The sequence below is a fragment of the Nostoc sp. ChiSLP03a genome (assembly GCF_034531215.2).
Lineage (GTDB): Bacteria > Cyanobacteriota > Cyanobacteriia > Cyanobacteriales > Nostocaceae > Nostoc.
Window position 1 is genome coordinate 1 of sequence record NZ_JAVRBQ020000053.1, and the last position, 52,476, is coordinate 52,476.

Annotated in this window: 53 protein-coding genes, 4 tRNA genes and 1 pseudogene; 31 read left to right on the forward strand and 27 right to left on the reverse strand. The window is 42.1% G+C overall.

Going from position 1 to position 52,476, the window contains the following annotated elements:
* Positions 1-281 precede the first annotated feature (281 nt).
* Positions 282-863, forward strand: coding sequence for a tyrosine-type recombinase/integrase (locus RMY32_RS08935; protein ID WP_322710515.1), 582 nt, complete (start codon positions 282-284; stop codon positions 861-863).
* A gap of 150 nt (positions 864-1,013) precedes the next feature.
* Complete coding sequence (locus tag RMY32_RS08940) at positions 1,014-1,214, forward strand: hypothetical protein (RefSeq protein ID WP_322710516.1); 201 nt, start codon at positions 1,014-1,016, stop codon at positions 1,212-1,214.
* A 13-nt stretch (positions 1,215-1,227) separates the two neighbouring features.
* Here RMY32_RS08940 and RMY32_RS08945 read toward each other — a convergent pair whose 3' ends face one another.
* From RMY32_RS08945 to RMY32_RS08960, 4 genes are all read right to left on the reverse strand, one after another.
* Positions 1,228-2,151 (reverse strand): hypothetical protein, encoded by a 924-nt coding sequence (locus RMY32_RS08945; RefSeq protein WP_322710517.1) that lies wholly within the window; start codon positions 2,149-2,151, stop codon positions 1,228-1,230.
* Positions 2,152-2,209: 58 nt separating this feature from the next.
* Positions 2,210-3,166, reverse strand: coding sequence for a hypothetical protein (locus RMY32_RS08950; protein WP_322710518.1), 957 nt, complete (start codon positions 3,164-3,166; stop codon positions 2,210-2,212).
* A 78-nt stretch (positions 3,167-3,244) separates the two neighbouring features.
* Entirely contained in the window at positions 3,245-3,475 is a 231-nt protein-coding gene (locus RMY32_RS08955) for a hypothetical protein (protein ID WP_322710519.1), read from the reverse strand.
* A 250-nt stretch (positions 3,476-3,725) separates the two neighbouring features.
* A complete protein-coding gene (locus RMY32_RS08960) occupies positions 3,726-3,935 on the reverse strand; it encodes a plasmid mobilization protein (RefSeq protein ID WP_409881252.1) in 210 nt (69 codons plus the stop codon).
* A 252-nt stretch (positions 3,936-4,187) separates the two neighbouring features.
* On the opposite strand from RMY32_RS08960, the gene RMY32_RS08965 reads away from it, so the two are divergent.
* From RMY32_RS08965 to RMY32_RS09035, 15 genes are all read left to right on the forward strand, one after another.
* Positions 4,188-4,382, forward strand: coding sequence for a hypothetical protein (locus tag RMY32_RS08965; RefSeq protein ID WP_322710521.1), 195 nt, complete (start codon positions 4,188-4,190; stop codon positions 4,380-4,382).
* An 81-nt stretch (positions 4,383-4,463) separates the two neighbouring features.
* Entirely contained in the window at positions 4,464-4,640 is a 177-nt protein-coding gene (locus RMY32_RS08970; protein ID WP_322710522.1) for a hypothetical protein, read from the forward strand.
* Positions 4,637-4,819 (forward strand): hypothetical protein, encoded by a 183-nt coding sequence (locus RMY32_RS08975; protein ID WP_322710523.1) that lies wholly within the window; start codon positions 4,637-4,639, stop codon positions 4,817-4,819. The genes RMY32_RS08970 and RMY32_RS08975 overlap by 4 nt, the downstream gene beginning before the upstream one ends.
* 129 nt (positions 4,820-4,948) lie before the next feature.
* Positions 4,949-5,164 carry a hypothetical protein gene (locus RMY32_RS08980; RefSeq protein WP_322710524.1) on the forward strand — a complete coding sequence of 72 codons (216 nt, stop codon included), beginning with the start codon at positions 4,949-4,951 and terminating at the stop codon, positions 5,162-5,164.
* A gap of 94 nt (positions 5,165-5,258) precedes the next feature.
* Positions 5,259-5,543, forward strand: coding sequence for a hypothetical protein (locus tag RMY32_RS08985; RefSeq protein WP_322710525.1), 285 nt, complete (start codon positions 5,259-5,261; stop codon positions 5,541-5,543).
* Complete coding sequence (locus RMY32_RS08990) at positions 5,540-5,725, forward strand: hypothetical protein (protein ID WP_322710526.1); 186 nt, start codon at positions 5,540-5,542, stop codon at positions 5,723-5,725. The genes RMY32_RS08985 and RMY32_RS08990 overlap by 4 nt, the downstream gene beginning before the upstream one ends.
* Positions 5,725-6,195, forward strand: a complete 471-nt coding sequence (locus RMY32_RS08995) for a hypothetical protein (RefSeq protein ID WP_322710527.1) — start codon at positions 5,725-5,727, stop codon at positions 6,193-6,195. Before RMY32_RS08990 ends, RMY32_RS08995 begins: the two co-directional genes overlap by 1 nt.
* On the forward strand, positions 6,182-6,436 hold the full coding sequence (locus tag RMY32_RS09000; protein ID WP_322710528.1) for a hypothetical protein: 255 nt from the start codon (positions 6,182-6,184) through the stop codon (positions 6,434-6,436). Before RMY32_RS08995 ends, RMY32_RS09000 begins: the two co-directional genes overlap by 14 nt.
* Positions 6,437-6,544: 108 nt before the next feature.
* A complete protein-coding gene (locus RMY32_RS09005) occupies positions 6,545-6,958 on the forward strand; it encodes a hypothetical protein (protein ID WP_409882573.1) in 414 nt (137 codons plus the stop codon).
* Positions 6,958-7,230, forward strand: a complete 273-nt coding sequence (locus tag RMY32_RS09010) for a hypothetical protein (protein ID WP_322710530.1) — start codon at positions 6,958-6,960, stop codon at positions 7,228-7,230. Before RMY32_RS09005 ends, RMY32_RS09010 begins: the two co-directional genes overlap by 1 nt.
* Positions 7,212-7,751, forward strand: coding sequence for a hypothetical protein (locus tag RMY32_RS09015; protein ID WP_322710531.1), 540 nt, complete (start codon positions 7,212-7,214; stop codon positions 7,749-7,751). Before RMY32_RS09010 ends, RMY32_RS09015 begins: the two co-directional genes overlap by 19 nt.
* On the forward strand, positions 7,741-7,902 hold the full coding sequence (locus RMY32_RS09020; RefSeq protein WP_322710532.1) for a hypothetical protein: 162 nt from the start codon (positions 7,741-7,743) through the stop codon (positions 7,900-7,902). Before RMY32_RS09015 ends, RMY32_RS09020 begins: the two co-directional genes overlap by 11 nt.
* Positions 7,903-7,971: 69 nt before the next feature.
* Complete coding sequence (locus tag RMY32_RS09025) at positions 7,972-8,094, forward strand: hypothetical protein (protein ID WP_322710533.1); 123 nt, start codon at positions 7,972-7,974, stop codon at positions 8,092-8,094.
* Positions 8,095-8,145: 51 nt separating this feature from the next.
* Entirely contained in the window at positions 8,146-8,730 is a 585-nt protein-coding gene (locus RMY32_RS09030; RefSeq protein WP_322710534.1) for a 3'-5' exonuclease, read from the forward strand.
* A gap of 108 nt (positions 8,731-8,838) precedes the next feature.
* Complete coding sequence (locus tag RMY32_RS09035; protein WP_322710535.1) at positions 8,839-9,951, forward strand: site-specific integrase; 1,113 nt, start codon at positions 8,839-8,841, stop codon at positions 9,949-9,951.
* Between the two features lie 470 nt (positions 9,952-10,421).
* On the opposite strand, the gene RMY32_RS09040 is transcribed toward RMY32_RS09035, so the two are convergent.
* Complete coding sequence (locus tag RMY32_RS09040; RefSeq protein ID WP_322710536.1) at positions 10,422-10,745, reverse strand: hypothetical protein; 324 nt, start codon at positions 10,743-10,745, stop codon at positions 10,422-10,424.
* A 349-nt stretch (positions 10,746-11,094) separates the two neighbouring features.
* On the opposite strand from RMY32_RS09040, the gene RMY32_RS09045 reads away from it, so the two are divergent.
* A complete protein-coding gene (locus RMY32_RS09045) occupies positions 11,095-12,594 on the forward strand; it encodes an ATP-dependent nuclease (protein WP_322710537.1) in 1,500 nt (499 codons plus the stop codon).
* Positions 12,595-12,881: 287 nt separating this feature from the next.
* Here the strand turns inward: RMY32_RS09045 and RMY32_RS09050 are convergent, their stop codons facing one another.
* Both RMY32_RS09050 and petH read right to left on the reverse strand, forming a co-directional pair.
* Complete coding sequence (locus tag RMY32_RS09050; RefSeq protein ID WP_322710538.1) at positions 12,882-14,168, reverse strand: homoserine dehydrogenase; 1,287 nt, start codon at positions 14,166-14,168, stop codon at positions 12,882-12,884.
* Between the two features lie 121 nt (positions 14,169-14,289).
* Positions 14,290-15,636, reverse strand: a complete 1,347-nt coding sequence (petH, locus tag RMY32_RS09055) for a ferredoxin--NADP reductase (protein ID WP_322710539.1) — start codon at positions 15,634-15,636, stop codon at positions 14,290-14,292.
* Between the two features lie 1,221 nt (positions 15,637-16,857).
* Here petH and RMY32_RS09060 point away from each other — a divergent pair.
* Entirely contained in the window at positions 16,858-17,862 is a 1,005-nt protein-coding gene (locus tag RMY32_RS09060; RefSeq protein ID WP_322710540.1) for a phosphoribulokinase, read from the forward strand.
* A 260-nt stretch (positions 17,863-18,122) separates the two neighbouring features.
* Entirely contained in the window at positions 18,123-19,397 is a 1,275-nt protein-coding gene (gene metK / locus RMY32_RS09065; RefSeq protein ID WP_322710541.1) for a methionine adenosyltransferase, read from the forward strand.
* 265 nt (positions 19,398-19,662) lie between these two features.
* Here the strand turns inward: metK and RMY32_RS09070 are convergent, their stop codons facing one another.
* Positions 19,663-20,625, reverse strand: a complete 963-nt coding sequence (locus RMY32_RS09070; protein WP_322710542.1) for a hypothetical protein — start codon at positions 20,623-20,625, stop codon at positions 19,663-19,665.
* 168 nt (positions 20,626-20,793) lie between these two features.
* On the opposite strand from RMY32_RS09070, the gene RMY32_RS09075 reads away from it, so the two are divergent.
* The 3 genes from RMY32_RS09075 to RMY32_RS09085 are packed head-to-tail and all read left to right on the forward strand — an operon-like array spanning position 20,794 to position 24,995.
* On the forward strand, positions 20,794-22,230 hold the full coding sequence (locus RMY32_RS09075; protein WP_409882580.1) for a two-component system sensor histidine kinase NtrB: 1,437 nt from the start codon (positions 20,794-20,796) through the stop codon (positions 22,228-22,230).
* Positions 22,223-23,548: a sigma-54 dependent transcriptional regulator gene (locus RMY32_RS09080; RefSeq protein WP_322710544.1), complete on the forward strand. Its 1,326-nt coding sequence runs from the start codon at positions 22,223-22,225 to the stop codon at positions 23,546-23,548. Before RMY32_RS09075 ends, RMY32_RS09080 begins: the two co-directional genes overlap by 8 nt.
* Positions 23,549-23,606: 58 nt before the next feature.
* Positions 23,607-24,995, forward strand: a complete 1,389-nt coding sequence (locus RMY32_RS09085) for an RNA polymerase subunit sigma-54 (protein WP_322710545.1) — start codon at positions 23,607-23,609, stop codon at positions 24,993-24,995.
* A 192-nt stretch (positions 24,996-25,187) separates the two neighbouring features.
* Here the strand turns inward: RMY32_RS09085 and RMY32_RS09090 are convergent, their stop codons facing one another.
* The 5 genes from RMY32_RS09090 to RMY32_RS09110 all read right to left on the reverse strand — a co-directional run bounded on the left by RMY32_RS09090 (position 25,188) and on the right by RMY32_RS09110 (position 32,725).
* Complete coding sequence (locus RMY32_RS09090) at positions 25,188-26,372, reverse strand: anion transporter (protein ID WP_322710546.1); 1,185 nt, start codon at positions 26,370-26,372, stop codon at positions 25,188-25,190.
* A 174-nt stretch (positions 26,373-26,546) separates the two neighbouring features.
* Positions 26,547-27,815, reverse strand: a complete 1,269-nt coding sequence (locus RMY32_RS09095) for an MFS transporter (RefSeq protein ID WP_322710547.1) — start codon at positions 27,813-27,815, stop codon at positions 26,547-26,549.
* Between the two features lie 292 nt (positions 27,816-28,107).
* The gene (locus tag RMY32_RS09100) at positions 28,108-30,810 is read right to left on the reverse strand and encodes a type I secretion system permease/ATPase (RefSeq protein ID WP_322710548.1); all 2,703 of its coding nucleotides are present in this window, start codon (positions 30,808-30,810) and stop codon (positions 28,108-28,110) included.
* Positions 30,759-31,541, reverse strand: coding sequence for a peptidylprolyl isomerase (locus tag RMY32_RS09105; RefSeq protein WP_322710549.1), 783 nt, complete (start codon positions 31,539-31,541; stop codon positions 30,759-30,761). The genes RMY32_RS09100 and RMY32_RS09105 overlap by 52 nt, the downstream gene beginning before the upstream one ends.
* Before the next feature lie 386 nt (positions 31,542-31,927).
* Complete coding sequence (locus RMY32_RS09110; RefSeq protein WP_322710550.1) at positions 31,928-32,725, reverse strand: TIGR00297 family protein; 798 nt, start codon at positions 32,723-32,725, stop codon at positions 31,928-31,930.
* A 403-nt stretch (positions 32,726-33,128) separates the two neighbouring features.
* Between RMY32_RS09110 and RMY32_RS09115 the strand changes: the two genes are divergently transcribed.
* Positions 33,129-33,560, forward strand: coding sequence for a VOC family protein (locus RMY32_RS09115; protein WP_322696621.1), 432 nt, complete (start codon positions 33,129-33,131; stop codon positions 33,558-33,560).
* A gap of 55 nt (positions 33,561-33,615) precedes the next feature.
* On the opposite strand, the gene RMY32_RS09120 is transcribed toward RMY32_RS09115, so the two are convergent.
* Complete coding sequence (locus RMY32_RS09120; protein ID WP_322710551.1) at positions 33,616-34,251, reverse strand: triacylglycerol lipase; 636 nt, start codon at positions 34,249-34,251, stop codon at positions 33,616-33,618.
* Positions 34,252-34,933: 682 nt separating this feature from the next.
* Here RMY32_RS09120 and RMY32_RS09125 point away from each other — a divergent pair.
* On the forward strand, positions 34,934-35,497 hold the full coding sequence (locus RMY32_RS09125; protein WP_322696623.1) for a hypothetical protein: 564 nt from the start codon (positions 34,934-34,936) through the stop codon (positions 35,495-35,497).
* Positions 35,498-35,531: 34 nt separating this feature from the next.
* Here the strand turns inward: RMY32_RS09125 and RMY32_RS09130 are convergent, their stop codons facing one another.
* The 5 genes from RMY32_RS09130 to RMY32_RS09150 form a co-directional block, all read right to left on the reverse strand.
* Positions 35,532-37,859 carry a VIT domain-containing protein gene (locus tag RMY32_RS09130; RefSeq protein ID WP_322710552.1) on the reverse strand — a complete coding sequence of 776 codons (2,328 nt, stop codon included), beginning with the start codon at positions 37,857-37,859 and terminating at the stop codon, positions 35,532-35,534.
* Between the two features lie 86 nt (positions 37,860-37,945).
* Positions 37,946-39,010, reverse strand: coding sequence for a tetratricopeptide repeat protein (locus tag RMY32_RS09135; RefSeq protein ID WP_322710553.1), 1,065 nt, complete (start codon positions 39,008-39,010; stop codon positions 37,946-37,948).
* Between the two features lie 68 nt (positions 39,011-39,078).
* The gene (locus RMY32_RS09140) at positions 39,079-39,849 is read right to left on the reverse strand and encodes a 16S rRNA (uracil(1498)-N(3))-methyltransferase (RefSeq protein ID WP_322710554.1); all 771 of its coding nucleotides are present in this window, start codon (positions 39,847-39,849) and stop codon (positions 39,079-39,081) included.
* Positions 39,850-39,936: 87 nt separating this feature from the next.
* Positions 39,937-41,853: a sulfite reductase, ferredoxin dependent gene (gene sir / locus RMY32_RS09145; RefSeq protein ID WP_322710555.1), complete on the reverse strand. Its 1,917-nt coding sequence runs from the start codon at positions 41,851-41,853 to the stop codon at positions 39,937-39,939.
* A 239-nt stretch (positions 41,854-42,092) separates the two neighbouring features.
* Positions 42,093-42,632 (reverse strand): hypothetical protein, encoded by a 540-nt coding sequence (locus tag RMY32_RS09150; RefSeq protein ID WP_322710556.1) that lies wholly within the window; start codon positions 42,630-42,632, stop codon positions 42,093-42,095.
* 394 nt (positions 42,633-43,026) lie between these two features.
* On the opposite strand from RMY32_RS09150, the gene RMY32_RS09155 reads away from it, so the two are divergent.
* Together RMY32_RS09155 and RMY32_RS09160 are read left to right on the forward strand one after the other, a co-directional pair.
* Complete coding sequence (locus RMY32_RS09155) at positions 43,027-43,968, forward strand: ADP-ribosylglycohydrolase family protein (RefSeq protein ID WP_322710557.1); 942 nt, start codon at positions 43,027-43,029, stop codon at positions 43,966-43,968.
* 87 nt (positions 43,969-44,055) lie between these two features.
* A complete protein-coding gene (locus tag RMY32_RS09160) occupies positions 44,056-44,997 on the forward strand; it encodes an ADP-ribosylglycohydrolase family protein (RefSeq protein ID WP_322710558.1) in 942 nt (313 codons plus the stop codon).
* Between the two features lie 62 nt (positions 44,998-45,059).
* Here the strand turns inward: RMY32_RS09160 and RMY32_RS09165 are convergent, their stop codons facing one another.
* From RMY32_RS09165 to RMY32_RS09175, 3 genes are all read right to left on the reverse strand, one after another.
* A complete protein-coding gene (locus RMY32_RS09165; protein WP_322687631.1) occupies positions 45,060-46,067 on the reverse strand; it encodes a transposase in 1,008 nt (335 codons plus the stop codon).
* Between the two features lie 21 nt (positions 46,068-46,088).
* Positions 46,089-46,940 (reverse strand): hypothetical protein, encoded by an 852-nt coding sequence (locus RMY32_RS09170; RefSeq protein WP_322696350.1) that lies wholly within the window; start codon positions 46,938-46,940, stop codon positions 46,089-46,091.
* A 140-nt stretch (positions 46,941-47,080) separates the two neighbouring features.
* Positions 47,081-47,740: an Npun_F0813 family protein gene (locus tag RMY32_RS09175; RefSeq protein WP_322710559.1), complete on the reverse strand. Its 660-nt coding sequence runs from the start codon at positions 47,738-47,740 to the stop codon at positions 47,081-47,083.
* A 358-nt stretch (positions 47,741-48,098) separates the two neighbouring features.
* Between RMY32_RS09175 and RMY32_RS09180 the strand changes: the two genes are divergently transcribed.
* Positions 48,099-48,171: transfer RNA gene (locus RMY32_RS09180), tRNA-Arg, on the forward strand.
* Positions 48,172-48,239: 68 nt separating this feature from the next.
* Positions 48,240-48,923, forward strand: a pseudogene (locus tag RMY32_RS09185) (group I intron-associated PD-(D/E)XK endonuclease).
* A gap of 2 nt (positions 48,924-48,925) precedes the next feature.
* Here the strand turns inward: RMY32_RS09185 and RMY32_RS09190 are convergent.
* The 3 genes from RMY32_RS09190 to nadA form a co-directional block, all read right to left on the reverse strand.
* A tRNA-Thr gene (locus RMY32_RS09190) sits at positions 48,926-48,997 on the reverse strand.
* Positions 48,998-49,084: 87 nt separating this feature from the next.
* Positions 49,085-49,170: transfer RNA gene (locus RMY32_RS09195), tRNA-Tyr, on the reverse strand.
* 124 nt (positions 49,171-49,294) lie between these two features.
* Entirely contained in the window at positions 49,295-50,269 is a 975-nt protein-coding gene (gene nadA, locus RMY32_RS09200) for a quinolinate synthase NadA (protein WP_322710560.1), read from the reverse strand.
* Positions 50,270-50,418: 149 nt separating this feature from the next.
* Here nadA and RMY32_RS09205 point away from each other — a divergent pair, with 149 nt between their 5' ends.
* Both RMY32_RS09205 and RMY32_RS09210 read left to right on the forward strand, forming a co-directional pair.
* Positions 50,419-51,339: a TIGR04168 family protein gene (locus RMY32_RS09205; RefSeq protein WP_322710561.1), complete on the forward strand. Its 921-nt coding sequence runs from the start codon at positions 50,419-50,421 to the stop codon at positions 51,337-51,339.
* A 131-nt stretch (positions 51,340-51,470) separates the two neighbouring features.
* Positions 51,471-51,555: transfer RNA gene (locus tag RMY32_RS09210), tRNA-Ser, on the forward strand.
* Positions 51,556-51,606: 51 nt separating this feature from the next.
* Here the strand turns inward: RMY32_RS09210 and RMY32_RS09215 are convergent.
* Positions 51,607-51,966 (reverse strand): four helix bundle protein, encoded by a 360-nt coding sequence (locus RMY32_RS09215; protein ID WP_322710563.1) that lies wholly within the window; start codon positions 51,964-51,966, stop codon positions 51,607-51,609.
* A gap of 78 nt (positions 51,967-52,044) precedes the next feature.
* Positions 52,045-52,407 carry an NACHT C-terminal helical domain 2-containing protein gene (locus RMY32_RS09220; protein WP_409882590.1) on the reverse strand — a complete coding sequence of 121 codons (363 nt, stop codon included), beginning with the start codon at positions 52,405-52,407 and terminating at the stop codon, positions 52,045-52,047.
* Positions 52,408-52,476: the final 69 nt, after the last annotated feature.

Sequence of the window (52,476 nt, forward strand, 5' to 3'; positions counted from 1 at the left end):
CAAGGTCGGTGGAGGTTTGAGAAGCATTCGCACCGAATACTGAAGTCAAGCTTGGTTCTGCCATAAAACAGATTTTTTTGTGAGTGAATAAATCTGTTTTATGCTTTTATCAAAAAACAGTAAATGTTCCACTTTTATGTAAAACAAGCACATTCACCGAGGACGTGTAACGCTTACTGTTAATAGGATTGAGTCGAATATTTCTAAACTATAAAGTTAGGAATGTTCCGGTTTAACCACCCTGAATGGTTAAACCGGAATCAGCAGAAGTAGAAAATAAAATGAAAAATAATCGAAATGGACAAGCCGCAGTTTTGACCGACGCGGATTATTCCAAAATTCGCAAGCAGATCCGCTCTCAAAAATATAAACTACTTTTGGATCTGGCTTGGTACACCGGGGAGAGGTGGGGTGCGCTGGTGAAGTTGCAACTTCTCGACGTGTATAATCTTGACGGCTCGCCTTGTGAGTATATCAACTTTCGCGCCAGGACTCGCAAGGCAACACCCAACGGGAAGCGACAGACACGCCAGGTGCCGGTTCACGATACTTTGGCTGAATTGTTGGCAGCATATAAGCCACTCCCCGGTTCAATTTGGTTATTCCCATCTAGAGAAGCGGATAAACCTATGGGGCTAAGGGCGGCTGACCAAATTTTACGTACAGCTGTTGAAAGAGCCGGACTTTCAGCCAAGGGGATATCAACTCACTCCACCCGCCGGAGTTTTATAACGAAATTAGCAAAGCGGGGTGTAAGCTTGGCAACGATTAAAAAAGCCACTGGTCACACTGACTTGAAGGTACTTTCTCGGTACATCGAGGTGAGTGACGATGACGTGAAAAGCGCGATCGCAACCCTATAAACCCCAACCTGTGACAAATAAGGCTTGGGGCGGATAAGGTAGTGAAGCTCAAGGCAGCAAAGCCTAAAGCCAATAGATGTTAGATTTCAGTACAAGTTGCGATCGCACTTCACCTCTGACCAGTGTGATCGCATTTCTAAAGGAGAAAATATGACTACAACCGAAGAACTGACTGTAGAAGAACTGACTGTAGAAAAGCTGATTCAAGAATTACAAGACTTTCCGGGGGATGCAGTAATTTGCTTGACAGATGCCTATGGTGAAACGTTTACCATCATCGGTTTTGAGGCTGGGTCTGACTGTGTGAATGTTGTCATCTCTGCTTCGGACGATGATGATGACGAGGGGTAAGCTTAGTCATTCGTCATTCGTCATTCGTAATTGGGCATTGGGCATTGGGCGCTGGGGACTGGGGACGCCAGGAGTGAATCAACTTTTCGATCTCACTTGGCGGCTGCCCCGAAGTGATCGCAATTTCCACATCTGCCTTTTTGCGCTTGGATATAACACTGTCCACACTGCCGATATGGCGGCGATTCTTTTTCCTGCCGGACATCCAGCAGTAACGGTAATACCAATATTTATTACCTAACCTTTGTACCCAGTACTTCTCTACCCAGTGGGTATTTTGTTCGGGCGCAATTTTTTGGGTAGTCTTTGATACTTGCGCCCGAACAACTTCTACGGTGTAGCATCCATCGGGAACAAATAAAGCTTCATTATTACCGCGTGCAACATAAATATGTCCCTTGTCAGGATCTAGCCAAATCACTTCAGAAATTAATTCGTCGTCAGATTTGTATTGGTAATCCTTTTTAAACTTGCCAGTTGTGGCGGCGGCGCATTTGTCCATCCAATCTGGGGAGAGCTTTACCAAATCACCCACTTTTAATGGTTGAGGGTGTTCGGGCGCAATTTTTTCAGTGTCTAATGTCACTTGCGCCCGAACAGGTGATTTTACTGTCTCTACAACGGTGCTTGCGGTAACTTGCGCCCGAACACGTATTTCCCAATCTGCCCAGGCTTGATGATAATCATCCAGATTTTGATAATCGTCTGGATCTGGTGGCTCGTCGCTGTCATCAAAGAAAATTGTCAGTTGTCCGTTGTCACTTACCTTATGAGGGACTTCCCCAAAGTGGGCAGGATTCCATCTGGTTTCTGGTTCGGGATGTTCGGGCGCAAGTATTTCATCCCAGTAAGGATCGTGAATGGTAGTCCTTGTTTCAACTGTGGGGGCAACAGTGAATAATGCTAATTGCCCTGGCAGATCGGAATTATGTTTCATAATGTTTGTGGATTTTAAAATTCATGGCCGTTGGCGCGGCCTTTTTTTGTATCAACAATCAAGTAGGTTGATAATTGAAAGCTGATAATTGTAATTTCACTGCTTCATTGATACTTGAAGCATTTTTTATTACAAGGTCTATTGCTTTGTCAAATGTTCTAGGAGCGCTCATACCGTCCTGATGGTATACGTATTTGAATTTCTGAAAGAATGAAAGCGTACATTCTTTGGTGAGTTGGATAAGTTGTCGAAATCTCTCATCGTCAATTTTCCATTTGTATCTGCTAATAAATAATTCCCTAAAACACTGTTCGGGTTGTTCGCCTGCGGCTTTTTTCATACAGCGCTCCATAGCGATAGCTAATTTCTCTGCGGTTTTTGTACCGCGAGAACGAACTTTCTCAAGAAGTTCGTTCATCGGGGTTACGTCAACAGGAACTTCTTTGAGAAGTTCCTGAGACGTTTCTGAAGTGTTACTGAGAGGTTCTGGAAGGCTTGATTTTTCAGGGGTTTCAGGTGAGATATCCGGCATTTTTTGACCGATATCCGGTATTTTCTGATTGATGTCCGGTTCATTTATGCCGGATATAGGGTCAGAATTGACCGCCGATTCTTGCTCGTCATCTTTCATCCAAAACTCTTGAATTCGTCTTGCACCGTGCAGATTTTTAACTAACCAGCAGGCTGTTTTACGCGTATCATCCGTGCAGGTTTCTCGCTTGAATTCAAATAATCCTGTTGTGTATAAAAGTTGTCTTGCTAGTCTAAAAGCTTTGTCACCTAATGATGTTGTTAGCTTCATCCATCTACTACCATACTGGTCAGAAGCCCAACATTCATTCCACAGTGTTTGAACTGTTTTTACTTGATTAACTACCCACTGGATATCATGAACTGGGATGATACAGTGAGGTTTGTTGAATTTAGTTGATGTTCTCTTCTCTTTGTTGCGGTTAATAGGAATTACCCTATTTTGAGAAGAAGAATTAATGACTTCTAAGCTGTTTTCTGGCATAATATTATTACTGTTTCTTTCAAGGAGCCACCACGATCGCTAAATCTTCCGGTGGCTTTTTGGTTTTTTTACATTCGCCTAAAGACTGTCTAAGATTGCGTCGATCCGGTTTTGAAAATCGGTAATTGCATCGTCTACTGTAGGCAGTGGGCTATCAACGCAAAAACTGACTCTGCCTCTGTAACGGGCAGTGTATCTGTATCCCACGACTTGAAAACGCCAATCCCCACGAGCTAATCTTGATTCTGTGGATTCCATTTCTGGTAGAATCAGCGCTCGAAATCCTTTGTAAACATGGTGCATAGTCATTTGTCATTTGTCATTTGTCATTCGTGGCGATCGCACTCCGATTTCAAGTGAGCCAATACGCCACGAATAAAGCCGTCTACCCAAGCAGGTAAACGGCTTTATTCTTTATGTGGTACATCTTGCAGAACTTCTGCTAATAGTACGTGTAAGTTTTCTATTTCTTCTGTTAGTTGCTTGCTGTTATGTAGGCTGTTTTCAAGCTGCTTTTGCTGGGATTCAATTACAGTTAGGCAGACTTCATGTAATTCCTTCAGCCTACGATAGATTCCCCCAGGAGTTGTTTCTCCTGTATGAGCAATCCATGATCTAGCTTGATTTCTCCCCTCGCTATCTGAATAAAAAATTGTGTCCGATTCATGCCTAGCTGAGATGCTTTCTCTCTCAGGGACTCCCAGTCTTCCGGTGATATTCTCACAGTTGCGTTGATCGTCTTTTTGTCTGTCGTGGTTTCTTCTGTCATTTTTGATAGCCATAGCAACCCCTAAATTATTGCACGTGCTAAACGGATGATTCTGCACGTGCGTTACAAAAAATATGCTTGACTTCTATTATTGCACGTGCAATAACTATTAAAAGATAGTAGCACGTGCAAGTTGATTTTTGTACTACAACATTGCTCCCCAACGCCTAACCCTTTGCGTTGCACAGACGGAGCAAGCACCCGCGCCACCTTGCGCGGAAACACCCTCAAGTCAACAGTCGAGTAAACATAATGGGCAGAATCAAAATTCGTATAACAGGAGGCCCCAGAGACGTAGAAGCCTTTAGCAAATTCCTGCACAAAGTTGAGCAAAGCATTACTGCACTGTCACTGGTAAGTGAAAGTGCAAATTATGCCAATCGCAACAGCACAGATGTCAGCCGTTACATAGAGGTTGAGTTCGACTCAGAGGTAATGGAGGACTAATCCCAATCACATAACAGTTACATAACGCTGAGTAAACAGCGGTGATATTTTGATGTCTGCAAACTTAACTCTTGAAACCAGATGACAATCACTCTTGACGAATTAATTAGAAAGCTACAATGCCTGCCTGATGACGCAAAGCTAGGCACAGAAGCAGGTCAAATCACTGCCGTAGTGGTTGGAGACACTCTAATAAAGTTCACACTTGTGAGCCTCGATCGCACAGACGAAGAAATACTAGGCGCAGGAACAACATGAAAACCACAGTCCAAGAATTGATTGATGTCCTGGAAGACTACCCCGGTGCAACGGTGGTAACTATAAAAACTGTTGCCGACGATCAAGAATTTGAGATCGTTGATTTCAAGTCTGAAGCCAAAGGCTTGAATATCCTCGTCGGCAGTAAGGCAGAGGAGGACGACGAGGAGGAAAACTAATTGAAAAGGCGATCGCCTACCATCCCTGATTTTGGATAGCGATCGCGGGGTTAACAGTGCAAGTAAAAAGGCGACCACTACACGAGTGCGATCGCCGAAAATCAATCCTTACTTAAAAGAGGAGATTAAATGATCAACAGCTTAACAGGCTTGACACCATCTGACTTTATCCCAGATTTTGCAGACGACGCAGACAGCATCTGTGTCCCGGAGGATTGGCTCTTTCCAGAAGATGAAGGCAAATACTCTAATTGCTGTCACTGCCAAGGACGGGGTTTCTTGTACGGCGATTTAGGTTGGATTTGCCCTGAATGTGATGGGACCGGGATTGGTGGGGTTTATTAAGCCAAGACAACAGCAAGTAAAAAGGCGACCACTGCGCGCAAGCGATCGCCGACACAACAAATTAAAAGGTTTTGATCTTAAGGAGATTTTACCAATGTCTAAGCCATTAGGCTACTACACGGCTTATACCCCAGGCGATAATTCACTCCTGGAAACAGTTCAAGAGGAGTACGGCAGCACCTTCGAGAAAATGTCCAAGCGAGAAAAGCTGGTTATTCTCACCGTTTTGGCATCACATATTGGTTGCCAGCTAGACGGAGATGTTCGGGGTGAAATTTTTGCGATCGCAAAAGATATGAGAGATAAGCTCTCACTCTCCGACCAGGCAGGAGTAATGGAAGCGATTATTTCTCAAGTTCGCTGGGGGCAGTCCTTATGACAATATCTTTTTCAGGTGACGATCCAGAGTGGAATGAGTGGTGGGTAGATCCGATAGAAGAGGGAAGTCCACAAGCCGATCCAACTGATTTACGGGAAACCCAGCAATATATCCAAAGGACGTACACCGAAGAGACTCAGGAAAAAATCATTATAAAAGTTCGACCCCAAAAGGAAGACTGATGAGCAACCTGTACACCACACCTGATGCAGCCAGAGTAACGGGCATACCAGAAAGTACTATTCGCTCATGGATGCGCCGATATCCTGAAGTATTCCAGTTTGAAGTTCACGTAGTCAGCGACGATCACGGCGTTAAGCTTTGGACTGAAGCGGGAATTGAACTGTTGCACAGCCGACGTGCAACGAAAAATGCAACAGATGACGATGCAGAAATTGATGCAGAATCCGACGCACCCGATTTACTTGAGTCATTGTTAGAGGAAGATTCACAGCGCCTAGCCAACGAATACTGGCGACTGTTGCCCGGTCGTACCTTGCAACGCATCAAGCAGATGCGCGATAATCCCACACCTGAGCAGCGCCAAACAGTGCAAACATCAGTCCGCGCCGCAATCAACGCCGGAACCGAGCATCTACTCTTACCCACTTACAAGCCAATGTTGCTAGAGGGAGGAGATGAAACAGACTAAACAACAGCGCACCAGTAAAGTTGTCCCGTTCACTGGGGAATTCTACCCAATTCCAGATCCAGAACCGACGGCAGCCGGGAATAACATCGCAGGTTATCTAGTAATCGTTACAGCTGCACTAATTGCTGGATTAAGCATCGGTGCAATCTCCACTTACCAAAGCGCAGATCAAGTGCAACTGCGCGAAATGAAAGCTCAAAGCCAACAGCTTGAGAAAGTCAAAAGCCAAGTTTGTAGATAGGAGTAAACAATGGGAATCCTTGCACGAATTACCAGCGCTGCAAAGTCCAGCAACAAAAGTAATGAATCCTCGCTCTCCACCGGGGGCCACAGCATAGATAAAAACCGGGTGCTGGCTCCAACAGATCCAACCGTCATTAACCCGGTGAATCCGGGGAGTTGGGAGACTGTCAGGACAGCACCCGTCAATGATACACCACGTTACTTTAATAAGGCTGAGGCTGACGCACTCAAGCGAGTTGCAACTCAAAAGAAAGAGGAAGCGCGTCAGGCAAAACGGGCTTACAAATCGCTCAAAAAACTTGAAGAATCAGACGCACAGGTACACACTGCCCATCGTAGGTACATCAAAGGCGTTGCTGACAGCGAACTTACCAAGAAACGCTCTGACGCAACAACCGCAAGGCACTTGCACGCGCTGCGCCCTGAATATGCACGGCTTGGCTTTGGTCTAGACCGCGCTGAAAACAAGGCACAGCAGCGCATTGACGAACTCAAAGCCAAAGTCAAGGAAAAATACTAATGGCAAAGGTGGTACACCTGGGGGCTTGGTTCCTTCTGGGATGTATCGCCTCTAGCTTTGTGGCTTGGCTAGGGGCGCTGCATCCTGCTTTATTTCGTGTGATGTGGGTTATCTATATTATGTCTTTCGTCGGGTTAGCCGTTGCACTGCTCACAGATGATGCGATTCGTCCGTTTCTCAAACTAGCCGAACCAGATTATTATGCCTTGCTGATTGCGATCGCAGTTTCGATTGTTCTGGGAGGGATGCTGTCATGGCTTCTCGGTGGGTGAAAACTAACTGTTTGCTAGCAAGTACGACAGCTTTTTGGCTAACTGCGCTTTCTCCAGTTCCCGCGATCGCCAAGGGAGTTAGCTATAGTCTGGCGCTTGTTGCATCAGTGCAACTCGTGCAGGAGTCGCGGCGGTTGATTGTCCAGGATGCACGCCGTGCAGCACTGGCAGCAATGAACCAAGAGTTAGAACAAACTGAATTCGCACTGCACACCCAACAGCAAGAGCAAGCGCTTTACGAAGCCTATGGTGATGCACCGACTTACCCGCCGGAAGTTAAGCAAGAGCTAACCAGCAGCCTGGAACACTTATATAAAGAGCCGAGCGCAGATCGGGCTGTTGAAACTTCCACTTCCACAAATAGCGAGAAAGTCTTTTATTTGGCGATTAAGTCGCTTCTGGAAGTTAAAGGTAAAACCTATGTTATTGAGCAGATTCTCAAAATGGGTGGTCGTCAGTGGGACGAAGCAGAGCATCTGTTGCAACAAATTTTAGAGGAGGGACAGAGGAATGGATGGTAACGAAGTGCTAAGTTTGGTGCTTGTCAAAATGGCATCGTCTCCAGTCAAGGCGGATCGAGATGCGATCGCGCGAATTGAGCGCGAATGCCAAGCGGATATTCTCAAAATTACTACCTCGTTAGAGAACTCGCGGATCATTGCCGAAGCCTGAACAGCCATGAGCAGGGTAAAGGATTGAAGATATTAGCAACAGGTCTGTTTTGGTCTGGAGTTATTGGTATTGCCACTATGTTTATTAGACCTTCTTATGTCTGGTGTGGCGTGTCACTGGGCTTTATCTCTGGCGTTGCTGGCAGAGTTATGGAGCCTTTCAAAAGTTGAAAGCGATCGCGCTTTTGGTTGAAAAGTGCGATCGCTGTTTATCTACTACCAAATCAAAATATATCAGGGATTTATGACTAGCGAAATGAGCGACACAGAAAAGTCTACAGAGTGGAGTAAAACAATACTCAAAAACGATAAATGGTGTATTTTGGACACCGAAACCACAGGGTTGAGTAACAATGCAGAAATAGTTCAAATAGGCATTCTTAGTAGTTCCGGGGAAGAATACCAAACCCTTGTAAAACCAACTATTGAAATTAGTGAAGCCGCAACTGTAATACACGGTATCCACAATGATGATGTAGTGCAAGCACTTCCGTTTGAGCAAATATTTTTGGATGTGTGGAAGTTGCTCGGTGATAGAGATGTAATCATTTATAATGCTGAATTCGATTTAAAAGTAATCAGGAATTCTCTGAAAGCTAGAGGCATTCAAATTGCCTTCCCAACTAGCGACCGTAGGAACTGTAGAATTTTCACCAATGGCGGATCGATTCATTGTGCAATGCAGTATTACTCTCAATACGTTGGTGAGTGGAACGAGTATTACGGAAATTATAAATGGCAGAAATTGCCTGGAGGCGATCATTCTGCATTAGGAGATTGTAAGGCAACGCTAGAAGTAATCAAGTCAATGTCTGATCCAATCTTCTAACGCCTTTACTGTCGGACGAAACTACTAACTGAAAGCTTGTGATTTTATCCCAATGAGAAGTAGATAAAAACCTACTTCATTTTGGGATGGATTTTTAATGGGAATTTCATGAAAAATATTGAACGCGCTCTTAAGGAGGCTAACGGAAGACTCCGTAATTACGGCATCAAAATTGAACAAATTGGTGTCAGGCTTTATTTGCGTGCAACGCTTCCCCCAAAACCTTTAGCATTAAAAAACGGCTGGCATCAACAAAAAATAAATATTACTGTCGCCAACCTCGACGGTGTAAAGCTTGCTGAAAGAGAAGCAAAGCTTATCAGGCTGAAACTTGATACTAAAACCTTTGATTGGAACGATTATTTAAAATCAGAACCACAGGATAACAAAGTGAAAACCATCAGTGAATTAATTCAAGAATTTGAAAAAGATTATTTTGAAAGAAGGCAACGTAACTTTAAAACAGAAAGTACGTGGAGGATTGAATATCAGACAGTTTTTAAAACACTTCCTCAACACGAAGTACTCAATACTGAGGTGCTAAAGCAAGCCATTTTAACAACCACGCCAGATACTAGAACTCGCAAACGATTTTGCTTGACATTGCGATTATTGGCTAGATTTGCTGACCTTGACTTTAACCCTAATTCTTATTCAGGAAGCTATAGCTATAGAAATAGGCAGATTCGTAGTCTGCCAACAGATAAATTAATTCTTGAATGCCATTCAAATTTAGCCGATGCAAAATGGCAGTGGATATTTGGAATGCTTGCCACTTACGGATTGAGAAATCATGAAGTATTTTTCTTGGATTTAGAGCAGCTACGAGCAGGCAATAAAATTATTACCGTCCTCGCCGGCAAGACTGGCTACAGAAAAATCTGGCCCTTCCATCCAGAGTGGTTCGATTCATTTGGCTTGCCTAATGTCAAAATCCCAGAGATCAACTTAAACCGAAATAATTCTGCAATTGGCAGAACCGTTACTCAAAGATTTAGGCGAAATGATGGTTTACCATTTAGGGTTTACGATCTTCGCCATGCTTGGGCTATTCGCACTCTAGAGTATGGAATTGATATAACCCTTGCAGCGCAGCAGATGGGGCACAGTCTGTCAGTTCACAGTAACCTCTATCACGCCTGGATCAACGCCGAGCATCACCAAAGAGCTTTCGACTTAGCGATGAATAAACGCGATCGCCCCCTGCCGCCAGAATTATGAATTTCTAATTTCTAATTTTGAATTAACTAGCAGCTAGTTTGCTGGATTTTTGCATTGCAATTTCAATGAGACGGTGACTCTTAATCTATTGGTTGCGGGTTCAAATCCCTCGTCACCCACTACTTCCAGCCCTTCAGATTTTAGCCTTGCCTAAATCTTGCCTAAACCGAGCAAGTCTTAAACTCTGGAAGCCGTTATTTTTCAGGATAAACGGCGATAAACCTTTGACTAATTTAACCAAAAACCCTCTCCTGCTTTTTAGCAGTCTAGTGGAATGTCTTGCTTGTCCACTGAACGGTTAAAATGTGACGAAAAGGGAATTTTGTTAAACTTTGGAAAATTGATTTTTTACACCGTTCCCAAAATTAGGGACTTGCAAAAAATCAATTATCCCAAATTATTTGTGGATTTATAGGGGCATAAGGTCTTGCGCCCCTACGATGGAATATTTTTTAACTGGAAGTTCCTTGCTATAGTGAAACTTTAGTCGCTCTGCTTAATAATGAGTTAAGTCCTTCCCACTCAGTACGTAAGTCAGCAAGCAAAGCTTCTATTGGCTTGCCTTCGCTCGAATACCTTCCAATTAAATCAATTGTATGTTCTTTCATATCATTTTTTTCCACATCAATTTTTAGCTTGACACTAGAATGTCCCTCTACGCTAGTTACATAAACACTAAATACAGTATTCTCTATGATTCCTATGCAATATTTATTGTCTTTGTCTTCTGTCCATTTTATATACGGAAAGTTTTCTTGACATTTTTTTAATAAGCTCACTGTGCTTGTTTCCATTTTGTTTCCATAAAGCAGTGTTCTTTTCTTATGCTGCCCAAACTAAAGCTAAAAGTTTCAACGCTGTTGTATAGGTTGTGGGCTGGACGTGAAAAAATGGAGATTTTGCCCCTTGTCTCCTAAATTACTAGAGTGAATCCCCACTGAACTATGAAGGATGAATACTAGTGACTGAGGTAATATGAAACTCTTAGAATGGCTGTTATTATTCCATCCGCTAATGTCATCACTAATAAGGTACTACGACAATTGACATGATTGTTTTAGCCCAAAGGTTTCGGTGATACATTTTAATATAATCAGCGATTGCATTTAGATTTTTTAGTGAAATATATAGATCAGAAAAAAAATGAAGATACATAAAGTAAAACTAAGTAATTTAAGAGGTTATGAAAATGCAGAAATCGAGCTTTCTCCAAGCATAAATTTAATAGTAGGAGAGAATAATAGTGGAAAAACAACAATATTAAGAACATTACTTTTATTACAAGATAGAGGGTCAATTAGTATACATGATACAAGGACAAAGGAGGATATTGGAGGTGTAATGCTTACTTTCAAAGGTGATGTATATAAATATTTTGATCCAGTAATTGCTAATTCAATTGATAACAATACTTATCTTGAAATCACTATTAGCAATGAGGGGTTAAGTTTTAATGGAAACAATTTTCAGCAAAATTGCATTTTAAATGTTGAGCCTAGAAACTTCATATATCCATTTCTTTCCAAGAGAAAAGTTACGGAATTCAATGAAAGTATAAACCTTCATTATTCAAATTCAGTTATAGGAAACTTTTCTAATTTGTATGCCAAAGTAGATCGAATTACTACAGATGGTTTGCCAGCAAAAAATGAGTATGTAAAAGCTTGTAGGGATATTTTCGGCTTTCAAATAAGTTCTCTTCCATCCAATGTCGGTAAGAAATCTGTATATATTGTGGATAACTTCCGTCATATTCCATTAGAGCGAATGGGAGAGGGGATAGTAAATATTTTAGGATTAATTCTGGATCTGTGTATGGCTGAAGACCAGCTATTTTTGATAGAGGAGCCAGAGAATGACATTCATCCTAATGCATTAAAAAAGCTCTTAAGTTTTATTCTTGAAAAGTCAAAAACCAACCAGTTTGTCATCACTACTCATTCAAATATTGTTTTAAAGTATCTTGGTTCTGAAGAATTGAGCAAGATTTTTAAAGTAAATATGGAGTTTGTGGATAAAATTCCAACTTCTTCGATTACTGAAGTTGATAATTCACCTGAAGCAAGAAGAGAAATTCTCGAAGATTTAGGTTATGAGCTTTTCGATTTTGATGTTTGGGATACATGGTTGATTCTCGAAGAATCATCTGCCGAAGTTATAATTAGAGAATTTATAATTCCTAATTTTGTACCTGGGCTTAAAGAAAGACTAAAAATTTGCTCCTCAGATGGTGTCGAAAGAGTACCAGAAAGGTTTTATGCTTTGCACAGCCTGTGTCTTTTCTTTCATTTACAAAAAACCTTTGACCAGAAAATTTGGGTCTTAGTTGATGGCGGTGAAAATGAAACGAGAATCATCAACGATTTAAAAAATAAATATAAATCATGGAATAAAGATAGTTTTTGCCAGTTAAAACAACATGATTTTGAGAAGTATTATCCTGAAGAGTTTCAGGCAGAAGTAGATAAAGTGCTACAAATACCAGACAAAAAGGAGAAAAGAAATAAAAAAAGAATCTTACTTAACAATGTAAAGAAGTGGTATACAGAAAATCCAGGTATTGCTAAGGAAGCTTTTAGTAAATCTGCTTGTGAGGTAATTGACATTCTCAAGAACATCGAGAAAGTTGTTGCAAAATATTAAAATCCAATATTTTTCAGTTTAGCTTGTATAGTTAATCAAGTTTTACTCGCAGCTTGGTCTGCATATGATGGAGATTGTAATCCTTCGCAGTAATTAGAAATTGGAGCAAAGCGACTTGACGAGCCTTAGTTCCGACTCAATACGGTTCGGTTAAGATTTTTTGATGACACGCCCTTGATCGCAAAGATGCGATAAATCGCCGTCTCTACAAAATAATCAGTCTTTTGTAGAGACGGCGATTCATCGCGTCTCTTACCTTAACTGAATAATATTGACTCCCAACAATCTCAAAGTACGCGCAGTAAGCTGGGAATGCTTTCAATCGCTGACAGCTCCCGAATTTCTGCCAAAGCTTGCCTAAAATTTCCTTCTAGCACATCATGGGTGACAACCACAATCTCTGCTAGTTCCCCTTGAAAGCCTGTTTGGACAACTGACTCTAAGCTAACGCCATAGTCGCCAAAGCAAGTACCCAATTTACCGATAACTCCGGGTTGGTCATTGGTGAGGAAACGGGCGTAAAATCGAGTTATCAATTCTGCCATCGGCGCAATTTGGCAGTATTCTTGATGCCCACAAGTTAATAATGGATTTGTAACTGCTGTATTAGTTTTGAGGACAGCAACTAAATTCAAAATATCCGAAGTGACAGCACTAGCAGTTGCACCAGCACCAGCACCGGGGCCAAAAAACATTACCTGTCCGATGGGTTCTCCTTCAACAAGAATGGCATTGTAAACGCCGTTGATGCTAGCCAAAGGGTGGGTTCGAGGCACTAAGGTAGGATGAACTCTGACAGAAAGAGAAGATGAGGGAGTATCACGTTTAGCGATCGCTAACAATTTAATCACAAATCCCAATTTTTCGGCGTAGGCAATATCTGTTTTGCTCACTTGCCGAATGCCCTCAGTATAAACATCTTGTAAGTTGATGCGTCCACTAAAGCCTAATGATGCCAGGATGGCAATTTTATCAGCTGCGTCTAAGCCATCCACATCAGCAGTGGGATCAGCCTCAGCATAACCCAAGCGCTGGGCATCAGCTAAGACATCATTAAAGTTGCTGCCTTCTGTTTGCATCCGCGTCAGGATGTAGTTAGTTGTACCGTTAACGATGCCTGTTACAGTATGAATTCGGTTAACACTTAAAGATTGCTTTAAGGGTTGAATCACTGGAATACCACCACCCACGGCGGCTTCTAACATGACGTATACGCCTGCTTGATTGGCAGTTGTGAAAATTTCTGCTCCGAAGCGGGCGATTGCTGCTTTATTGGCTGTGACTACATGCTTACCATTACTTAAAGCTTTGAGAATGAGCGATCGCGCCGGCTCCAATCCACCCATTACCTCGACAACTATATCTACCGCCGGGTCGTTGACAATTGATTCTAAGTCTGTTATTACTACTTCCGTAGACAATTCTACTGCACGAGGTTTATCTAGCGATCGGACTCCCACCCGATAAATTTCTATCTCTTGCAACAATGGGTGACGCCCAGCACTATCTTGCAACAACTGCACTGTTCCCGTTCCCACGGTGCCTAATCCCAGTATTCCTAGTTTCACACCCATTTTGCACCCAATTTAACCAATAACAATTGTAGGTAGAGCGTTTGCCCTACCTACTGATTATCCTGCTTCCTTTGTCATTTGTCCTTTGTCCTTTACTAATGACAAATGACTAATGACTAATTTAGTATGTTTCTACGTGCCAGCGATGAGCTTTCTTAAGTTGCTTCTGGTAATCACTCCAGGTTACGCCTTCCTTGGCAGCAGCAGTAGTTAAGGCTGCATCAATACCTTCTTCCATACCTCGCAAACCGCAGATGTATGTGTGGGTTTTTTCGTTTTTAATCAACTGCCACAATTCATCAGCATGTTCTGCTACGCGGTCTTGGATGTACATTCTACCGCCTTGAGGATTTTTTTGTTCGCGGCTGATGGCAGGAGTGAGGCGGAAGTTATCAGGATATTTTTGTTCGATTTCTTCCAGTTCTTCCTTATATAAAAGGTTTGGAGTTGTCGGCACACCAAATATTAGCCAAGAGAATCCTTTAAATTCGTATTCTGGGTTAGCTGCTTTTTCTGCATCTTTAAACTGACGCCACAGATAAGCTCGCATGGGGGCAATACCTGTTCCGGTTGCCATCATGATCACATTAGCATCAGGATCGTTGGGTAACAACATTTCCTTACCCACGGGCCCTGTAATTTTTACATCTGCTCCTGGTTCTAAGAAACACAGGTGTGTAGAGCAAACACCGTAGACTGTTTCGCCAGTTTCTGGGTGCTTATATTCTAATTGGCGGACGCACAGTGATACTGTCTTATCATCCACATCATCGCCATGACGAGTTGAGGCGATGGAATAGAGTCTAAGTTTTTCTGGCTTGCCGTTCTTGTCTAATCCTGGTGGAATAATCCCAATACTTTGACCTTCTATATACTTCAAATCCCCGGCGGAAATGTCAAATTTCAGGTGTTGAACAATACCAATCCCACCTTCTTTGACTAGTGGTTCATTAGATACTACCTTGCCAATGAACGGAGCATTGGGACGGTAAGTGTTAACAGGAACGTCACCGTGGTCTTTTTTGGCTTTCGCTTGAGTCATGGTGTTGCCTTTCTTGTCCTTGTTCTTGAGCTGTTCTTCAGCTGGTGGTTTAGCGAAGCCTTTGGTTTCACTATCAGCTTTTACAGGTGTGGCTTTACCATTCCCTTCACTGTTAGCAGTTTCCCCAGATGTAGCTAACTCGCTGACAAAGCTATTAGCATTCCCAAGTGAGGCTTTACCATTAACTGGCTCTAGAGCAGTTACAGGCTGGATGCTAACAATTGTGCCGCCTAGACGAGTGATACGTCGCATTTCTTGATTCATGCGGTTGTAAGGCACTCTGATGAACACACTGCCACTTTTCCGAATTGGGTAGTTAGTTTGGTCGGTTTCTTCACTCTGACGCAAACCCACTACTTCATAAAGGAAGACGCGGCTACCTAATTCTGTGTTGGCAGCACCCTCAACAGCACCTTGATTGTACATTCGTTATACCACTCCGATAATTTACTTAACCGTTTTTCAAAAAAAACTATTCCCCTACCTTGCCAGCTTTAGTTTACCGGATTTTCGTTTCACAAAACTGGAGAAAGAAGGAAAAACGGCATCATTAAATTAATGCCTTGCTAAGTACACTCACCAAAGACATGCAGGCATAGCAAAAAACACACCTGTTCACCTTCTAAGGTAAAGGATAAGTCTTGTGGAGAATGTTAATAATGAATCAATTTAATCTTTTTTTCGTTAACTACCACCCCTATTAGGGAGATAGCTTTTTACCTTAGTACCCTACGATCAACTCATAATAGTATATATTCTCGGAGGGTTAGTTCGATCGCTGGAAGCTACCGCTTGAAGTAACCCTCTACAAGCTTCCCTTGTGCTTGCTTACTCCAGGGGTTTAAATCGGAGAATGTCAAGCTAGGAAGGTTTTCTTCCAATTGGTTTTACTACTCCAAATCTACTACTCTTCTGGAATGTTGTTAGCTATCTTCATTACCTATCTATGGACAATTACATAACTAGGACAATTCCAGCCACAAATATCACGAGATAGACAATCATAATTTCAGCAACTGTAATTAGTTTCACTTGATGTGAAAAATCTGTCAACCTTGCATCAGTACTTTGCCATAACGTCAACGCTTCTATACGAGCATATTCATCAATTTACAGCCAACAATTTGGGTAATGCAAGTTATTTCCTCATTCGTTGGATAGATTTTTGCTTTGAATATATTAAGTGTTGTCGAGCAGCAATTACAATTTAGGAACATTAGAAAATTTGCGGCAATTTTACTGCAATAATAAATTATACCTTATACGCTTGATTCTATAGAGTCACAAGTAGCAGACAGATAAAGGTGCAACACTGATGGGCAGTAACGATCCCCATTTTTAAATTAACAACTAAATTAACCAAAAAATGATTGAGGAACCACGTTAATTCTTCTTGACAGCAATCTTGTATGGGATACCCCCTTCTGTTAAAATCAAATATATCACTAGGATTAAATACTTACCGGCACCAACATTCAGGCTAGTCCGACGAGTAGCAACTTAATTACTTTGTTGTCTACTTGCTTGGTGTCTTATAGATGTGCTAGGTAGCAAGAACGCAGGATAAACCAAAGGGGTAAACTCCTGGCTTCAGAATCTGCTGTGTGAAAAATTATTGACACAACTTTAGTATTTTAGAGGAGATTTATGACAAGAAAGCCGGAACGCGTGGTACTGATTGGAGTAGCCGGAGACTCTGGATGCGGTAAATCTACGTTTTTGCGTCGTTTGATCGATTTGTTTGGTGAAGAGTTAATGACAGTCATCTGCTTGGATGACTATCATTCCCTAGATCGCAAACAGCGTAAAGAAACGGGGATAACAGCACTAGACCCTAGAGCAAACAATTTTGATCTGATGTATGAGCAAATTAAAGCGCTCAAAAGTGGTGAAGCGATTGATAAGCCGATTTATAACCACGAAACCGGCTTGCTCGATCCGCCAGAGCGGATCGAGTCGAATCACATTATAGTTATTGAAGGGCTGCATCCTTTATATGATGAGCGGGTGCGATCGCTAATCGACTTCAGTGTTTATTTTGACATTAGCGATGAGGTCAAAATTGCCTGGAAAATCCAGCGAGATATGGCTGAACGCGGTCATCGCTACGAAGATGTGTTAGCACAAATTAATTCCCGCAAACCTGACTTTGATAAATTTATCGAACCACAAAGAGAATTTGCTGATGTGGTTCTTCAGGTATTGCCCACAAACTTGATCAAAAACGACACCGAACGTAGAGTCTTACGGGTACGTATGCTCCAGCGGGAAGGTAAGGAAGGCTTCGATCCAACTTACTTATTTGATGAAGGGTCAACAATCAATTGGACTCCCTGTGGACGCAAGCTGACCTGTTCTTATCCTGGTATGCAACTGTACTACGGTTCAGATGTTTACTACGGCCGCTATGTCTCAGTACTAGAGGTGGATGGTCAATTTGACAACTTGGAAGAAGTCATTTATATCGAAACCCATCTCAGCAATACATCCACAAAATATCAGGGTGAATTGACTCACTTGTTACTCCAGCACCGCGAGTATCCAGGTTCCAATAATGGAACTGGTTTCTTCCAAGTGCTTACAGGTTTAAAAATGCGTGCTGCTTATGAGCGGTTGACAGCTACGGAAGCAAAGTTAGCGATTCAGGTTTAAAGCAGCAGTGTTTGTGTCAAAGCTTGTGGGGGCGCTTTCGGGTGCTCCTTTTTTTGTGTTATTAAATACATTTAAAATGAAAAGTAATTAGCATACATTTATCTTACTTACGGATATTTACCTTATAGTTACTGGTTTTTATCAATATCAAGAAGATACTAACGACTGAAGTATAAATATTGTTATGATTTCAGAAATTAGTAGTTGAACTAAATACTCACATTTAGTCAACGAAAAAACTCTTGATGGAGGAATTTCTTTTGTCTCGTCGATATTTATTTACCTCTGAGTCAGTCACCGAAGGTCATCCAGATAAAATCTGCGATCAGATTTCTGATACTATTCTAGATGCCCTATTGACACAAGATCCGAGCAGTCGTGTCGCGGCTGAAGTCGTAGTTAATACTGGTTTGGTGCTAATCACTGGTGAAATAACCACCAAAGCTAATGTAAATTTCGTCAATCTCGCCCGAAAAAAAATTGCTGAAATTGGTTATACCAATGCTGACAATGGTTTTTCTGCTAACAGTACCAGCGTTCTGCTGGCTTTAGACGAACAATCACCCGATATTGCCCAAGGCGTTAACACCGCTCAAGAAACCCGCGAACAAGATAGTGATGAACAATTCGATAAAATTGGTGCGGGCGATCAAGGTATAATGTTCGGTTTTGCCAGCAACGAAACACCAGAACTGATGCCCTTACCCATCAGTCTCGCCCACCGTATTGCTCGCCGATTGGCAGCAGTCCGTAAAACAGGTGAACTGTCATACCTGCGTCCTGACGGTAAAACCCAAGTAACTGTGGTCTACGAAGATGGACGCCCCGTAGGTATTGATACGATTCTAATTTCCACCCAGCATACAGCCAGTATTGGGGAAATTACGGATGAGGCGGCGGTACAAGCCAAAATTAAACAAGACCTCTGGTCAGCAGTGGTTGAACCTGTTTTTGGCGACATTGACGTTAAACCCAATCAGGAAACACGTTTTTTAGTCAACCCCACTGGCAAATTTGTCGTTGGTGGTCCTCAAGGAGACTCTGGTCTGACAGGACGGAAAATAATCGTTGATACCTACGGTGGCTATTCACGACATGGTGGCGGCGCTTTTTCTGGCAAAGACCCCACGAAGGTAGACCGTTCTGCTGCTTATGCGGCTCGTTATGTAGCGAAAAATATTGTCGCTGCCGGGTTGGCAGAAAAAGTTGAAATCCAGCTATCTTATGCTATAGGTGTAGCGCGGCCTACAAGCATTCTAGTGGATACTTTTGGTACTGGCAAAGTGGATGAAGAAACCTTACTGGAATTAATCAACAAGCACTTTGAACTCCGTCCAGCAGGGATTATCCATACCTTCAACTTACGGAACTTACCAAGTGAACGAGGCGGACGTTTTTATCAGGACGTCGCGGCTTACGGTCATTTTGGGCGGGCTGATTTAGACTTGCCTTGGGAACAGACCGATAAAGCCGAATTGTTGAAGCAAGCAGCAAATGAGTCACTTTCGGCAGCAGTTGCTCAGGCAGTAACTTAGACTTATAAGCTACTACAAAAACTTAATTTATCTACGTGAGGGTATTGGCAACTTAACAAGTTAGCAATACCCTCATTTTTTGCTAGCCACCTGAATATCCACTAATACCAATTCGTAATTCGTAATTAAGAAAGTCAGATATAATCTGGCTTTCAGGGTTTGAATGTGTTGCCTCATTTTAGAGAATTGGTATAAAACTACTACTTTGTCAAGCTAAATGCCCTGACAGCAGATTCATCTGTTGCAAAGATTTTTGTTAATGGTATTACGGCTCGATGATGGCTTTTGGTTGCAAAGATACAGATTGCCCATTAACTGACAATGCTGTAGCTTCTAAAATCTGGCCGTAACGATTGCGAGTGCCGAATCCATTGGCTTGAATTGTGTTTTTGATGTTCGCCATACTGGTTAGCTGTTCGCCTACATGGGGCGGGAACTTGACAATAGTGCCATTAGAAATAATAACGCCGTTAATTTCTCCTCGATGTCCCACCAACCAATTCTGAGCAGTTCCCTGTGCAGATAAGGTACTGTAGTTGCTCAAGCTGGGTGGTTGGGGGGCGGTTGTGGGAGGTTGTTCGACTAAAGTCTGTCCAGTTTGAGAATTGGTGATGCTTTTGGCTCTCACTTCCTGTCCAAAGCGAGTGGAAAAGCCAGGATCACCAAAAATGCTCACTTTCGTGTTTGGGGTAATTATCCGCACTAAACTGTCCGCCATCTGGGGAGGAAATTTCACCTGTAGCCCGTTATTGAGTAATAGCCCATCCACCTTACCTTCAGGGTTGAGAAGATACTGTTTTACCTCTCCAGTGAAAGTGGTTCCGGCTGTGGGGGGTAATTCTGGTGGGGGTGCTGGGGGAATATCTAGAGGATTAGCATTAGTTAAATTGGCACTTGGGAGATTAGCTTCTAGCGATCGCCCGCTTGGTGTAGCATTACTAACAACAGTATTGTACGTCCAAAAACCGAAAAGTGCGATTGCGACTCCGATGCCGCCACTAGTTAAAATTAACTTTAACTTGCGTTGGCGATCGCGAGATCGGATTTGCTTGGCTTGAATCTGCTGTATTGCTTGTTGAATCACCTCTGGAGGAATTTGTACTTCTGCTCCAGCCTGCATAATTTCTTCTAAAGAATAATCTTGATTTTCTTGGGCATACAACTGAGCCGCTAGAGCGAAAACATCGGGAGCAATTTCTTTGGGAATGCGAACTTTAGAGTTATTCATCTGCTTTAATTCAATTTAATTGCTAACTAGAACTGTTAGAGTGCAAAACTCGTGCCATAGATACAAGACACTCGTTAGCTAGTAAGGCAGGATGAAAAATGAGCAACTGGAATTTGGCATAGTTTTTGCACTTCTAGAAGTTCTAACCCTTATTCCATGCAACCTATTGTGTTATCTCAACGTTGGACACTCCGGCGACAGCTAACAATCCTCAGCATCCTTTTTTTAGGTTTAAGTGGAGCTGCTTTATGGTTAGTAATACAACTATTTCAAAGTCTAGAAGGTGCTGTTGTTGCCAGAAATCAGAGAGAACTAGCTTTTGCCAACACCAGACTAATTAAGCTGTTTTGGGAATCAAATCTTGGGCAAACACTAAAGCCAAGTAAGCCGTTGGCGGAACTTTCAAACGATGCCCTAACTGCTTTCCCAAGGGTAGAAGGAGGATTTTATCTGCTGCAACAAGACCAGCTTTTAGGCTATGCCTATCCTACCCACGCGGGCCCTGTCCCCAAAAAAGATATTCCTCCTGCTGAACGAGACACAATTTTGCAATTGACTCGGAGAGCGACAAGCCAAGGTTTACCCCAGGAATTAGTACTGCACCCTGGTCTTGATGTCTTGGTACTGCGTGCTGACCCTCTACCTCTGTGGGGAGCAGTGTGGACGATGAAACGTATGCCTCGTTTAGAAGATAGCAATCAAAAAGTTTTAAGTGTTTTCGTAGTTTTAGGAATTTTAGTTGTAGGAGTTTGGACTTTTTATATTGCCTTACAACTACAGTGGGGAGTGCAGCGACTCCAGCAAAGTATTAAAGCGATGGAAGAGGATAAAGCTTCGCTAATTCCGGCGCTACCCGCAGAAATGGGACTGTTGGGAACTGCAATTAATAGTATGCAATACCATCGCCAAGAGTTAGAGCAGCGCTTGCACCGAGTTGAGCGCTTGGCTTCTCTGGGACAACTGGTAGCGGGGGTAGCTCATGAAGTCCGCAATCCCTTAGCTAGTATGCGCCTCAATTTGCAATATACAGAACGGCAATTAAAAAAGCAGGGAATTACGACTTTACCGATCGCTAGTTTACTAGAACAAGTAGACCGTTTAGAGATGTTGGTGCGACGGCTATTGTATTTTGACCAAAATCAGCAAGAAGAAATGGTAACAACTTCCCTAGAAGCGATCGCTGTTGAATCAGTTTGTCTATTACGTCTCAAAGCCGAAGAACAGGGAGTAACACTTTTTTATCGCTCTGCTGCTGAACCTTTACCTCAAGTACCACTACGCCACCGAGAGTTAGGACAGGTGATGATTAACTTAATCTTAAATGCCATCCAAGCAAGTCCACCAGAAAGCGAAGTTGAGGTTGGTGTCAGCCAAGAGCAAGACTACTTAGTGACTTGGGTAAAAGACACTGGCGCAGGTTTAGCACCAGAAGAACGCGATCGCATTTTCGATCCTTTTTATTCCACAAAACCCCAAGGAACAGGTTTAGGTTTAGCCATTAGCCACGAGATTGTCACCCGACACGGAGGGCATATTGATTTGAAATCTCAACCGGGTTGCACCGTTTTTAGCGTTTACTTACCGAAGAATCACAACGATGGCTAAAATTTTGATTATTGATGATGAAAAAGCCTTGCGTCAAGCGATGGCGCAGATTTTAAAAGATGAAGGCCACGACGTAGTAGAGGCGGGAGACGGAGAGCAAGGACTGAAAATAATTCAACAAGGTGCCACATCTCGTCCTGACTTGGTGTTTCTAGATTTGAAAATGCCCAAAACTCAGGGTAATGCTGTTCTGAAAGCTTTAGGTAGCAAAACCTTGTTTGAACTGCCAGTAATTGTGATGACAGCTTACGGAACAAGTCGTACAGCCATTGAAGCTATGCAGTTGGGAGCTTATGATTATTTAACTAAACCCTTCGATTTAGAAGATTTAGTCAACTTGGCGCAAAAAGCTTTAGCTCATTCCCAAGCATCCGCCGAGCAAATTGGTGAAGCAAATATTCAAAATCTCGGACAACCAGAAGAACTGTTGGGGCGATCGCCTAAAATGGCAGAAGTTTTTAAACTTATTGGTAGACTTGCTCAAGGAAACACCACAGTTTTGATTGTCGGCGAATCAGGTACAGGCAAAGAGTTGGTCGCTTCCACACTGCATAATGCTAGCCCTCGCAGTCGCGGCCCTTTAGTAAAAGTTAACTGTGCAGCCCTTCCAGAACATTTGTTAGAAGCAGAATTATTTGGTCACGAAAAAGGAGCCTTCACTGGAGCGAATCACTTGCGAATTGGTCGCTTTGAACAAGCCAATGGCGGTACAATTTTTCTAGATGAAGTCGGAGAATTGAGCCAGATAATTCAAGGGAAATTGTTGCGAGTATTACAAGATAAATCCTTCGAGCGCTTGGGTAGTAACCAAACCAAAACTGTAGATGTCCGCATTTTAGCTGCCACCAATCGGAATTTAGAACAATTGGTACGCCTGAATCAGTTTCGAGAAGACCTTTACTATCGCTTTAATGTAATACGAATTGAACTGCCACCTTTGCGCGATCGCCCCGAAGATTTAGAACAACTTACCCAACATTTTTTAAGTTCTATTGCTCTCAGAAATGGAATTAAAAATTTAGCAATTACCTCAACCGCCCTAGAAAAACTCAGAGATTATGCTTGGCCAGGAAATGTGCGAGAACTGCAAAATACTTTAGAGAGAGCAGCAGTTTTTTCTGGAGGAAGAACCATTCTTTTAGAGCATCTCATTTTTAATCAAAAATATCAGATGAATTTGAACTTAGAACAAGCGATCGCTCAGTTAGAAATAAACTTTATCCGCCATGCTTTAGCACTTTATCCCCAACAACCCCACAAAGCATTAGGAATTTCTGTCGAAAGCTTTGAGCAAAAAAAGAAACAATGGAATTTATAGCACAATACCTTTGGGTTAACCATTTTCCTAACTCTCTGTGTCCTCTGCGGTTCGTATCATGAATTCCTTAAACTCAGCATCTACACTAGAAACACACTTAGAAACTCAAACTGTTATTTACCCAACTCTACAGTATTTAGTTCGCTTCTTGCCGTGGGATGGTAAGCGAGTATTCGACTATCTTCGAGAAGAATCTAAACACAATCCATTTATAGTAGAAAATTCTGATTTCCAGAACAGCGAAGCACTTTTAGATGATATTTTACCTAATTGGTATAGTCCCATCGCCCAGGAATTAAGTTTAAGCGAGCATCTTCTTGGACAAATATCAGCTTTGTCAATACCATACAAACAACGCGAAGCCTTAACCTATCTAACTCAGTGGTTATCAAACTCAGGTTACTTAGAAGAAACTCCAGAAGTTTGGGCAGATGGTAGTATCTGGAGTGCAAAAGAACTAGAGGCTGTTATTCCTCTCCTCCAAAGTTTAGATCCACCCGGAATTGGTACGCGAACCATACAAGAATGTTTGTTAATACAACTCAAAAACCAGCCGGAAAGCCTAGCTTTTCTACTAGTTAAAAATTATTTAGAAGATATAGCAAATTGTATTGGTAATTCTTCCGAGTCAAAGCACAATTGTCAATTACTATTGCAAGAACTGCGCCAAAATCATCAATATTTTAATGTTGACATCGATAAAATCACCGATGCTATTCATAAAATTCAAGAATTAGAACCTCGTCCCGCCAGAAACTTTGGTGGTAGCGATGCTCCCATCGTCACCCCTGATTTAAAAATTGAGTTAATAGCTGGAAGTTGGCAAATTTCTTTAGCCTATGAAGTCAAACAACGTTTTTGTCTAAATTCCGAAGCTATTAAGCTTTTGCAGGAATCACCAAAAGCAAGGCGAGATACCCAACAATTAGAAGCATTATTACAAAAAGCTAGAAATTTACTCACAGCTTTGCAACAATGGCAGGAAAATCTGCTCAAAGTTGGGAAATTTTTAGTTGAGCGCCAGCAAGCTTTTTTGCAAAGTCGGGATAAATTAGACTTAGTATCTACCCCTCAGCAATTAGTAGCTCAATCGGTAGGACTTAGTAACTCTACAGTCAGTCGGATTGTGCGGGGACGGTATATATTAGTTTGTAACCAAAACAGTCAGATAATTCCGTTGCATTCACTATGTGTTCCTATAGGAGTAGGCGGACGTACTCCTCAACAAATCCAACAGATGCTATTACAGTTAATTGCAGAAGAATCACCCGCCAATCCTTATACTGATGAGCAATTAGCCCAGCTTTTGAAAATGCGATTTTGTCTGCCAATCACTCGCAGAACAGTTACAAAATACCGTAAAATTGCTGGGATAAAGTCATCACATCAACGCAAGTTGACTGATATAGCAGGAGGCAGGAGGCAGAGGGCAGGAGGCAGGAGGTAAAACTATTGCTAACTCTCTTCTTTCACTGCATCCTTATGTCTTAAAGAGTGTGACTACAGCTATAAAAAGATGGGAAGCAAGGAAGTCTCTTGAAATATCAAAGTTGAGCCTTTGAGCCTCGAAGTTGCGCCTTTGAACCTGAACATTGCAGCTTTGAACCTGAACGTTGCACCTTTGACAAATGACAAATGACTAAATCCAAAAATAAGCCAGGATGAGAGTCAGCACAGTTAACGGTAGACCAAAACGCAGATGTTCCCAGAATGACAACTGATAACCAAGTTTTGCGACAGCCTCAGCAACAATTAAATTAGCAACTGAACCTAACAAAGTTAGATTACCTGCTAAGGTAGATCCTGCTGCTAATAGTAACCAGGTTTTCGTGTCTGGATGGGGAATTAAATGTTGTAGTAACAAGACTGCCGGAACATTAGAAACTAAATTTGAAAGGAGAGCAGTAATTCCTAATATGTTCAGGGGAGTAGAAACTAAACTGCTAAATAAACTCAATATTCCTAATTTTTCTACTCCAGTGGTAACAATAAATAGTCCAGAAAACATCACCAGTAAATCCCAATCCACTTTGTTTAAAACTCGTTGCGGTTTGATTCGTCTAGTAATGAATAGTAAACTAGCAGCTACAAGTGTTGCTTGGGCTGGGGGTATCCCAATTAAGAATGCAATTAATAATCCTCCGGTAATCAATAGGCTTTTAGTCAGTAACGGTTTAAATATGCGGTAACGTGCGGGGGTTACACTCGGACAAGATTTAGTAGAACGGACATCAGGATAAAGCCACCACAATAACCCAATTTGGATCAACAAACTTACTAATGCGATGGGAGTCAATGCTTTTGCAAAATCGAGATAGCTGATATCAGAGAAGGAACCAATTAAAATATTTTGCGGATTACCACTTAAGGTAGCCACTGAACCCAGATTAGTTGCTCCCGCCAAGGCAAGTAAGTAAGGAATAGGATTGAGGTTCAAAGTTTGGGTTAAACCGAGAACCAAAGGAGTCAAAATTAGAGCGATGGTATCGTTCAGAAAAAAAGCGGAGAGAATTCCACTACCGAAAGTTAAAACAATTAGCAAACCCAAAGGGCTACGGGTGAAGTGTGTAACTGTATCAAGGGTTAGTTGAAAAAAACCAGCGTAAGCTAAGTTTGTGCTGATTACCATCATGCCAAACAGGAAAATCAGCGTTTTATAGTCTATGGCAAGCCATGCTTCTTTGAGGTCTAATACCCCGAATGCCATCAGCAAAGATGCACCAACTAAAGCAATACTGGCTCGGTTCATCCGCAAACCAGGGAGATATCCTAAACCCAAACCGATATAAGTCAGCCCAATGATGATATATCTGAAAACAATCATGATTTTGCTAGATGCTTTTGATTAAGTAGTCATTGGTCATTGGATTTTAGTGCATACCTCGCCCCTTGTAGGTGGAAAAACTTTGTCTTTCATGGGACTAATTCAAGCCATGTTAAAGAGTGGACGTGTTTATTTTGGACTAATGACTAATAACTAATGACTAATGATTAATGATTAATGACTCCCCGAAGCGGTTTGATGTGATGCTTTTCTATTAACTCCTGTTTTTGTTTCAGGTACACACAACCAAAAAACTGCTAAAGCCACAACTGCGATCGCTGCTAAAATCAAAAAACCAACATTGTAACCAGCACTTTTAACCACAAACCCAGCTAACACATTGCTCAAACCCGCACCAACACCAATGGCAGTGTTGAGCATCCCTTGGGTAAGATTAAAGCGTCCCGTGCCTTTAGTCAAATCAGCTACCATCAACACCGAAAGCACACCAAAAATCCCGCCTGCAATACCATCCAGAATTTGTACAGAAACGAGAAAATAGGGATTGTCCGAAAACGTATACAGCACTCCTCGAATCGGTAAGACAGCAAAGCCCAGCAAAAATATGGGTTTTCTGGCTGTATGTGCAAAACGCCCAGCCAAGTTAGACACTGGAATCATCACTAACTGAGCGACAATGATACAAGCAGACATATAAACTGTGTCACTTGTCCCTTTACCCTGTGCCAATTCTTGACCAACTAGCGGTAACATGGCAGCATTGGCAAAGTGAAACAGAACTACTGCAACAGTAAAAAATAAGATTTGGCGATCGCTTAATAATTGCAATATGCCTTCATAGCGCTGCTGATGTTTTTGATTATCTTCCTCCTCTCCTTCTTCACTATCTCCACGCGCTAGTTCGTGGTCAATCTCTCTTTCGCGAATCATCCTCACTGAAATAATACTGCCCACAGCCATAGCTGCAACCAGGAAAAATATTGCCTTGCGTGCAATAAAGTAACCTGCTAAACCAGCGAGAGTAGCAGCTAGCAGATTTCCTGCATGGTTAAATGTTTCATTACGACCTACCCGCCTATCTAATCTCTCATGTCCTACGAGTCCCAGAGTAATAGCAGTAATCGCAGGTGGAAAAATTGCAGCAGCAATCCCAATCATAATCTGAGAACCGAGGACAACAGGCAAACTGGGGAACAAGCCCATAGCAATACAGCCGATAGAAACAAACACAGCCGCCAGTATAATCAACATCCGTTTTTGACGTAGCCTGTCAACCAATGCACCAGCTGGTGTTTGAGCAATAACTGTGGCAATTGACGAAGCTGACATCGCCAATCCAATCTGGGCAGGGTTCCAATTTGCTGAAGCTTTCAGGTAAATACTCAGATATGGCCCAACACCATCGCGCACATCTGCGAGAAACACATTTAAGCAATCAAGCGATCGCAAACTCTTCTTACTCGGTCTTCGCTCTTTTTGCATAAGTCTTTAGTGGTATTTTGTCAGCTATGGAGGGGTCACAATACCCTTATGCAAAAATCGTGCCAAATCAATAGCGTCCGGCTGCATCTAGCGAAAAAACCTTCTTTGTGCCAGATACAACTTACATAAGTAATAGCACTCGTCGAACTCACGTTCAATTAAGGGCAGTATTGAAATCAGCAAAATTAAAATGGCGAACGGAATTATGTTCCATTCGCCAAAAGCTATGCTGAAGCCGCTTTGCAAAGGTTTATTTTTTATGTAGCCACAAGCTTTGAGTTAGTTAAATCTACTAAATGTTTGCTTGCTGCCGTTGATATAGTGACCAATACAAACCCTTTTGTTGCAACAATTGTGAGTGAGTACCACGTTCGGCAATCACGCCTTGCTCCAATACCAAAATCAAGTCGGCACGTTTAAGCGGTGCAAAGCGGTGAGCAATCAGAAATACGGTACGGTTGGCGGAAATTTTTTGCAGGTTTTGCAGCACTTGTTGTTCTGTTTCACTATCCAAGGCGCTAGTAGCTTCATCCAAAACTAAAATCGGCGCTTGGGAAAGAAATAGCCTTGCTAAAGCAATGCGTTGTCTCTGTCCACCAGATAAAGCTGTACCGCGTTCGCCAACATTGGTTTCGTAACCGTATGGTAATTGACTAATAAAGTCATGTGCCACAGCTAATCTTGCTGCCTCTACAACTTGCTCTGCGGTAATGTCAGGACTACCGAGAGTGATATTTTCCAAAATAGAACCGTTAAATAAAAAGTCTTCTTGGAGAACTACACTAATTTGTTGCCGCAGTGAGGCTAAATCAGCACTTTTTATATCAAAACCATCAATCAGGATGCGTCCTGATTCAATTTGATAGAGGCGTTGCAATAGCTTAGACAGGGTACTTTTCCCAGAACCGCTACGTCCGACAATGCCAACAAACTGCCCTGGTTCGGCACTGAAAGAGATTCCCCGCAGAATTGCGTCAAAGTTCGGGCGGTAGCGGAAAAATACTTGCTCGAAGGTGATTTGTCCTTTCAGGGGTGGCAAAACTAAGCCAGTTCCCAGTTCAGCTTCGGGGGAGACGTTGAGAATATCACCAATGCGATCTACAGAAAGTAGCACTTGTTGAAGGTTTTGCCACAACTGTACTAAGCGCAAAAGCGGGCCTGTGACTCTACCAGACAACATTTGAAATGCAACAAGCTGTCCAATTGTGAGCTTTTGTTCGATGACTAACCTGGCTCCAAACCAGAGAATCAGCATGGTGGACAAATTGGTGAGAAAATCACCAATGTTGCTGCTGATATTGGAGGTAGTAGAAGCTTTAAAGCCTGTGCGAATGAAGCGGGCAAATAAGCCTTCCCAGCGATCGCGGGCTACTGGTTCAGCTGCATGGGCTTTAACGGAGTGAATCCCCGTCACTGTCTCCACTAGAAATGATTGACTATCGGCACTCCGGTTAAAAGTTTCGTTGAGCCAGTTACGCAGAATTGGTGTTGCAACTATTGTCAATGTGGCAAACAACGGCAGTACTGCTAAGGCGACAAAGGTAAGTGGGATATTATAGTAAAACATCAATGCCAGGTAGACCACAGCAAAGATGCTATCTAGAATTACAGTTAATGCTGTACCTGTGAGAAACTGACGAATTTGTTCGAGTTCCTGGACTCTTGCTACTGTGTCTCCGACGCGGCGCGACTCAAAATAAGCTAATGGCAGACGCATCAGATGGCGAAATAGCTGTGCTGATAAACTCAAATCCAGACGGCGAGCTGTATGGGTAAAGATAAATAAGCGTAGAATACCCAGTACGGATTCAAATATGGCTACGCATAAAAGTGCCAGCGCCATCACATCGAGAGTTGGCAAACTCCCCTGTACCATCACTTTATCAATGACGACTTGGGTAATTAGCGGTGTTGTTAACCCCAAAAGCTGTAAGGTAAAAGATGCTAACAATACTTCTGTGAGCAATCCCTTATACTTCCAAACTGCTGGGGTAAACCAACTGAGGTTAAATTTTTCTTGCTGAGATATGAGTTCTACTTGCCACAATCGTCCATCCCAAGATGCTTCAACTATGGACTGTGGCAAGCTTTCACAAGTCCGTTCGGGATTTAGAGGATTAGCGATAATTAAGCGATCGCCTTTAACTCCATAAGCCACCACCCAGGATGGACTCTGGGGTGAGTCAGAATTCCATAGCAATAAAGCTGGAAATGACAACTGTCGCAACTCACTCCAACTCACTTGTAAGCGCCGCAACACTAACCCTAACTTTTCTGCTGCTTCCACAACCTGTTTTGGGCCTTGTCCTCTGAGTTGACGCTGCACCCATTCCAGTTGCACAGAATTTTCTAACTGTTGCGCTACCATTGTTAAACACGCAGCACCTGTATTCCAACTGGCAACAAACGGATAAATTGCAGTGATTAAATTAGCGGCTGGGAGTCCTTTTTGGGGTTGGAGGCTGTGGGGGCTGGAAGTCCCGTCTGAGGCTGAAATTACTGAAGGAGTGCTAGAAAAGGAAAATGTTTCCCTTTGTCCCTCCATCTCTACTGGTAACGCTTGCCAAAATTCCTGAATTTGTGGATGAGAAAATTCTGCCCACAGCGCAGTATCCCAATAAACTACTATCACTTCTTTACTAGCAGCTACAGCTTTAAAATCCGCAGACAGCTTTTGGAAGTCGCCAAACCAATCCCCTGCATCTAGGGCGGCTATTGGTTTACCAACGCCCTCTTCTCGCAAGCGGACTTTCCCAGCCACAATTAAGAATTGATAACCGCGAACATCGTTTGACCAGATTTTTTCTCCAAGACGATACTGGCGGGTTTGGCACTCATTTTCCAATCGGGATTGTTGTTCGGGAGTCAGCCAGGATAGCGGTGGCTGATTCCAAGGCAAAGAAGCTAGCACTTTTAATCGTAAAGATTCATTATCCAGAATTTTTAACTCACTTGTAACTTGACTGTCAGTTTTTGAATTTTCTCTGCTAGCCATTTTTCAAACAACTCATTTTGTAGTGCTTGCTGTAGTTGAGTATCTTCTAAAGACGCTGGTAGAAATTGTTCTACTCGAAACAAACCATAAGGCCCTTCTCCTTGGGGAGAGTCTTTGCCAACGATTTCTATGGGTCCGATCAATTGTCCAGGACTGGCCACATCAATAGCTGCCCGTAATATATCCGGCATACTACCTCGGCTGACGATTCCCATCATGCCATTCACAATTCGGTCATCTGAAAGGGAATACTCTTTAGCTAGTTGCTCAAAACTACCTCCTTCTTCAATTTGGGTTTGGAGTTCGTCTGCTAATTCTCGATTATCAACAACAATCCGGGAAAGTACCACCCGATCCAAGAAAATTTTGCGCTCAATAAAATATTCTGGGAGTTTTGTTTGTGTCACTACAGCTTTCAGCTTTTCTAACTTGTAACCAAAAGCAACTGATGTGTGAAAAGTAGCGTAATCTGTATTATTTGTCTTTAACCATTCTTGAAAGTTTTGGGGATCGGTAAGTTGATTTTTCAGCCTAAAGTCAATAATTGCCTGTTCGGTTATTGCGGTACCAATTTCAATATCATCTCGTGTTCGGATTTCTTCCTCAATTACGTACTGCCGGAGAATATCCCCAATGAACTGTCCCAATTTCCCAGAAGCTTGCAGGTACTTTACTGCTTGCTCTATAGAAATTGTTTGGTCATTAATTGTCAAAAATGATAAAGATTCCATGAACTAATTATGTGAAAATTGTTAAACACTTATAGGACTTTTATTTAAATTAAATCATATAGAAATCATCTAGTCATTAATGGATAAAAATGATAAAGATTCCATGAAATAATTACATCTAAATGGTCAAAAAATTATATAACTAGTAAATAAAATAATTTGCCACAATCACTTTTACAGTCTAGTGGGGACAAAATCAGGATTGAAAATATTAGTGGTGGCGCAGTAGTAAGGCAAATTAGTTATTTTCTACCAATGCTCTTCAAGAGTGCTGAGTGGGGAATCTGGAACTGATAACGGGCTAAATGCCCCGCTATCAATTAACGGAATTGTTTTGCTCAATGCCCCACTTAAACGAGTAATGGTAATTGTTTATTCTCCCCAGTCTAGTTAATGAAAGTTATCCATGTCCAAGCAAGTAACACAGATGCGATCGCACCGATTAATGTATTAAAAATATTTACTACTTCATTGGTCAGCCAGGTATACTTAGATTGCAGTGTTGCGCCAATTACACTTTCTAGGTTGGTGGCAATAAATGCTGCCAGCACACACCAAGCGACTCCCAATAAATCGATTAAGCCAACTCCCCAACCCACAAGTGCGATCGCTACAGAAGCCACAATCCCAGCTAAAGTTCCCTCCAAGCTTACCGCTCCTTCTGTGCCGCGAGGTACTGGTTGGAGTGTGGTAATCAAAAAGGTGCTTTTACCATAAGCTTTACCAACTTCACTAGCAGTGGTATCAGCCAGCTTCGTACTGAAACTCGCTACATAGGCTAGTAATAATAGGGACTGGAGATTGGGGATTAGGGATTGGGAACTAGGTATAAGTAATCCCGAATTTATTATTCCTACTCCCAAAGCACACAGCGCCCCAGTCAAAGCCGAACCCCAGACATTTTCTGGGCCTCTTGCCCCAGAACGCTTTTCAGCAATTCCTTCTACTTCCTTCTGCGCCATCCCGATGCGGGTAACGCCAGAACCAACCAAAAAATAGAACATTACTACTGCATATCCTTGCCAGCCTAATGTTACCCAAATTAAGATGGCCAAAAACCAGGCGTGGAATAATCCAGCAGGGGTAAGTAGCTTTTTAGGAGCAATCCAAGCTAAACCCAATAAAATTGTGTTTAATACTACTGCTACTAACCAGGGATTTACAGAATCTATTGAGGATGACATCAGCAATTAATCATGAGTAATTTTGTCTGAATATCAACAGAATAACGAATTTGTGATGCTTAGTACTTTATTTTTGCAGCCTCTCTAGGTAAAGTAATATGTTTGTATTATTAACTAACTTGCGTAGGCATAGCTCTGAAAGCTGAGTGTCAAACCATCAATGATGTCATTAGATATACACTGCAATGATTAAACAAAATGCAAAACTTCTTTTGAGTTAGGTAGACTCTTCTCCGTAGCCGCAGAGTATAGTAGCTGAAGTATTACTCAGTCGCCAATATTAGTAATAAGGATAAAGAATATAAGTTAATATCAATAAAAACTGTGTTCAAATTAACCACAATCAAAACTTAATAGCATAAATTATAGATGGCAGAAATTACTAGTCTTTCTCACATAAGTTATGAGCCAAACTTTATTCCATCTAGCTTTCCCTGTAACTGACATTGCCCAAACAAAAGCATATTATGTAGATGGTTTGGGCTGCATTCCTGGTCGTGAAAACCACCATGCTCTGATACTCAATCTCTACGGTCATCAATTAGTGGCTCATGTCACAAAAGAACCTTTGGCACCGCAACAAACTATCTATCCCAGACATTTTGGGCTAATTTTTACCCAAGAACGTGACTGGCAAGACTTACTACAAAGGGCACAACAACAACAGCTACTTTTTCGTGAAGAAACCAAAAATCGTTTTGTCGGTTCTCCTCTTGAGCATCGCACTTTCTTTTTAGAAGATCCCTTTTATAATCTCATGGAGTTCAAGTATTATCGTCATCCAGAGGCGATTTTTGGGAGTTACGAACATACGCAAATTGGGGATAGGATTTAAGAAATTTGTAATTCTTAATTAAAGATGAATAAATCAAACGTAGCAAGCATTCTAGCTACTGACTAGATTTTTTATTCAGCAAGGGTAACTGAATAGGCTTTGCTAAAGCTGCTGTGACTACTCTTAAACTCCTGGGATCTGTCAGCATCCAAGGGTGTAGAGTAACTGGTACTATTACTTGGCTCCCTACGGGCATTTGTGAACTATTTGCTGGGACAATCATTAAATCATAAGGTGTCCAGATAGACGTAAAATCTAGCTGTCCCAACATTACAGCATCAGAATTTAAATCTTTGAGAAAAATGCTGTCGGGGCGCATTTGTAGGCAACCAGGACGCCTAGAACCATAAGCAACCACAGTTCCATAATGGGGCGAAGAGATGGTAATAAATTGCTGCACGCGGTTAATTCCTCCTAATCGCTGAACATAGTAACGGCTGACAATTCCTCCCATACTGAAGCCTACTAAATCTAAGCGTTGTTCTGGTGCAAAGGTCGCTGTAACATAATCTGCTACTTGTTTTGCCAATTCATCAAGACCCACATCACCATTATTAGGTAAGAGATTCAGGGAATATACAGACCAGCCCTGTAGTCTTAATTGAGCCGCCATTTTATAGAAAACTGCTTCTGTGTCGTCAATGCCGTGTATTAACAAAACGGGATTGCGTTGTTGATTTTCAATGTTCATTTACAAAATCTAACTAAGATTCAGGGGTGTATTTCACTTTTGTAGACACATACTCCTCTACAAACTGAAGCTATTGTTTTTCGGATTCTTTAAAAGCTGGACTTACGCAAAAATAGCCAAAAAGCTTAATATATCAAACTGCCAAGACGCCTTCTCTACGAGAGGCTTCCGCCAACGCGTTCGCTTTAGTGTCTCTGAAAGAGAAGCGTCTCGAAAAGAAGAATGCCAAGAGTTCGTAGGGTTTGCATAAGTCCTAAAAAGTTATTGTTGCAAACAAAACTAAAATGCTTTCAAAGAAAACTTGTATAAAGTTTTACAAATTAATCCATTCGTTTGCCAATAGGCTATGACACTCCTTTGACTGGGTGGAGCAAACTGCTTATTTAACTTCAATTGGGTATTTATCAAACAAAGAAATGTTAATTATTGTAAAGCTTGCTTTCAGAATCTTGCTCTTAGCTACAGTAAAATTTAATAATTAGTTCTCGGTGTGTGCAGGTTGCAAATGCTTGCAATAGAACATTTGCCCTGTGGTTTTACTACAATGTTAATTAAGCACAAATCTATAAGGGTTGTCACCAGAGCGGTGTGACGACAAGTAGATAATGTAACATTTTGTCGTAATTTTTAACAATTACGGTCTAGTTGCAAATATAAAAGGTAAAAGGCAGGAGTAATTGTAATGGATTTTATCAAAAAGTTAATTTCGGGTATTCAGGGTTTCCTTGGGGGTATTCTGGGTTTCTTTACCGGATTATTACCGGGGAAGAAGAAAAGCAACGGCTACTTCTTAGAATTGGATGAAGCCAAAGATGCTGCCAAAGATGCTGCTAAAGAGGTAGCATCGAGCGCAAAGAAAGTAGCAGAGACAGTTACATCGACAGTTGCATCAAATGCGAAGAAAGTAGCAGAGACGATTACATCAGACACACCAACTCCATCCAAGCCAGATTCATTGAACGGAACAAAAACCGCTGCTACTAAGGCTAAGACTAAGGAAAAATCAGCTAAAAATCCCAAACCAGCCGATGTTCAACTAGTCCAGACTGCTGAGGGTCTTAAAGTTGAACCGGGCAACAAGGAAAAAGCCGCAGCAGCCAAAGTACTCAAAGAGCAGCCAACTGAAACAACCTTTGCACCAAAATATCTGGCTCCTTCGGCTACTAGCTCTAATGGTCGTCGTCGTCCAGGAGCGAATATGACTGCTTATCTAGACATGGCACGTCAGATTAAAACACCTAAATAATTCATGGAGACCGTAAATTTACGGTCTCTCTAGATTAAGTGTGAAGATGCAAGGTTAAGATAACTTTGCCAGTTGTAGATGAGGAAACTCTCCAAAGTAAGAGCGATCGCTTAATTGTCTCCACTACAACTGGATCTTTTAGGGTAGAGGTTTCCTCATCCAAAACTACCCGTTCTACCCGACCTTTGTTGACGGTGAACTCAAAGACGATTTCACCACTGAAGCCTGAAGGAAAGTTTAGTTGCTGAAGGTGTCGGGTTAGATTAGCAATTTCTGTATTATCCAAGCCAGTGATGCTGATGACCTCTAACTGATGGTTGATGGCTGCGTCTAAGATTTCATCTTGTTCCATCTCCTCGAAATCAAAGCTCAAAGATATCTCGACTTCTTTGGCTGCTGGAGATTGTGGCGATCGCTTTTGCCGAAGAAAATCTGGATCTGGTGCTGATAAGGTTAAGAATTCCATTTGACCCGCAAAACCACCAGCTGGGGCATTGCCAAACACTCCTTCGTAACTAACTGCTTCCGGCATTTCCACTGGCACTTGCATAGACAAGTATTCGCTTCCTGGTTCAACCCGCACGTCATCGCTGACAGCTACAAAAGCGGTGTATTGAGAAAGCAGTTGATAAGTTAAGGCTGTTTCTGTAACTGCTTCTACACTAGCTTTAGTTTCAAAACTCACCATTTGATTCATCAAATCTTTGATCCGAGCGCGTCCCCACAACTGCGCCACAGCAAGATTTCCTGTTTCCTCAAATATCAGGTTAAACGTTTTTTCGTAGTGCTTACCGCCCGCAGCAATGCCGGAGATTTGCAGATTACCAGTAACTCTATCTTGTTTGCGACCAAATAAAACTAATGGTTGTTCGCAAAATAAATCAGGCGCTACCTTTGGGTAAATCACAGGCGATTCTGTGTCACCTTGCCAAAAGATTTGAATATTCGTGAGTACAGGATTGTTAATTTGTTTGTAGAACTTTTCGGCTACTTCTTCTGTGGGTTCATCATGACGAATGATTTGGGATATTCCCCGGCCAATTTCGGCGATGCGATTTAGTAAAAAACGGTTAACTGAACTACCAACACCAAAACTATAAAGGCGATTTGCTGGTTGGAGATGCTGTTGTACTTCTGCTAAAATCTCATTTTCGTTACCGATATAGCCATCTGTTAGAAGTACGACGCTGCGTAATCTTCCGGCTGGTGTGGGGAAATTGATAGCTGTATGAATGCCACTGAGCATTTCTGTGCTGCCATCAGCTTGTAAATTATTAATATAAGCGATCGCTTTGGCACGATTTTCTGGTGTATTCGACAGAGGTGTTGGCGATAACTGTCTAACTCTATTGGAAAAATCGATAATTGTGAAAGTATCGTTGGGATTTAACCCATTGATAAATCGCCGCATCAATTCTTGACACTTTTGCAACGGATCGCCAGATTGGGAACCGGAAGTATCCACCAAAAATACGACATCTTTGGGAACAATCTCATCAGTAGAATATTCTAAAGCTGGAATCAGATATATGGCAAAATGTCCGCCGCGATCGTCGGCTTGGGTTAGTACTGTAGATTGAGTTTCTTGACCAGAAACTTGATAGCGGAGAATTAAATCTTTGTTGGGAATTGTATCTTCTCCGGCTAATTGAATCCGCACAATTTGGCCTGAGTGTTCAATTTTTAATTGATGGGAAGGAGAACGTACTTCAGAAATTGGTAAACCCGCATCAATTTCTACTGTGACATTAATATTGTGACGCGATGTCTGCGACGGGCTACGCCTACGCATTCCTTCTGGGACTACAGGCGGTGTAATGCGGGAAGCATCAGGAACTTGGTCTGTATCACCGCTACCATCTATCGGCGTTCCCGGAATATATCTTGGCCCCACCACCATCGGGAAAACAAATTCGTAGTTTCCCGCCTCAAATTTTAAACTTTCGGTATAACGAATTGTGACATCAATTTGTTCGCCAGGTTTGATGTTAGCTAGAGATTGGGTAAAAATGTTGTCTCGTTCCTGTTCTAAAAGTCCGGCGGTGCGTCCTTCTTGTTTGGCTTTTTCATAAATTTGTTGTGCTTCTTCACGTTTTTTAATATTACCTTTGATGATGCGATCGCCTATTTTGATTTCCATGTCATCCACCGCCGCCTCATCAGGTAACGGAAAGATATAGACTGCTTCTAAAGGCTGCGTAAAGGGATTCTCAAAGCTTTGGATGACATCAACTCGTGACAAGTTACCTGCAATTTTTGCTATAACTTCTGTATGTTTGAATGGAAAAACTAGTTGCTCTCCTTGAGGCGATTGAACATACAAACCCCCTAGATATTGGTTTTTAGCACTTACTATATTCATAGAACACCCCTATTTGATTTGTGAACTTACTTTTTAAAGTAGGCAATAAGTAACTTAATTACGAATTACGAATTACGAATTACGAATTATTTAACAAACACCAGTCCACTATACAAATGAAAAGCTGAATCCCAATTAGTCTGTTCTCGACGAAACAGATCGATGTGAGACTTGATATGACTCAACATTTCTGTTTGATCTAATGTTGTATCTGCAAAAGACGTGAAATCTGACCATATTTTGACTTGAGGTAGTTGCTGGTCAATCCAACTTGATAAATTATTCCAATTAATTCTGATTGTATTTTGGCTAGCTTGAGGAATGATTTCTAAACCTTGCTGAAATTCATAGCCGTTATCATAAAGTCGGAGAATGGAACGCCTACCAGGGATGTGTAAATCACAAAACTGAGCATAGTCTTGTGTTTGGGTTTTCCATTCCAGTTTACGGCGGGCATCAACATCTACAACTTGTTCAAAAATGGGCAAAAGTCCTACTACTCTTGCTGTGACTTCTGACCAGTCAAAGGTGAGAGAACCAAGTTGATTGACTTCGTTTCGGCAAACAACAGTAGCTTGTGGGGTAGATGCTTGGAAATGTTTGACTTGATAAACTTGAATTTGCTGAATTTGCGCTATTGTTGCCCAAAAGCAAGGAATACCAGCCTGCTGTAGCTGTTTGCCATAAAATTTTAGTTCTCCTACTTGGCCAGTGCGGTACAATCTCCAGCCACGACTTGGGAGTATCAGCCGTGCAGTGTAGGGATCTAGCTGCATAATCTGAGCAAATTTTCGAGATGCTTCTGTTTTCATCTCGGTGCTGAGTGGCTCTAAGACTAATACGCCAAGTTCGGTGTTATTTGGTTCAGATTTTGCTTGGGAAATAGCTCTTTGTCTTTCTTCTAGCTCCATTTCTTGTAGCCGTCGCAAACCTTGGCGTGCGAGCGTTACTATTTTGGCGTTCCTTGTATCTCGCAGCAATTGCCGATAAATTTGTTCTGCATCTTGGCGCTTTTGAGACACTTCATGGAGCCGACCGAGATAATATTGTACCCAAGGATTTTCGGGTGATTCTTTTTGCAGCTGTTTGAGTAATTTAGCTGCTGTTTTATAGTCTTTATGCTCAAAGGCGATCGCAACTTGCTCAATCATCACTTACTTTAAATACACGTTGGAGTGATGTCTCGCGCAAAAGTAATTTTGCGTGAGCTATAAATCATTTATACTTCACAAATTGCGGTAATCAAGGATAATGCTACTACTGGGGCTGTAACTGCTCTCAGGATGCGGCGACCAAGGGAAACAGGTTGAAATCCAACTGACTTCGCATTCTCAATTTCTTCTGTTGTCCATCCTCCCTCTGGGCCAGTAGCAATGACAATTGTTTCTTGTCCTGTGTCATTTGTCATTTGTCCTATGTCATTTGTCATTTGTCCTTTGTGGTGTAAGCAATCTTTTAAATGGGGAAACTCACCACGCGCGACACAAATATATTGTTGCCTATTCGCCAATGACAAATGACTAATGACTAATGACAAACCCGTATTAAAAGCAACAGGCTCTAAAATTGTCGGCACGAATGAGCGCTCTGATTGTTCGGCGGCTTCGGCTGCGATGCGCCGCCAACGTTCGAGCTTTTGAGGACTAGGATGAAGTAAAGTGCGATCGCTCAATACTGGTGCAATACAAGTTACTCCCAACTCTGTACAACATCGCACTACTTCATCAAATCCATTGCCTTTGGGCAACGCCACCATCAGCGTAATCGATACAGGTAATTCTGTTTCTACCAAAAGCGCTTCTAAAACCTGTGCTTGTTCCCCTGCTAGCTGCGCTAACCACCATTTTCCCTTACCATCCATTGCAATAAAGCGATCGCCTTCACGCAAGCGCAACACGCGCCCCAAATAATGTTGCTGTTCTTTGGTGAGCAAAATTTGCCCTTGTTGGAGTTGGGAGGGTGCGATCGCAATTCTTTGCAGTTGAGACATGGGATTTTGGAATTTCAAGAATATCAAATCAAAGATGGACACAGATAAATCCATCTGTGTCCATCATGGTTTAATTATTTATTCGGCTTACGAAAGATTCTGGAAGTAAACCTCTAGCGCTTCAGTAACTAATTGAGTCATCGGCTTACCTTGGCTTTCTGCTACTTCTTTCAACTTGCCATAAACCTCTTCTTTCAAATTGACCCGATGGCGCGATTTGTTTGCACCATTAGCTGTTTGCGGTTCGTAGCTAGCAGCAAATTCGCGGATGGCATCAAAACCAACGCGATCGCAAAAATCACCAAACTTTTCTTTCGATTTGCGAGATTTCTTAAAGTAGACAAAAATCGGCTCTAAGAAGGTTTCCAAGTCATTATGGTGCAGCTTTTCTATGTAAGGTTGCGCCAGTCGAGTTTGATTTGCCGAACCCCCTAACCATAATTGGTAAGATTCTGGGGCGCTACCGACAAAGCCCAATTCTGCTAAGTAGGGACGAGCGCAACCATTGGGGCATCCTGTCATTCTTACCACAAAATGTTCTTTTTGTAAACCAACTTTATCCAAAAGGGCGCGAACTCTTTCCAAAATACCCGGTATTGCCCGTTCTGATTCTGTGATTGCCAAGCCGCAAGTGGGCAAAGCCGGACAAGCCATTGCATACCGCACTAAAGGTTCGATTTTACTGGGGTCGTCTACGACACCGTGACGGCTGAGAATGTCTTGAATAGCTTGCTTGCTATCTGGCTCAATATCGTAAAAAATCAGGTTATGGTTGGCACTCAGGCGGATGTGTAAGTTAAACTGTTCAACAATTTCCCGCAAGGCGGTTTTCAGTTGAAACGAACCTTCATCCTTGATTCGACCATTGTCAATGGAAATTCCTAAGAATAGTTTGCCATCACCTTGTTCATTCCAGCCGAGGAAGTCGTAATATTTAAACTCTGGCAGTGGTTTGAAGGCTTCAATTGATTTACCGAAATATTCTTCAACTTTGGCACGGAATTTATCTAGACCCCAATCGTTGATTAAATATTTTAATCTGGCATGACGACGGTCGGTGCGATCGCCATAATCTCTTTGGGTCGCAACAATCGCTTTCACAATGTCGTAAACATCATCTTTCGCCACATAACCGATGGGGTCTGCTAACCTAGCGAAAGTTTCTTCTTTACCGTGGGTTCTACCTAAACCACCACCAGCAAAAATATTAAATCCTTCTAATTGCTTCTTCTTATTGGTAATCACTACCAACGTCAAATCTTGGGAATACAAATCAATCGAATTATCCCCTGGCACCGTCACGCAAATTTTGAACTTGCGGGGCATATAGTACGTGCCATAAATCGGTTCTTCGTTGTCATGGATAATTGTGCCATTCCCATTGCGCTGTCGGGCTGCCTTTACCTCTGGGGCTTCTTCAGCACTAATTGCCTTTTCCCCATCTAACCAAATTTCGTAATAAGCACCTGTTTGCGCTGTCAGCAAGTCAGCAATATTCTGGGCATACTCCCAAGCATACTGATACTCTGGGCGATTCTTAAAGGGGGCTGGTGGTGCCATCACATTTCGGTTAATGTCGCCACAAGCTCCCAAAGTCGAACCCAGGTTCTTGACAATGGTGGCGATCGCTGACTTAAGATTTTTCTTTAAAATTCCGTGCAGTTGGAAACCTTGACGGGTAGTTGCTCGTAACGTGTGGTTGCCATACTCATCAGCTATTTTATCTAAAGCCAGATATAGCTGCGGCGGTACTAAACCACCTGGATTTTTTGTCCGCAGCATAAACTGGTAATCTTTTTCCTGTCCCTTGGTGCGGTTGTCGCGGTTATCCTGCTGGTAAGAACCGTGATACTTCAAAAGCTGCACCGCATTTTCGGTAAAATGGGTAGTGTCTTGAAGGATTTCAGTTGCTACAGGTTCACGCAAAAAATTACTATTTTCCTTGATTCCTTCTACTTTGGAAGGCTTACGGGTTGCGATGGGGGAAGGAGCAGATTTAACCATTAGACTTGTATAGTATTCTCAATAAAGCATTAGTAGACGCCGAATCAGCACCCTTCGGCTATTTGATCCCCGGTAATCCGGCCGGAATAATGAGGAATAATTTAATTTTACCACGGCAAAAGCCGGCTTTGTCAGTGATGTAACACTTAACAAAACCAGCTTTTTGAAGTAGTGAGTTTTGTGTGCTGAGTCCTGAGTACTTAAGTAAAGTATAGAGTGACTGAGGACTCAATAATTTTTTATTTGAACCGATAGCCTAAACCACCATTGATGCTAACAGCAGGAGTATCGCTATTTTGGTAAGCACCAATTCCTACTTTGGCATTAGTGTAGACGAGGAAATTGTTAGCAACTTCCGATTCAACACCAGCACCTACCACTACTGAATCTTTGTTACCTATAGGAGTTGGTGAGCCATCTTTCTCTACAAAAGAATAACCACCAGTTAAATAAGCATTAGTTCTATTAGCGATGGGCACATCCACAGAAAGTTCTGGGATAATGGCACTTGTCTTATCACTCCAGAGAACATTACCGCGTGCAGAAAATGGCGTAGTTCCTAATTTCACGCGACCTGTAACATTACCACCAAATGTGGCATCATCGTTGATACCTTGTCCGCCACTGGTAACGCCAGCTGCAACACCAGCACCAACATAGCTAGCATCAGTACCCTTTTTAGTTTCAGCAGAAGCTTGACCAGCTGATAGAACAAAAGGAGCAACTATTAAGGAAGACAATGCAGAAATTGTCACGAAAGACTTGAGTAAGCGTTTCATAATTTTTACCAAATTTTGTATTTTTTACTTGTATATTCCAGGTCGAAAATAAAGTGATAATGTTCCAAATGATTCTCAACTTTTTAATCAAAGTTGTTGTTGTTAATGTATAACGCTTACAGAATAACTATCCCTTCAATTGATAAATAAGCTGTTATAATTACATCTCAATGTCTTTTCATTCTGGCTGTTTGTTCCCACAACAGACGCTTTTAAAAGTGTCACAATATTTGGAACTAAAATTAAGTCTGGGTATGGTAAATAAAATACCCGATTAATAATTTTTGCCGAGCTTTTCACAGATGATGAAAAAGTAGGCTGTAACATCTGTTGCAACAAGCTATAGAGGGAATCTATAAAGTTAATTTTGAGCAATTTTCGTGGAGATTGAATAATGCTAACCGCTGCAAAAACGTTGTCTGGTTTGATGGGTTTATGTGTCGGTGATGCGTTGGGTGTACCAGTGGAGTTTACTAGCCGTGCTGAACGAGTAAAATCTCCAGTGACAACGATGTTGGGTTATGGCACATGGAATCAACCACCAGGAACTTGGTCAGATGACAGTTCCTTAAGCTTTTGCTTGGCAGAATGCCTTTGTAGGGGGTATTCGTTGGATGCTATAGCTAATTCCTTCTGGCGGTGGTACAAGGAGGCTTACTGGACTCCCCGTGGCGATGTCTTTGATATTGGTCAAACTACTCATACAGCAATTATGCGCCTGAAACAGGGAGTTGTCCCCCATCAAGCGGGCGGTAAGGTTGAAAATAGTAATGGCAATGGTTCTTTAATGAGAATCTTGCCGATGGCTTATTGTCACAGAAGTTTAACTTTAGGCGAATTGCTGGCGCGAGTGCATGATGTTTCGGCGATTACCCATGCTCATGCGCGATCGCAAATGGCCTGTGGCATTTATATTAGTATTGCAGTGGCACTCTTAGAAGGGGCTGACCTGCAAACAGCTTATTTACAAGGACTGCAAGATATCCAAACAATTTATTCTGTCCGAGAATTTTTATTAGAGAAGCCGCATTTTGGCAGAATTTTCAGTGGTGAGATTGCCAAGATACCAGTGGAAGAGATTAATTCTGGTGGCTATGTGATTGATACTTTAGAATCATCCCTGTGGTGTTTGTTAAATAGCTCGTCTTATTCTGAGGCTGTACTGAAAGCTGTCAACTTAGGCGGAGATACCGATACTACCGCCGCTGTCACTGGTGGATTAGCGGGAATTTACTACGGGGTGGAAAATATTCCCAAACAATGGATGAACCAAATTGCTCGTAGACAAGACATTATTTACTTAGCAGAGCGTTTTGCAAGGGCTGTTTACAGCTAGTTTGGAGTTAAAAATTATACCAAGCGTTTGATAATCGGCTTTTCGCAAGTAAAATCAGTTGTAGAAAAGTTTCATGCTGGTTGAACAATGCTAATCTCTGCAAAAACGTTGTCTGGTTTGATGGGTTTATGTGTTGGTGATGCATTGGGTGTGCCAGTAGAATTCACCAGCCGCGCTGAAAGAGTAAAATCTCCAGTCATATCGATGCTGGGTTATGGAACTTGGGATGTTCCTGCTGGTACATGGTCAGATGACAGTTCGCTGACCTTTTGCTTGGCAGAATGTCTTTGTGAGGGATTTTCACTGGATGCGATTGCTAATTCCTTCTGGCGCTGGTATCACGAAAGTTACTGGACTGCTCAAGGTGAAGTATTTGATATCGGTAACACCACGTTTTTAGCAATTGTCAACTGGAAACAAGGAACTCCACCCCTAAAAGCAGGTGGTAGTAGTGAAAATAGTAATGGCAATGGTTCTCTAATGAGAATCTTGCCGATGGCTTATTGTCACAAAAGTCTAACTATGGATGAATTGATTGTACGAGTACATCAAGTTTCTTCCATTACCCATGCTCATCTCCGTTCTCAAATGGCCTGTGGCATTTATATTAGTATTGCAGTGGCGCTCTTAGAAGGGGCTGACCCCCAAACAGCTTATTTACAAGGACTGCAAGATATCCAAACAATTTATTCTGTGCGAGAATTTTTATTAGAGAAGCCGCATTTTGGCAGAGTTTTGAGTGGTGAAATTGCCAAGATACCAGTAGAAGAGATTAATTCTGGTGGCTATGTAATTGACACCTTGGAATCATCCCTGTGGTGTTTATTAAATAGCTCGTCTTATTCTGAGGCAGTACTGAAAGCTGTCAATTTAGGCGGAGATACCGATACTACTGCGGCTGTCACCGGTGGATTAGCGGGAATTTACTACGGGGTGGAAAATATTCCCAAACAATGGATGAACCAAATTGCTCGCAAACAGGACATTATTTATTTAGCAGAGCGTTTTGCAAGGGCTGTTTACGCTTAGAGTTAGGAGTTAAAAGTTAAGAGTTAAGAATTATGAAACTCTTAACTCCTGACTTCTAACTCCTAAACCGTAGACAAAGAATAGACCTGACCATCAATCAGCAGTCGTGTGATGCCCTTAGCTTGCAGATGAGTCCGAGCCTTATGGAGCATTTTACTATCAGGAACTTTAATCACGCGATCGCGTTTAGTAGAAAAACGCTTGGCGACACGATGGTTATCAAACACCGGCAGAGTTCTTTGTTGGGTTTCCAGGCTGGGAATTTGTCCCAAATCACCAAAGTCCTTCAGAGGTCGCGTAATTAATTCTGAGGAACGGTCAATTACCAAATAGCAAGTTTTGGGCAAATTGGCTATCGACAGTGGTAAAACTTCAACTGATGCTTCACCTGGTCTTCTTCTTGTAACTAAAGGTCTTTGCTCATCCAGGTCATCATCATCAAAGTCTTCTTCCTCAAAGTCGTCATCCTCTAAATCATCATCATCTAAATCATCCAAATCTTCGGATTCGTCGAGCAAATCTTCGCCCAGCATGTGCGCGATAACAGCCGCTCCTGGATGTTCATTCTTTAGCGGTGGGATGGGGATGCTGACTATTTCCGGCGGCTTTGGCTCTGGAGTTTCTAATTTATCTGCTGTGACTCGGAGTTTCGGTTTCTCCGCAGCCGAGGGGCGTCGCCGCACTCTTCTACTAGCAGCAATTGACTCCGCCGTTTCCTCTGAATACACTTCCTGCTCTACACGAATTATCTTACGTGGTAGTGGCTCAACCTTTGGCACTTCCAAGGGTTGGCTTTCGCTGGGTGGAACTTCTATCTCCGGCTCTGGTTCTGGTTGACTCAGCAGTGGTAACTGCTCGTAGCTTACCTGTGCCCTTCCTTCAGGAGTTCTCGCAGCCCGCTTTAAGGAGACTAAGTATTCATACTCATCTTCTGGCAAAGTGCTTTTGAGCAGGCGACTAATTGTCGAATTACTCACACCATAGCGGTCTGCCAAAGTTGAGGTTGTTTCAGCAGTCTCTCGATATAACTTCAGAATTTCTTGCTTGTCAGAGTCTGTTAGTTTTCTCACGGTAGATACCAAAAATCCTTACTAAGCTCGTTTACGTCCGCTGGTACGCCGCGTTCGTCTTAGTGATGCGTCATATTCTAAGGCAGCGCCCATACCAAATAACACTCCACTAAACACCCAAAACACTTCTAATATTTCTCCACTTTGATAATTGGGGCCTTGGGCATATTTAAACCACATATCTGCAATGTAGAGCGAAAAGGCCGCCGCTGCAATCATTCGCCAAGACTGGGAAACTCTTCCCCCCCAAAAGGCTAGTAGCAGAGTGGTAGCAATAATTAACAAAACTACATCGCTAACTACGTAAAACCAATTCAAAATAGCGACTAGCAGTTCTGAGGGTGTTTCTTGTTGCATAGAAATCCACCATGCCAACAAACTACCGAACACTGCAATTGCTAATACAATTAACCACTGCCATTTTTCCAGATTGATTCGCCTGGAAGCCACAGCTAAAATCATGCCTGCGCCAAGTAATAGATAAGTCAGTACAAAAAATATATCGCCCACAGACACATCCGGTTCATCTTTTAAAACTATTTCGGTATAGCCGAAAATTATCCCTCCAACGAAATAAGAAAGCATACCTAGCCCAATTAAGAGCCAAACATTCCGGCCACTGACGATTTGCGGACTCAGCCAGTTCTTCAAGCATAAGATACTGGCACCCAAATAAGCTAAAGCTTCAAAAATATTTGTGCCAATCACATACCACTCGGCTCGGCTTTCTATGCCATCGGCTCCAGGAACTTTGGCACTAAATAACAAAAAGTATAGCAGTGCCAGTACGGCCCAGCCAATATTAGCTAAGACAATGTTCTGAGTAGTGAAAATTGATTTAGAAAGGAACGAATTCTCGTAAGAGTTACTCATAGGACTTGACTATGTAGATGCACTCTGGCAGTATTTTGAGTTAAAGGACTGTATATCTAGCAGTGTGTTTATCAGGTAATACACAATCGGACACCAAAAGCAAGTGCCAGTGGCAGGAATTTTGTGAAAAAATTTCCCTGCTACTGCCATAGTTTACCCAGTGGCGATTGATTTAGCCAAGTGATAAACAGCGATCGCTCGACTTCTGGCATATCTTCTAGCTTATAAATTACTTGTTTGGTAAAATTAGCATTGCCAAAATAGGTCTTTCCTAATCGATGCAGTTCTTGTAACAGGATAACTACATGATTTTCTTGCCAATCAGGTATTTTGGCTGTTGGCAAAGGATTAGTAGATACCAGATATTTCACTGCTTCTAGGGATGATGCTTGGGGAAATTGTTTTTGCTTGAACACCTCCGCAATATCTTTTTCAAATAATGCAGCTTGTCTAGCACCTAAAAACTCTTCAATGTCGATAGAAACACCCTGCAACAGCAAAATACCGGCTTGGATTAAAATCGCCGTTTTGCCATGATTACCTGTGTCACTATCTAGTTGCTCTAAACGGATTTTACCCCAAACACTAAAGCGTTCCGGTTCCTCCAGCAAAACACAGGCTTTACCTCGGTTATCCGTTAATTCTCTCCATAAGGCTCTAGCTTCTTCTTCTTGACTAGCTTTGAATACGCTAATCAAGCGAAAAGCCTGCCCTTGATAACTAAGAATCGGCACCTGCTGATCCTTTTTTGGGTGCTGAATGCTTGATATTTCAACATCCTGCCGTTTGAGAATAAACATGGCACTAGCAAATAACTCCTCACAGGGGCACTCTTAATATGGAATATATAATGGCATTTGGCAGCATCGCCAAGGCTGAAATTACCTAGCATACTGTAGGAATGAGCCTCGCGATCGCCAGATTCTTCCCGAAGGTAGCCGCCCAGAGGACGTTAGCGCTAACGGGCAAATAACCCCTTGACAACACAATATATCTAAACCAATACCCCATCTGTTTCGTTTTCAGTGTAGATTGCACTAACTAGCGACTAGCATCTTAGCCTTGCTAGTGGTAAATCTGCAATTTTCGATTGCTTCTTGTTACGTTGAAACGATATAATAGTTGAGATGACTCTTTTGGGAGCCATTATTTTGTTTTGGGCGCGTAGCTCAGTGGATAGAGCAATTGCCTTCTAAGCAATCGGCCGCAGGTTCGAACCCTGCCGCGCTCGTTTTTACTCAATATGAACCTTCAAGCACCGTGAAGTGATATGATGATTTCCGAGTTTGAGGTTCGTTATTGCTGCATCATACCAAGAACAAAGGCGATATTGCTGCTACGAAAGCGATCGCTGATTTAACCCTTAAAGGGTATTAAGTCCTCACACCAGTAGTTTGTGAGCATTTATCTTTTGATTTTGTTGCCTACAAAGACGATAAATTTTACAAAATACAAGCTAAATATGCGGGAGATAATAGAGTAGTCAATAAAACTATTTGGGTAGATAAAAATGGTACTCATCAGAAGAAGTATAAAGTAAATGACTTTGACTTTTATGCTGTTTATCTGCCTGATATAGATAAAGTTGTTTATCCATCAATTAACTTTAATGGTTGCTACATAACTACTCAGATACCTAATTCAGCTACACCGTTTTACTGGTGGGAAGATTTTATAGATTTAACTGAAGCAGCGTCTAAGCGAACCTACAAGGAGTTTGGCGTTGACTTAACACCTAGAAAGGTTAACCCAGACTCTAGGATTCATACTAGAAAAGTAGAAAGGCCATCTAAAGAAGAACTAGAAAAACTAGTTTGGGAAAAGCCAACAGCGCAAATTGGGAAAGATTTTGGCGTATCTGATAAGGCTGTAGAAAAATGGTGTAAGGCTTATGGGATAGAAAAGGCACCTAGAGGGTATTGGGTAAAGAAAGCTTATGGAAAAGTACAAGGACAGTTAACAATCCATGACGTATCAATTTAAAAAGCCCGTGACGAGGATTGAACTCGTGACCTCACCCTTACCAAGGGTGTGCTCTACCACTGAGCCACACGGGCAATGTATAACTTTGATTTTTCAGTTATAAGTTACAATGCTGGGAGCTTTGCTCTTAACCCAGTCATTATAACTTATAACTTCGTAAGTGGTGGGCCGGGCTGGATTTGAACCAGCGTAGGCGCTAGCCAACGGATTTACAGTCCGTCTCCATTAACCACTCGGACACCGACCCGATTTGTCTCACGATTTAAAATCCTAGCACTATGTTTTAGAAATTGCAAGTGATTGGAAAAAATAACTTGCGGGTAGAGATCGCAACAAAACTGCGTCTCTACCATCTAGATAAAAAATACTGGTTACACGCTCATCTCCAGCATTCGTTGCATTGGTCGCAGTGCAGCAAGGCGAATATCCTCTGACATGGTAATTTCGGGAGTGCGATTTTTCATCGCCCAGTAGAGCTTTTCTAAGGTGTTTAACCGCATAAACGGACATTCGTTACAAGCACAGTTATTCATCGGCGGTGCAGGAATAAAATGCTTGTCAGGAGCTAATTTTTGCATTTGGTGAATGATTCCCGGCTCTGTCGCAACGATAAATTCTTTCGTGGGGCTGCTTTGACAATACTTGAGTAAAGCGGCTGTGGAGCCAATAAAGCTGGCGTGGCGCAATACACTACTTTCACATTCTGGATGTGCGATCGCCTCTGCTTCGGGATGGGCAATTTTTAACTGAACAATTTTCTTTTCCGAGAAGGTTTCATGGACAACACAGCTACCTTGCCATAGCACCAAATCTCGTCTGGTCTGTTCCATGACATAGCGCCCCAAATTGCGATCGGGGGCAAAAATAATTGGCTGTTCTTTGGGTATCTGCTGGACAATTTTCACAGCGTTGGAACTAGTACAAATAATATCGCTCATCGCCTTGATATCAGCAGAACAGTTGATGTAAGACACCACCAAATGATTCGGATGCGCTGCTTTAAAAGCTGCAAACTCGTCTGCTGGACAACTGTCTGCTAAAGAACAACCAGCATTCAAATCTGGTAAAAGTACTAATTTATCGGGATTAAGTATCTTTGCTGTTTCTGCCATGAAGTGAACGCCAGCAAAGACAATTACATCCGCATTAGTTTTTTCGGCGGCTCTTGCCAGTTGTAATGAATCCCCAATAAAGTCTGCAATATCCTGAATATCTGGCTCTTGATAATAATGCGCCAGGATAACGGCGTTGAGTTCTTTTTTGAGACTTTGAATCGCGGCAAACAAATCTAGTGGTAGTTCACCCAGTTGGGTGTTTTCTCGTTGAGCTAGTGCAGTGGTAAACACAGTTTAGGGGTGCTTTATGTTGCAAATGTATGTCCTGTGGATTCAATTATAGTAGTTTTTACCAAAAATAGTGGACGGTTGATATTTTGGGGTTGTGTCCAAATCGGGCTGAGTTTCATATCCTGGAGATAGACGGCAAGGAAAGTGGCATGACCAGTCAAAAAACTCAATCGATAAACCTCAAAATTGCTGTAGTTGGAGATATTCACGACCAATGGGAAGTGGAAGATGGCGTTGCACTCAAGCATTTGGGTGTTGACTTAGTGCTGTTTGTTGGGGATTTTGGCAATGAATCGGTGGAAGTGGTCAGAGCGATCGCCTCTGTCGATATTCCCAAAGCAGCCGTAATGGGCAACCACGATGCCTGGTACACCGCCACCGAATGGGGACGCAAAAAGGCTCCTTATGACCGCTCTAAGGAAGACTGGGTACAGGAACAACTCGATTTATTAGGCTCATCCCATGTTGGTTACGGGAAGTTGGATTTTCCCGCTTGGAATTTAACTGTAGTGGGGGGTCGTCCCTTTACCTGGGGTGGCCCAGAGTGGAAATTCGCAGAAATCTGTAAAGAACGTTACGGTGTGACGAGTTTGGAAGAATCCGCCGATCGCATCGTGAAAGCAGTTAAAAGCGCCGCTTACGAGACAATTATATTTTTGGGTCACAACGGGCCTAGTGGGTTAGGCGATCGCCCCGAAGACCCCTGTGGCAAAGACTGGCACCCAATTGGCGGCGATTTTGGCGATCCAGATTTGGGCGAGGCGATTTCTCAAGCTTTGACTGCTGGTAAAACCATTCCTCTGGTGACATTTGGTCATATGCACCGAGATTTACGCCATACCAAGAAGGTGCAACGCAAACCCATCTTTAGAAGTCCAGAGGGGACAATTTACTTAAATGCGGCTAGTGTCCCCAGGATTGTGGAAAATGATGGCGAGAAGTTGCGTAATTTTTCCATTGTCACCCTAGAAGCAGGTGTGGTTTCGCAAGTTTCCCTAGTTTGGGTGGGGAATGACTTTCAGGTGGCTAAGGGGGAAATTTTGTACGAGCGATCGCGTATTGTGTCGTAGACATTCGCATCCAGTAGTGCAATCTGCGTAGAGAATAAGGTATAGTATGATCTGTCAAGTTTAGTGCTAACCAACAAAAGCGCCTGAATAGCGTCTAAAAGTAGGGTATGCATAAGTTTGACAGATTTATTGGAGAGGTGGCAGAGTGGTCGATTGCGTCCGACTTGAAATCGGATGAGGCTAAAACCTCCGGGAGTTCGAATCTCCCCCTCTCCGTTGAGGAATTAAAAATTGAAAATTAAAAATTAAAAATTGAGGAGGATGAGGTTAGGTGGTGCTTTTGGTGGAGATAATGATAGCACCAAGAATTTTGGTTAGTTCTTCGGCTTCGGATTGGAGTTGACTAATTTTTTCTTGAGGTACTATTTCGGAAGCAATAAGCAATCTTAACCAATACCGGGTTTCACGGGATTCTTTTAGTGCAATCATGAGCTTGCTGATAAAATCAGCTTTGCTTTGAGCAGCTTGTGCTTCTTTTACATTAGCTCCAATCGATGTTCCTGACCTTAATAACTGTTGAGCAAGGGTTCGTGCTACTCCTGGTTTGTCATCTAAAAACTGGCACAATTTGACTATGCGAACTGAAAAAGTAAAAGTGCGATATAAATATAATAGTGTTTGATTTATTTACAAGCAAACAATTTTCTAGAAAAATAAATTTAATTAATTTATATTTTTATATTTATTTTTTATGGAATGAAGCTATTATAAACTTTTAATTGGTAATAGCAATGTATCCTCAATTTCTTGCCTAACTTCTCGACTAACATAACATTCGCTATTTAGACAATCTATTAGTAACTCATTAGCATTGTAATACTCTTCTAATAATTGCTTTTGTGGTTTGGTAAACTGCCAATCATGCCCAATATTGCGATATTCAATCATCGCCTTTCTAAGTCTTTTTACCCAAGTTTGGTTATTAGATTTCCATAATCTTTCATCTTCATCTAAAGCAGGCAATTGATTATAAAGGTTTTTTAATATTTTTGTTAGCTTATACCAATTTTTTATAAAGCTGCATAGAATTCGATCCCCCCTAGCCCCCCTTATAAAGGGAGGAACCAGAAAAACATATCAAAGTCCCCCTTAAAAAGGGGGATTTAGGGGGATCTAGATATGTGTAACTTCACATTA

Bases quoted from the DNA above. Each gene is read 5' to 3' on its own strand.
- RMY32_RS08965 (WP_322710521.1), top strand. From the start codon at position 4,188: ATGGGCAGAATCAAAATTCGTATAACAGGAGGCCCCAGAGACGTAGAA.
- RMY32_RS08935 (WP_322710515.1), top strand. From the start codon at position 282: ATGAAAAATAATCGAAATGGACAAGCCGCAGTTTTGACCGACGCGGAT.
- RMY32_RS09110 (WP_322710550.1), bottom strand. From the start codon at position 32,725: ATGTCATCCTCAATAGATTCTGTAAATCCCTGGTTAGTAGCAGTAGTA.
- RMY32_RS09135 (WP_322710553.1), bottom strand. From the start codon at position 39,010: ATGATTGAGCAAGTTGCGATCGCCTTTGAGCATAAAGACTATAAAACA.
- RMY32_RS08985 (WP_322710525.1), top strand. From the start codon at position 5,259: ATGTCTAAGCCATTAGGCTACTACACGGCTTATACCCCAGGCGATAAT.
- RMY32_RS09000 (WP_322710528.1), top strand. From the start codon at position 6,182: ATGAAACAGACTAAACAACAGCGCACCAGTAAAGTTGTCCCGTTCACT.
- RMY32_RS09175 (WP_322710559.1), bottom strand. From the start codon at position 47,740: ATGTTTATTCTCAAACGGCAGGATGTTGAAATATCAAGCATTCAGCAC.
- RMY32_RS09150 (WP_322710556.1), bottom strand. From the start codon at position 42,632: ATGAAACGCTTACTCAAGTCTTTCGTGACAATTTCTGCATTGTCTTCC.
- RMY32_RS09095 (WP_322710547.1), bottom strand. From the start codon at position 27,815: ATGCAAAAAGAGCGAAGACCGAGTAAGAAGAGTTTGCGATCGCTTGAT.
- RMY32_RS09040 (WP_322710536.1), bottom strand. From the start codon at position 10,745: ATGGAAACAAGCACAGTGAGCTTATTAAAAAAATGTCAAGAAAACTTT.
- RMY32_RS09070 (WP_322710542.1), bottom strand. From the start codon at position 20,625: ATGAATAACTCTAAAGTTCGCATTCCCAAAGAAATTGCTCCCGATGTT.
- RMY32_RS09015 (WP_322710531.1), top strand. From the start codon at position 7,212: ATGGCTTCTCGGTGGGTGAAAACTAACTGTTTGCTAGCAAGTACGACA.
- RMY32_RS09045 (WP_322710537.1), top strand. From the start codon at position 11,095: ATGAAGATACATAAAGTAAAACTAAGTAATTTAAGAGGTTATGAAAAT.
- RMY32_RS09060 (WP_322710540.1), top strand. From the start codon at position 16,858: ATGACAAGAAAGCCGGAACGCGTGGTACTGATTGGAGTAGCCGGAGAC.
- RMY32_RS09020 (WP_322710532.1), top strand. From the start codon at position 7,741: ATGGATGGTAACGAAGTGCTAAGTTTGGTGCTTGTCAAAATGGCATCG.
- RMY32_RS08945 (WP_322710517.1), bottom strand. From the start codon at position 2,151: ATGAAACATAATTCCGATCTGCCAGGGCAATTAGCATTATTCACTGTT.
- RMY32_RS09080 (WP_322710544.1), top strand. From the start codon at position 22,223: ATGGCTAAAATTTTGATTATTGATGATGAAAAAGCCTTGCGTCAAGCG.
- RMY32_RS08960 (WP_409881252.1), bottom strand. From the start codon at position 3,935: ATGACAGAAGAAACCACGACAGACAAAAAGACGATCAACGCAACTGTG.
- RMY32_RS09115 (WP_322696621.1), top strand. From the start codon at position 33,129: ATGAGCCAAACTTTATTCCATCTAGCTTTCCCTGTAACTGACATTGCC.
- RMY32_RS09085 (WP_322710545.1), top strand. From the start codon at position 23,607: ATGAATTCCTTAAACTCAGCATCTACACTAGAAACACACTTAGAAACT.
- RMY32_RS09105 (WP_322710549.1), bottom strand. From the start codon at position 31,541: ATGGAATCTTTATCATTTTTGACAATTAATGACCAAACAATTTCTATA.
- RMY32_RS09125 (WP_322696623.1), top strand. From the start codon at position 34,934: ATGGATTTTATCAAAAAGTTAATTTCGGGTATTCAGGGTTTCCTTGGG.
- RMY32_RS08980 (WP_322710524.1), top strand. From the start codon at position 4,949: ATGATCAACAGCTTAACAGGCTTGACACCATCTGACTTTATCCCAGAT.
- RMY32_RS09035 (WP_322710535.1), top strand. From the start codon at position 8,839: ATGAAAAATATTGAACGCGCTCTTAAGGAGGCTAACGGAAGACTCCGT.
- RMY32_RS09010 (WP_322710530.1), top strand. From the start codon at position 6,958: ATGGCAAAGGTGGTACACCTGGGGGCTTGGTTCCTTCTGGGATGTATC.
- RMY32_RS08940 (WP_322710516.1), top strand. From the start codon at position 1,014: ATGACTACAACCGAAGAACTGACTGTAGAAGAACTGACTGTAGAAAAG.
- RMY32_RS08975 (WP_322710523.1), top strand. From the start codon at position 4,637: ATGAAAACCACAGTCCAAGAATTGATTGATGTCCTGGAAGACTACCCC.
- RMY32_RS09155 (WP_322710557.1), top strand. From the start codon at position 43,027: ATGCTAACCGCTGCAAAAACGTTGTCTGGTTTGATGGGTTTATGTGTC.
- RMY32_RS09140 (WP_322710554.1), bottom strand. From the start codon at position 39,849: ATGTCTCAACTGCAAAGAATTGCGATCGCACCCTCCCAACTCCAACAA.
- RMY32_RS09050 (WP_322710538.1), bottom strand. From the start codon at position 14,168: ATGGGTGTGAAACTAGGAATACTGGGATTAGGCACCGTGGGAACGGGA.
- RMY32_RS09090 (WP_322710546.1), bottom strand. From the start codon at position 26,372: ATGATTGTTTTCAGATATATCATCATTGGGCTGACTTATATCGGTTTG.
- RMY32_RS08970 (WP_322710522.1), top strand. From the start codon at position 4,464: ATGACAATCACTCTTGACGAATTAATTAGAAAGCTACAATGCCTGCCT.
- RMY32_RS09030 (WP_322710534.1), top strand. From the start codon at position 8,146: ATGACTAGCGAAATGAGCGACACAGAAAAGTCTACAGAGTGGAGTAAA.
- RMY32_RS09205 (WP_322710561.1), top strand. From the start codon at position 50,419: ATGACCAGTCAAAAAACTCAATCGATAAACCTCAAAATTGCTGTAGTT.
- RMY32_RS08990 (WP_322710526.1), top strand. From the start codon at position 5,540: ATGACAATATCTTTTTCAGGTGACGATCCAGAGTGGAATGAGTGGTGG.
- RMY32_RS09160 (WP_322710558.1), top strand. From the start codon at position 44,056: ATGCTAATCTCTGCAAAAACGTTGTCTGGTTTGATGGGTTTATGTGTT.
- sir (WP_322710555.1), bottom strand. From the start codon at position 41,853: ATGGTTAAATCTGCTCCTTCCCCCATCGCAACCCGTAAGCCTTCCAAA.
- RMY32_RS09100 (WP_322710548.1), bottom strand. From the start codon at position 30,810: ATGGCTAGCAGAGAAAATTCAAAAACTGACAGTCAAGTTACAAGTGAG.
- RMY32_RS09120 (WP_322710551.1), bottom strand. From the start codon at position 34,251: ATGAACATTGAAAATCAACAACGCAATCCCGTTTTGTTAATACACGGC.
- petH (WP_322710539.1), bottom strand. From the start codon at position 15,636: ATGTACAATCAAGGTGCTGTTGAGGGTGCTGCCAACACAGAATTAGGT.
- RMY32_RS08955 (WP_322710519.1), bottom strand. From the start codon at position 3,475: ATGACTATGCACCATGTTTACAAAGGATTTCGAGCGCTGATTCTACCA.
- RMY32_RS09130 (WP_322710552.1), bottom strand. From the start codon at position 37,859: ATGAATATAGTAAGTGCTAAAAACCAATATCTAGGGGGTTTGTATGTT.
- RMY32_RS09170 (WP_322696350.1), bottom strand. From the start codon at position 46,940: ATGAGTAACTCTTACGAGAATTCGTTCCTTTCTAAATCAATTTTCACT.
- RMY32_RS08950 (WP_322710518.1), bottom strand. From the start codon at position 3,166: ATGCCAGAAAACAGCTTAGAAGTCATTAATTCTTCTTCTCAAAATAGG.
- RMY32_RS08995 (WP_322710527.1), top strand. From the start codon at position 5,725: ATGAGCAACCTGTACACCACACCTGATGCAGCCAGAGTAACGGGCATA.